A 57,671-nucleotide genomic window follows, 5' to 3' on the forward strand; every position below is an offset into this window, starting at 1 on the left:
GTTATTACGTAATTACATCAGTAAAAAAATGGATGATCGCTACCTCTGTTTAGGTGTTTTCAATTTTTAAATTTTCGTAGAAAATAAAAGTTCAGAAAATTCTGTATTTATTTATGCAACACTAGTGATAAACTACAAGTTTAATATATTAATAAATTACCAAAAAAAAGGTGATAAAACAACACCTATACTAAATTTTAATTCATAAAGTTTAGTATTATTTTGTTTTTATAGATATTGAATTTGGATACTCATTTGTCAGCTCTTCTTTCATTGCTTTGACAACAATATAACCGTCATACCCCGAAACATTTTTAAATTCCTTATAAATATTATTTTCCTCGGCTTTCCCTGGAACGACTCGTTTAAATCGTTGATACAGATCGCTAATTTCTTGAGCTTCCACTTTCGATTCATAAGCTGCTTCAACCGCTGATAAAAAATTAACAACGTCAACCATTTCCTCTTGGCTCCAGCTGATATCAATCGGGTAACTATATTCCATCTTATTTCCTCCTAAAAAAAAAACGCTATTCTATTTATAGAATAACGTTTTAAAATATTTTTTCAAACCAGTAATTTACATTGTATGGATAGGGTGTCCAATTGCTACTTCAGCAGCTTCCATTGAAATCTCACCTAATGTCGGGTGAGCATGAATTGTCATTGCCATATCTTCAGCAGTCATACCTGTTTCAATCGCTAAACCAAGTTCAGCAATAATATCAGATGCACCTGCACCAGCCACTTGAGCACCGATCAACAGACCATCTTCTTTTAAAGAGATCAGTTTAACGAAACCATCTGTTGCATTGATAGATAAAGCACGTCCGTTAGCTGCAAACGGGAATTTAGAAGCTTTGACTTCCAACCCTTCTTCTTTAGCTAATGCTTCTGTATAACCTACAGTTGCAAGTTCAGGCTCAGTGAAACATACAGCTGGAATTGCTAAATAGTCAACTTCAGATTTTTCACCTGAAATTGCTTCTGCGGCAATTTTAGCTTCATATGATGCTTTATGAGCAAGCGGAGGTCCAGCAACGATGTCACCGATTGCAAAGATATTATCTACTGATGTACGACCTTGTTTGTCCACATCGATTAGACCGCGGTCAGACATTTTTAAGCCTAGCTCTTCAAGGCCAAGTTCATCAGTGTTTGGACGACGTCCAACTGTCACTAAGCAGTAATCCGCTTCAACTGTTTTAGTTTCTCCTGCAGCTTCATATGTCACTTTAACGCCGTTTTCTGATTCTTCAGCTGATTTAGCCATCGCTTCAGTAACGATTTCAACACCTTTAGCTTTCAGACCTTTTTTAACGATTTGAGTCATTTGTTTCTCAAAACCACCAAGAATGTCTTTAGCGCCTTCTAAAATCGTTACTTTAGTACCGAAGTTAGCGTAAGCAGTTCCAAGTTCTGAACCGATGTATCCTCCGCCTACTACAACAAGGCTTTCAGGAATCTCTTCAAGTGCAAGAGCACCAGTAGAATCGATGACACGTTTGTTGAATTTGAAGTTAGGAATTTCAATCGGACGAGAACCTGTAGCGATTATCGCATTTTTGAACGTATAAGTCTGTGATGCTTTTTCTGTCATCACTTTAAGGTTGTTCTGATCGACGAAGTACGCTTCGCCTTGTACAATTTCTACTTTACGGCCTTTAAGAAGTGAACCGACGCCACCTGTCAATTTGTTAACGACGCTGTTTTTAAATTCCTGAACTTTAGTAAAGTCAACTTTAACATTATCAGCAGAAATACCCATATCTTCTGAATGTTTCGCTGATTCATAACGGTGTGAAGCTGACAATAACGCTTTAGAAGGAATACAACCAACATTCAGACATACGCCGCCAAGTGAACCTCTCTCAACAATTGTAACTTTTTGACCGAGTTGAGCTGCACGAATTGCTGCTACGTAGCCGCCAGGGCCTGCACCGATAATTATAGTATCTGTTTCAATTGGAAAATCGCCTACTACCATTTTTTTACCCCTCCATTAATAATAATTCTGGATTATTTAACAAACGTTTAATATGGTTCATTGCGTTTTGAGCTGTTGCACCATCAATTTGACGGTGATCAAAGCTGAGTGATAAAGCAAGAACTGGTGCTGCAATGATTTCGCCGTCTTTGACAATAGGTTTCTGTGCAATACGGCCGATACCTAGAATTGCAACTTCTGGATGATTGATGACAGGAGTGAACCATTGACCACCAGCTGAACCGATATTACTAATTGTACACGAAGCGCCTTTCATTTCGCTACCTTGAAGTTTACCATCGCGTGCTTTTACTGCTAACTGATTGATTTCATCAGAAATTGCAAAGATTGATTTACGATCTGCGTTTTTCACAACAGGAACTAATAAACCGCGTTCTGTATCTGCTGCAATTCCGATGTTGTAGTAATGTTTCTGAACCACTTCATCTGTTGCATCGTCGATAGATGTGTTTAATGCAGGATATGCTTTTAATGCTGATACTAATGCTTTAACGACGTAAGGCAGGAATGTTAACTTAATGCCTTGTTCAGCAGCCACGTCTTTGAATTTTTTACGATGATTCCATAATACTTCTACATCGATTTCATCCATCAATGTAACGTGCGGTGCAGTATGTTTAGAATTGACCATCGCTTTAGCGATTGCTTTACGCATTGCAGGAATTTTTTCACGAGTTTCCGGGAATTCACCTTCCGGCGCTGCGATTGGTTGTTTTTGTTCCGCCACTTGTTCTGCTGCTTCATTAGCTGGAGCTGCATCAACTTGTGGTGCAGCAGTAGTTGGAGTGCCACCATTTTTAAATGCTTCAATATCTTCTTTTAGCACTCGTCCGTTTTTACCTGTTCCTTGTACTGCTTTGATATTGACATCGTTATCACGCGCAAATTTGCGTACTGATGGCATAGCAATCACTCGACGGTTTTCGTCTACTTCAACTTCAGCTGCTGCATCAGCTGTTGCTTGTATCGTTTCTTCTGTTTTAACAGGTGCAGCTTCTTCTGCAGCCGGCTCGTCTTTAGCAGGTTCTTCATCATGTGAGTCAGAAGCAGGAGCATCTGGAGAATCAATTGTTACAATCACATCACCTAAGTTAGCCACTGTTCCTTCTTCCACTACTACTTTCTCAACTGTACCAGATACTGGAGAAGGAATTTCTACTACTGATTTGTCGTTTTGTACTTCACAAAGAATATCATCTTCTTGAATCGTATCGCCCGATTTAACGAACCACTTTACGATTTCACCTTCAAAGATACCTTCACCAAGTGCGGGTAATTTAAATTCAAATGCCACTATAGGTTCCTCCTAAATAATACGTAATTTTAAGATGGAGAAAGGTAACAAAACATGCTACCTTACGATCCATTCATTTTAGAATTCTAATGTTTTCTTAGCTGCTTCAACAATATCCGATTTATTTGGAAGCCAAACGTTTTCAGCCTGCGTAAATGGATAAGCAGTATCTGCTGCAGCTACACGGGCAATAGGTGCCTCTAGGCTGAGTACAGCACGTTCAGAGATTTCAGAAACAACATTCGCACCGACACCTGCTTGTTTTTGAGCTTCTTGAACAACTACAACACGTCCAGTTTTTTCAACTGATGCTACAATCGTTTCAATATCCAGCGGTTGAATGGTACGTAAATCGATCACCTCAATAGAATGACCATCTTTAGCTAAGTCTTCAGCTGCTTTTAAAGATTCCTGTACCATCGCGCCGTACGTGATAATAGATAAGTCAGTACCTTCTTGTTTTACTGCTGCTTTCCCGAGTTCTACTGTATATTCTTCTTCAGGTACTTCGTCACGGAATGAGCGGTATAATTTCATATGCTCTAAAAATACGACCGGATCATTATCGCGAATAGCAGAGATTAATAAACCTTTAGCATCGTAAGGATTTGATGGAATGACTACTTTCAGACCAGGCGTCTGAGCCATTAATCCTTCTAAGTTATCAGCGTGAAGCTCAGGAGTATGAACGCCGCCTCCGAATGGTGCACGAATAACTACAGGAGCTGGTTTAGTGCCGCCTGAACGGAAGTGCTGACGCGTTAACTGAGCAGCGATTGAATCGAATACTTCAAATACAAAACCGAAGAACTGGATTTCCATTACTGGACGGAATCCTGTTAATGTTAAACCTACTGCTAGTCCACCGATACCTGATTCCGCAAGCGGTGTATCGAATACTCGGTCTTCACCGAATTCTTTCTGGAGTCCTTCAGTCGCACGGAATACACCACCGTTGACACCAACGTCTTCACCGAATACAAGAACGTTCTCGTCATTTTTCAGTTCAGTTTGAAGTGCATTAGTTATTGCCTGGATCATTGTCATTTGTGCCATGACTTACTTCGACTCCTTCTCTTTGTAAATTTCATATTGCTCTTTTAAGTTAGCAGGCATTTCTCCTGAATACATAATCTCAGCTAGTTGAGAAACTGTTTGTTTCGGAGTCGCATCTGCTTCTTTAATAGCGGTTTTAATGTCTTCTTTCGCGCGTTCCATCACTTCATTTTCTTTTTCTTCGTTCCATAAACCTTTTGCTTCCAGGAATTTACGGAAACGTACTAATGGATCTTTTTTAACCCATTCAGCATCGTCATCAGATGTTCTGTATCGTGTCGGATCATCACCAGCCATAGTATGTGGGCCGTAACGATAAGTCATTGTTTCAATTAAAGTTGGACCGTCACCTGCAATGGCACGCTCGCGCGCTTGGCGAGTCGCTTCATAAACAGCGAGTACGTCCATACCATCAACGACGATACCAGGAATACCAGCTGCTACAGATTTTTGAGCTAATGTTTTAGCAGCAGTCTGTTTGTCACGAGGTGTTGAAATAGCATAGTTGTTATTTTGAATGACAAAAATGGCCGGTGCTTTAAAAGCAGAAGCAAAGTTAATGCCTTCATAGAAATCACCTTGTGAAGTACCACCGTCACCTGTATAAGTAATGGCAACAGCCTGCTGACCACGTTTTTTCAGACCAAGAGCAACTCCTGCTGTCTGAACATATTGAGCACCAATGATGATCTGCGGTGCTAAAGCATTCATTTCTTTAGGGAACTGACTTCCTACGAAATGACCACGTGACCATAAAAATGCTTTAGTCAATGGAAGACCTTGCCAGATTAATTGTGGAACATCACGATATCCAGGTAATATCCAGTCTTCTTTTTCAAGAGCATAGTGGGAACCAAGCTGTGAAGCTTCCTGGCCTGCTGTTGGTGCATAGAATCCTAGACGACCTTGACGGTTTAGAGAAATAGAACGCTGATCAAGGACTCGTGTCCAAACCATTCTCTCCATTAATTCAACTAACTGCTCGTCAGTTAATTCAGGCATAAATGCCTCATTTACTACGTTTCCATCTAAATCCAAAACTTGAACTACTTCAAATTTAGACTCGATTTCATTAAGAACTGCTACTGCATCGAATGGTGCTTGTTTCTTCGAAGCCATTCAATTCACCAAACCTTTCGAATTTAATATAATTTCTTTACTAAACTATTTTACCACATAACTGTAGTAGTGTTAAATAAAAAACTTTGAATGTTTAAAACTATACATACCAGCTGTTCTAACAACTGTACTAATATATTAAATTATTCTGTTATATAGCAAATATATGTTTTATTGCGCATTTAAAATATCGACAACATCTTTCTTCTCTTTTTCAAGCTCATTAGAATTTTGACTGTATTTACTAGTCAACTGCTGAAATTCAGCGGTCGTATTATTTAGCTTTTCGATCTTCTGGTTGACTGTTTTTCCTGACGGCTTTGCTTGCTGTAAATATTTAAAAATATCTTTTTCTTTCGCAAGAATATCTTCATAGGCGGACATCAGCTGGTCATGCGTTTCATATTTAGTTTCCATCTTATCAATAATATCCTGAGCCTCGTCTTTCCTTGTTTTATCGTCAATAGACTTAGCTAGAGGCAGTGCTTTCTTGAATTCCGCTTCCGATGCTGCTATCGCATCTTTTTCTTCACTGATCACTGTTTTTCTTTCATCAGCATTTTGATCAAGCTTTTTAGCTGTCGCATGAATCGTCTTTATACTGCCTTTATTTACATCCTCAAACATTCTTACTTTGTCGCTTTCAAGTTGACCTAATTTGTCACTTGTTTCAACGATTGGTTTTTCTTTCTCATTTGCCTTCTCTACTTGCTTATAGAACGTTTCGAGCTGTTCATTTTTATTGCCACATGCTGATAACATCAGGACGGACATACAGACAGCAGCTGTTTTGTACTTCATTTTTATGATACCTCCCTATATTCTCTTTTTCATAGTAGCTTTTTTTATAAGTCGATACAATCATTAAGTGGAACAGGCTTTCGCTCTCTGTTATATTATTATCAAGGAGTGATAACATGTTAACCATGAAAGATATTATCCGTGACGGTCATCCTGGTCTGCGGACTAAGGCTGAAGAAGTGAGTCTTCCTATTAGTAGAGAGGATAAGCAAACGATTGATGATATGCTCGAATTCATCAAAAACAGTCAGGATGATAAGATTGCGGCTAAACTACAGCTGCGGAGCGGTGTCGGACTTGCTGCACCACAGCTGAATATTAATAAAAGAATGCTCGTCATTCATTTCTTCGATGAGCAGAAGAACGACTATATAACACACCAGCTGATCAACCCTAAAATAGTCAGTCATAGTGTTGAAAAAAGTTATCTTCCACAAGGAGAAGGATGCTTAAGTGTTGATGAAAACATCCCTGGTCTTGTTCATCGATATGCCCGAATAACAGTCAAAGGTTTTAATCCGGAGGGTAAGGAAGTCAAACTTCGTCTCAATCGTTTCGCTGCTATTGTAGCTCAGCACGAAATCGATCACTTAAACGGTGTCATGTTTTATGATCACATCAATCATGAGGACCCGTTCAAACCTGAGTCCAACGCAGCACCGGTAGAATGATTAGAACATATTTGAAGAAGCCAAACAGGACTTTTCGTCCTGTTTGGCTTCTTTTTTATTATTTAGAGGTAGATTATAAGTTGATTTATATAAAAACATCTGTCCGTTCGTTATATGAAAAACTATTGTCACTCAAGAACTTTTTCAATACATTCATCTCTTCCAGATTGAGCCACTCCGGGTCTTTGTCATGAGCTACAAGATGAGGTTCTTTATTATCGTGAGAATCAGGAAAATAAACATAGGTCATGACGACTTCCTGACCACGTTTATTGAATTCCATGTGACTTAATGATTTTGCCGGATCATTGAATTCTCTATGTATCTCTTGTTTAATTCGTTCTATATTCGCCATAATAAACATCCTTATAATAAATCTAAATTTTTAAAAGCATTAAATAGACCACCGTCATCAACGTGATCGGTCACATAGTCAGCAACTTCTTTTAGTTCTGGCACTGCATTGCCCATTGCAATACCAATGCCCGCCCATTCAATCATCTCGAAATCATTATTGCCGTCACCGATGGCAATACAGTCTTCCTGATTGATTCCAAGCTTTTCAGCGAACTTCTTGATTCCCTCAGCCTTTGAACCGTTACTTGGAACGACATCGCGGCTTACTTCATGCCAGCGGTAAAACTTAAGTTGCTCGTACCGATCATCATAAAGGTTATCATCTTTGCGTTCATGAAATATTAAAGCCTGATAAATTGAGTGATGATCAAAATAGTTGCCTTCATAACGCGGATGAGCAATCTTTATGGAAGATAAACTTTGTTGTATGTGGTGATGGTGATCAATATTTGAAACCATATCATTATGAGTGAAAAAGACCATCGGATGGTCAAAAGCTTTCGCATCACGCTCCAGCTGACGCAGTGCTTCAACGTCAATTGGATTTTCATAGATGGTTTCATCATCATAGACCACGTACTGACCATTGAATGCTACGAAGTTTGGAATATCTGTGTCTGCACAAACTTTTTCAAGTGTAAACGGCGCACGTCCGCTTGCAATCGCCACTATATGACCTTTGTCCTTCAACAATTGGATTGCTTTATGAGTAAGCTCAGGTATTTCCAGCTTGCTATTGTAAATCGTTCCATCTACATCAAAAAAAATTAATTTCCGTGTCACATAACCGCCTCCATTTTTTATTATCATACAAAAGATTGTCATTAAACTCTAGTTTTTAAGTTAAAGGCTTTACACTCGCTCTTCTCTTCATGTAAAATAACAGTACTCATACATTTTTATAAATGTCTTGTACGGTTTGAATCAGCCCTAGACTACCTAGGGCATTCTTTATGTAATTCCAATAACTTAGGAGGCTATACCCATGGCAATTTTTAAAGTATTTTTTCAAGAAAACAAAAGTGAAGTCATTATCCGTGAAAACACCCAAGTAAAATATTTCGAAGCAGAAACTGAAGAACAAGTGAGAAAACATCTTTCTGATCGCCCTTACAATATCGAATTTGTTCAAAAACTGGAAGGTGCTCATCTTGCATATGAAGAAAAAGCGCCTAACTATCTTGTGGAGACTATCTAATGAATCTTCTGCAAAAAAATGAGGTTGGCGTATTTGCTTTAGGTGGTATGGGCGAAATCGGTAAAAACACCTATGCAATAGAATATCAGGATGAAATAGTCGTTATTGATGCAGGAATCAAGTTTCCTGAAGACGAACTTCTCGGTATTGACTACGTTATACCAGACTACTCTTATCTTGTAGAAAACAAAGATAAGATTAAAGGACTATTTATCACACATGGTCACGAAGACCATATCGGAGGCGTACCGTTCCTGCTTAAGCAGTTGAATATCCCTATCTACGGGGGCCCTCTTGCTTTAGGTCTAATCAGAAATAAACTTGAGGAACACCACCTTCTACGAACAGCGTCACTTAATCCGATCAACGAAGATAGTTTTTTTGAATTCAATCATCTTAAAGTTTCTTTCTATTTGACGACCCACTCTATTCCAGAGGCATACGGTGTTGTAGTAGAAACTCCTGAAGGTAAAATCGTTCATACAGGTGACTTTAAATTTGACTTTACACCAGTCGGTGCACCGGCAAACATTGCCCGTATGGCAGCATTAGGAGACGCAGGCGTTCTATGTTTGCTGTCAGATTCCACAAATGCAGAAGTACCCAACTTTACTATCAGCGAACGAGAGGTCGGACAGAACGTTGAACAGATCTTCAGGAAATGTACTGGACGTATAATATTCGCTACTTTCGCCTCTAACATCTACCGTGTTCAGCAGGCAATTGAAGCGGCTGTCAAGTTCGACCGTAAAATCGTCATTTTCGGACGTTCGATGGAGAACAATATTAAAATCGGAACTGAACTCGGTTATATTAAAGTCCCGCCGGAAACATTCGTTGAAGCTAATAAAATCAATAGTATCCCTAAACATAAATTATTGATATTATGTACAGGATCACAAGGTGAACCGATGGCTGCTCTGTCACGTATATCTAATGGGACGCACAGGCAGATCAGCATCATACCAGAAGATACAGTGATCTTCTCTTCTTCTCCGATTCCGGGAAATACACGAAGTGTCAACCGTACAATCAATGCACTATACAAAGCAGGAGCAGATGTAATTCATGGGAAGCTGTCAAATATCCATACATCTGGTCACGGTTCACAGGAAGAGCAGAAACTAATGCTACGTCTCATCAAACCCAAATATTTCATGCCTATTCACGGTGAATATCGTATGCAGAGTCTTCATGGCAAACTAGGTGTTGACTGTGGAGTACAGCCGGATAACGTTTTTATCCATGAAAATGGAGAAGTACTCGCACTGACTAGAGATTCCGCTAGAACAGCCGGAAAAATTCAATCCGGAGATATTCTAGTAGATGGCAGCGGTATCGGTGATATCGGTAATGTAGTGATTAAAGACCGTAAGATGCTATCTGAAGATGGGCTGGTCATTGTTGTAGTCAGTGTTGACTTTGAAACTAAACAGCTTCTTGCAGGTCCGGATATAATATCCAGAGGCTTTGTCTATATGCGTGAATCCGGTCACTTGATTTACGATGCTCAGCGCAGACTCAAAAGAGTCGTCATTGAAAAATTAAATCAGGATGAACCAGTTGAATGGCATCATATTAAGAATGCTATTGCTGAAGAACTATCCCCTTATCTATATGAAAAAACAGAACGCAAACCGATGATTTTACCTATGATCATGGACGTTAAACAGTAACATCAAAGAAGGCATCCCTTTTCCGGGATGCCTTCTTTATGTTTGATTAATCATTAGCTATTTTCTTTTCAAAGCGATTTAAATCATTATCATGACCGATGACAATTAAAATGTCTCCTCTTTCTATGACCTCATATGGATCTGGAGATACTAATATATCTTTACCTCGTTTAACAGCAATGATATTTAACCCATAATTTGCACGTACATCAAGATCAAGTATAGAATTACCTTGAAGTGATTCTCCAGCCCGTATTTCAACGATAGAATACTGGTCTGCAAGCTCTAAGTAATCCAACACTGAGGCACTTGCCAGATTGTGTGCGATACGTCTTCCCATATCGCGCTCAGGATGGACAACTGTGTCTGCTCCAATCTTATTAAGAACCTTCGCATGATAATCATTTTGTGCTTTTGTTGTTACTTTCTTGACCCCTAAATCTTTAAGGATCAAAGTAGTGAGTATACTTGCCTGAATGTTTTCACCTATTGCTACAATAACATGGTCAAAGTTACGAATACCTAGACTTTTTAGTACAGCTTCATCTGTTGTATCCGCTATTACAGCATGGGTTGCAATATCGGCATATTCATTGACTCTCGCCTCATCGTTATCTATTGCCATGACGTCAACACCTAATGCATTTAACTCTCGTACGATACTGCCGCCAAACCTGCCAAGACCGATCACTACAAATTCCTTATCCATATGAACCTCCGTTACTTCTTATTACCCTTGACATAATCAGCATCAAAGATAAACAATCTTAATAATAATAGTAATGAAGGAATTAATAAAAGTAAACCTAAAATAAATACTATGACAAGTGCTATAGCCATATTGTCATTCACAACTGCCTTATCGATATTGACGTATGGATAAAGTATGTATGGAAGCTTACTCAATCCATAGCCGTAGAAAGCTAGGGCAAATTGAATCATTATCATAATAAAAGCCAAACCATGAAACTTCTTCAAAAGAATAAGTACCACTGCAGCGATAAAGAATACAATACTTAATCCAAACAGCCACCAGTAATGAGTGACAGCATTATTAAAATGCTCTTCATTGTGCTGTCTCAAGCTTAAGAAGACGAACTGACAAATAATCAGCATTGGTCCTGCCCAGATCAAGAACCACTGACGCATTAATTTGTAAGCAGCTGTATCTCCTGCTTTATGAGCATAATACGTTAAAAACCCTGACGAGATGTAAAGTACGGAAATAACTGCAAGGAATACTACTGCCCATGAATAGGGGCTCATCAACAGCTCAAACCAATCAAGCTTAACTCCTGTATCAGTTTTCTGAATAAAACCACCTTCAGAGATTGTTAAAACAGTAGAGAAAGCCGCAGGAATCAGTAAACCTGTCATCCCATAAAGGAAGATCCAGGCGAACTTAGAATCTTTCCCATAGGTTTCAAAGGCATAAAAACCGCCTCTAATTGCAAGAAGTAGAAGTGCAACTGTTCCTGGAATCAATAGTGTTGAGCCGAAATAATAAGCTGTATCAGGAAAGAATCCTACAATTCCCACGAAGAAGAAGACGAGAAAGACGTTCGTTACTTCCCACACCGGATTTAAATATCTTGAAACAAGGCTGCTGATTAAATGGTCCTGTTTTGTGATTTTTGCATAAAGCATGAAAAATCCTGCTCCGAAATCAATCGCTCCAACGATGATATAGCCATATAAGAAGGTCCATAATACAGTAATACCAATATATTGATAATCCATAACTATTTACCTCCTGCAAATGCTTCGTTCTGCTTAATATCATATTCTGCCGGCTTATCTCTGAACATTCTAATCAGTACATAGGCACAGGAGAATCCAAGTATAGCGTACAATAGTGCAAATGCCACGAGAACTAACGACAGCCCATCTGCATGTGTTGCCCCTTCAGCCACTTTCAAATACCCTCTTAATAACCACGGCTGTCTACCCATTTCTGCCAGAAACCAGCCAAATTCAATTGAAAGCATACACATTGGACCCGTTAAGGCAATGGCGTAAAGCATGAACGGATGCTCAGCAAAATTCGGTTTAAACTTCTTTAGAACAAAGTAAAGTATCGAAATTGAAAAAGCGAACATTCCGAAGAATACCATTAAGTCAAAGAAGTAATGAATAATGAGCGGTGGACGCTCGTCCTTAGGAATTTCATCCAGTCCGGTCACCTTCGTATTGAAATTATTATCTGCAAGGAAGCTGAGTACTCCTGGTACTTTAATCGCCCCTTTAACTTCCTGTGTCTTAGGATCCAGTATACCGAAAAGTATGAGGTCAGCCTGACTCTCTGTTTTAAAATGCCATTCCATTGCGGCTAATTTCTCCGGTTGTTCATTATGAAGAAACTTAGCAGACATGTCTCCTGCAACTATGGTCAGAAAACCAAACAGAAGACCTACAAGCATAGTAATCTTCAAACCTTTTTTATGGTAACTTTTATCCTGTGGAAACTTATTGCGCAGTATTTTAACTGCTGCGATACTTGCAAGAATAAACGCAATAGTCATTCCACCGGTTGCCACAACATGAAATGCTTTAACAAAAAACGCAGGATTCAGCATCGCTGCAATAGGATCAACACCTGTCATCTTTCCATTCACTATCTTAAATCCCTGCGGTGTATTCATAAAAGAATTCACGCTTGTAATAAATAAAGCACTCATTGTTGACCCTATGATAATAGGAAAAGTGATTAACCAGTGAAGCCATTTATTTTTAAAACGATCCCATGTATAGAGATAAATGCTAAGAAAAATCGCTTCAAAGAAGAAGGCGAATGTTTCCATAAAGAGCGGCAGAGCGATGACCTGGCCACCAAGTCGCATAAACGTCGGCCATAAGAGTGATAACTGCAAACCAATGATAGTACCTGTCACTACACCGACTGCAACAGTAATTGTAAAACCTTTCGCCCAGCGTTTTGACATGGCTATATATTTAGCATCTTTCTTCCACAAACCAAGTCCTTCAGCAATCATAAACATCACAGGCAAAGCAACACCGATCGTAGCAAATATTATATGAAACGCAAGCGTCATAGCGGTTAGCAGACGACTTAATATTACTGCATCCATTGATTTCCTCCCGTTTGTGATTTTTATCACAAATTGATTTAACTCTATTATAACTAATATTTACTTATATTACTATCGATATACTCATCATAAATGTGACAATAAATTGCAAGGTTTCATTCCATGCATATTTGTATTCTGAAGCCAGGAAGGATATATTATTAATAATGAAAGAAGGAGATTCAATGATGACAATTACACTTTATACTCAGAACCAATGCCCGCTATGCGAATTTATAAAAAATTATTTTACTGAAAAAGGACTGGTCTTTACGGAGAAGAATATCTCTCAAAATAAATATCGTCATGAAATGATAGCTTTTGATGCTTTCAGTACACCGCTGATTATCATCAATAATCAAGTTATCCATACCGTCGATATACCTATTATTGAGAAAATAATACAGGAACAGCAGCATGATTAATTTTGCGATAAAGACTTTACTAAAAGTTAAACCTCGATTTCTATATTCTGAAGCCAACGATGTTAAAGTAAAAACGTATAGGCTTCCCCTTTTGATAAATCAGCATGAACGTCCATTAAAGATCGTTCATATCTCTGACTTACATATCGGCTTCAACTACACTTATGAAGATTTAATTCAGCATATTAAAGTAGTGAATTCCCTGCAGCCTGATATGGTGATGATTACAGGTGATTTATTCGACAAAATAGATATTTATGACGGAAAACCTAAAGCGTTTGCACCACTGCTGCGTACGATCAAGGCGCCTCTTGGTACATATTTTTCCTATGGAAACCACGATCAACGCAGCAATCGCACTTATAAGATTCAAAATGTAGTTGAACAGAGTGGTATTCATCTCCTTAATAACTTCGGCCATACGATTGATTATGACGGAGAGTCCATATATTTATGTGGTACTGACGACATACTGAATAGCAACGGAAATGTGATGCAAGCGCTTAAAAACAGAGATGAAGAACGCCACTTGACTATTATGATGGTCCACGAACCGGATTATGCCGATTATGTCAAACGCTTCAAAGTCGATCTGCAGTTATCAGGCCACACTCACGGAGGTCAGATACGAGTTCCATTTCTTGGTGCACCGATACTGCCTAAACTTGGTAAAAAGTACGTCAGAGGGTTATATCAGATTACGAATAATAATCATCGTATGTTACTTCATGTATCTCCTGGACTAGGTACCACAAGATTACCTATTCGCTTATTTTGTCCGCCGGAAATTACTATGATTGAACTGGAAACAAAAAAAGAAGCAGAATGAACTTATAGTTCATTCTGCTTACTTTTTATACTCGGTTTACAAGTTCAACGACTTCTTCCTGTGTCGCACAGTTTAATGCCTGTTCAGCTAATTTCTTCATTTCAGTCTGACTTAAATTCTTGATTTGACGACGCGCTTTTAAAATGCTTGTAGCACTCATCGAAAATTCATCTAAACCTAGACCTAGCAATAGAGGAATAGCCGTTGTATCTCCAGCCATTTCACCGCACATCCCTGTCCATTTTCCTTCTTGATGACTTGCATCAATCACTTGTTTAACTAAACGTAAAATAGCAGGGTTATAAGGTTGATACAAATAAGAAACGCGTTCAGACATACGGTCAGCTGCCATTGTATATTGAATTAAATCATTCGTGCCAATACTGAAGAAGTCTACTTCTTTAGCAAAAATGTCAGCCATGGCAGCAGTAGATGGAATTTCCACCATAATGCCTAATTCGATATCATCTGCCACTTTAATTTTTTCGTCTTTCAGCTTTGCTTTCTCTTCTTCAAGAATAGCCTTCGCTTCACGGAACTCGTTGATTGTTGCTATCATCGGGAACATGATGCTTAAACTTCCATGAGCTGAAGCACGTAATAACGCACGCAGCTGAGTTCTGAAAATATCCTGCTGATCAAGACATAGTCGAATTGCACGATAGCCTAAGAACGGATTCATCTCATGAGGTAAATTTAAATACGGCAGCTCTTTATCGCCACCGATATCCAATGTACGGACAACGACACGTTTTCCTTTCATTTCAGAAAGAACGCGTTTATATGCCTCGTACTGCTCATCTTCAGTCGGCATGCTATCTCTTCCCATATACAGGAATTCAGTACGGTAAAGTCCGATACCTTCTGCACCGTTATTGATAACTCCCTCTAAATCATTAGGTGTACCAATATTAGCAGCAAGTTCAACGTGTATGCCGTCTTTAGAAGTCGTCTTATCGTTGACTAATTGCTTCAGTTCTTCCTTTTCCTGAATAAATTTTGCTTGTTTCTCTTTATAAGCCACTACAGCAGTTTCATCAGGATTAATGATCACATCACCTGTTGAACCGTCAACGATAACTAGATCACCGTGTTTGACAGCTTGAGTAACGGTTTTTGTACCGACGACCGCAGGAATTTCTAATGAACGACTCATAATCGCAGAGTGGCTCGTTCTACCTCCGATATTAGTAGCAAAACCTTTAACAAACTCTTTATTCAGCTGAGCGGTATCAGATGGTGTCAAATCCTCTGCGATAATGACAACACTTTCATTGATAGTTGTTGGATTGGGTAATGTCACACCTAGAATGTGAGCAAGAACTCGCTTAGAAACATCACGAATATCCGCCGCGCGTTCTCTCATATATTCGTTATCCATTGATTCAAAAATAGTGACAAAATTATTGGCTACAGTCATTAAAGCTGCTGCTGCATTAGATTGGTTCGTAAGAATATCATCTTCAATGGGTTGAATCAATTCTGGGTCTTCCAGTACTAATAGATGAGCATCAAATATAGCTGCTTTGTCTGGACCAAGGGCTACTTCAGCATTGTTTCTGATTTGAGTCAATTCAACTTTAGATTGATTAATAGCCGCTTTAAACTTAACAACTTCTGCTTCACTATCAGAAACTGTGTCATTAGTGTAGGATAAGTCCGGTTCTACTAAAAGATAGGCCTTCGCAATAGCTACACCATCCGAAGCGCCTATACCGTTTAACATATTTGGCATTATTCAGTTAAGCCTTCTTTAGTTAAAACGTCTGAAATAGCCTGAATTGCTTCTGTCTCATCAGTACCTTCAGCATAAATTGTAATTTCAGCATTTTTGCCTACACCTAGACTCATTACACCCATGATTGATTTTAAGTTTACTTTCTTACCGTTGTATTCTAATTGTACATCTGAATCAAATTTACTAGCTGTCTGTACCAGCATAGTAGCCGGACGAGCGTGAATACCAGTTTCATCAATAATTACATAAGATTTTTGTTCCATAATTAAATATCTCCTTTGGGCGCATGATTATGCAAATTTCAATATATAAACTAAATCGGTCTATACAGTGAATAGAATAACAAATTCCAGTCGTAACTTCAATTGTTTGATATTCTAGAATAAACAATCATATCATTTATAACTTTGTACTTTCAATAAGATCCCTTGCAACTTTCTCACATTTTTCGATATGAGACATGCCCATCTTTTTCATCATATAGTAGCTGATAGATGCAGAGATTGCCTGGCCAACAATTGGCACCCATTTAGACTGTTTTGCCAGTTCCCTTCTAGCAATAGCTTTGAAAATAACAGCTACTAGAGACTTAGATATCCGTTTGCCGATAAATTCGCTCCCTTGTCTAGCAGCGGTCACCATTACTTTCTGTTTTAAATCATCGGTCATCCCATTCACCTGCTTATGACTTAAACCATAAGTACGGTTAATCTGTTCAATTAAGTCAGTCATCAATTTCATGTCAATGCCGACTCCAAGTCCCGGAATAGGTACGATAGCACCTGCAGAACTCATCAGTGACTTATTTCTTATTAAACTTTCTGCAGCTTCCCGGCGTTCAATCAACTGTGTTTCATTGACGGGTAGTTCGTTTCTGATCATTTCAATTTTACGATTCGTTCTAGTTAATTTTTTTGCTACCTTATTAATCAGTGTATCTAATATGCCCATATGTCGTTCACTCCTTGATAGATGTTAATCATGTAATTCCCGAATAATGAAAGATTAATCTAAAAACTTAATGAGAACTACTTTTAAATACTTTGATGGTTTATAAAGATTCGTTGTTTTAAAATCTTTTGGCAGACCCATCACTTCCACAAATTCAAAATCCCTAGTCTGATTTTCTAATGTGGACTCGATCATTTTCTTAAAAGCATTCAATGTGTAATCGCTAGCATTCGTACTGCATAGTAAATAGCCGTTTGCTTTTGTAAGAAATGCCGCTTCTTCTATCAGCTCATGATAATTGCTCTTCACGCTGAATCGGCGTTTTTTAGAACGTGAAAAACTCGGAGGATCGATGACAATTAAGTCATATAATAAGTTTTTACGTCTGCAGTATTTGAACATATCAAATACATCCAACGTATATCGAAAATGATTATCCAATGTCAGTTCATTAAGTGCAAAGTTCTGTTCGATAAGTTCCAATGATCGTTTTGCGATATCCACACTTGTTGTATCCATCCCATTTTTAGCAGCTGCAACACTGAATCCTCCTGAGTAGGCAAAGAGATTCAACATCGTCCCTTCCTCAAGTGGAAGTGATAATATTTTATTTCTCACATCACGCTGATCAAGGAATATTCCTGTCATAGGACCGTCTTCAAAGTTAATCGTGTAAAATAGATTATTTTCCTCGATTATAATGGGGAATTCAGTCGGTGTGTCCGTCAGTAAATAAGTTGGTACTTCTTTTTCAAAACGTAATTTCTCATAAATGGATTCATAATTAAATACAGATTTAAGGGCTGTCAGTACTTCCTGCTGATACCGATAAATACCTTTGGAATACCATTGTATCAACAGATGTCCATTATAATTATCTACTGTAAATCCACCGAGACCGTCTCCTTCACCGTTATATATACGAAACGCATTCGTATGCCCTGCTCTATAAAGTGGTTCTCGTTCAAGACGTGCTTTTTTCATTAAATCTGTAAAATAATTCTGTGTTAATCTGACCGATAAATCATTACTTACTTTGTAGCCGATACCACGGTTCTGACGGCCAAAATAAAAAAGTCCGAGTTCTTCTTCTGACGCGTTTTTCAGAATAAATAAATCGCCTTCATTTAAATTATCCATATCAAAAACATCTGATTCTTCTACAACTAAGTAGCCATCTTTATATTTTTTGTCATGCCGCTCTTTCAACGTTACTGTTTTCACTCGCTTCACCTCATTTAGTTATACTTCACTATAACACAAAAAGAGCGCCCTTAAGGCACTCTATACGTTTGCTTATCACTGCACTTTCCCCAAAGCACAATTCTCCCATCATTATTGTAACCGCTTTCTTAAATATTATAGTGCAGCATGATGGTAATGACAATATAAAATTTTAGCTGTTTCAATAATTTTTCTTTAAATGATAAAGAAACAGTGGTGTAATCATCATTAACAGTAGGATGACAACAGGAGGAATGAACAATGATAAGTTAATTCCTTTAAACAACATAAGATAAAATGCTGTAGCTATTTTTACGAATAGAAATGTGACTGTAAAAAGCTGCCCAAAATAACCTTTATTCCTTATCTGAATCATAACAGTAAAGAATAAATAACTGCCTATTACAATTAGCATTCCCGCGAGGTTAATCCATTCATAGAAATACTGCATCTTAACGACATTAAATTTACTTACATTGAATAAAGTACTTCTATTGTTTAGTTCAATCAACGTCAAAATAATCATCAAGATACCGAACAAAAGTTCAATGTGGAAAAATTTAAACCATTTTGGTTTTCTCATCCATGTCGGAATATCTTCATCCTGTAGATCAATCCATGAAATTAAATTGAGCTTGATTCTTTTTATTAAAAGAACGAACCTCTCATCAATTTTCAATGATTGCTTTGATAACTGTTCAAATGCCTCATTTGTCTGATTATTTATTGACCGACTGATTAGCCGGTCACGTTTTTTTCTGTTGACCCGGGATAATTCCTGCTGCTGAATATCAACTTTTTTTGCGCGATGTAAGAAAATGTAGTTCCCTAAAGCACTCAATCCCATAAGAGTTAGCAGTATAAAGAAAAAGTTCAAGGACATCACGTCAAGTGGAGTGACAGATTGCTCAGCAAGGTGATCATAAATTCTATTTTGAGTTAGAATATAGGCGATTGAAAAGAAAAATAGCAGTACGATATAATGCATCTTGCGGTAATCCTGATTCAGCCGTTTTCTGTTCAGCACATAGAACATCAAAATGAAAAAAGCGATCAAATAAATCAAAGTGAATATATCATATACCGTATACATCATCACTCCAGTAAATAAAAACAGGAACAAAGCACTTAATAAATAGAAATAAGAGATGAACTGGTCGTACTGAGTAGTTTTCTTCAATGTGCGGCTCATATAAATAAAGCCTAACCCGTAAAGAATGAAGGCTATCCCATAGAGCACTGGAAAACTGTTAATATATCGGCTTAATATTTTAATGAACGCATATATATAAATATTGATAAAGTCAGTAAAATGAGACATATGCAGTTTATTGACTGCAATCTCCTTAAAATCAACGATGTCTCTGCCATAAAAAATTATGAAAGCACCAATCCCTATGAAAATCAGGCCAAGGACATAACCTATTATAATTTCTATATTATTTTTAATTATTCTCATTGTGTCACCTCATAACCATTATAAGGAAACATTATATAAAAGTCCTTTGAATACGTAAATTTCAGTCTTAAGTATGAGATGTTTTAAAATGTCTAGGCTCGGGAATGTATAATTAATAATATTTTTAGGAGGAACTAATAATGACTGATGAAAAAATCGAAGAATTCAAAGATGATGCACAACAAGCAGCAGGTAATAGTTCTAGTAATGAAACTTCAACAAATAACAAAGAAAAAGTGGATTCATTAGAAAATGATAATTCCGGTGATGAGCAGACAAAAGATGACATACAGCAATCTTTTGAACAATAAATTGAACGGCTGAGAAATCTCAGCCGTTATTTTTTATACCAAGGTGTGCAATATCCGTCCGATAGAAAAGACCATCGCTCTTTATTCTTTCTACATTTAGATAGCTCGCGTGAACTGCCTCTTCTAAAGTTCTTCCTTTACCGAGAGCAAGCATGACACGGCCACCATCCGTCTTCCATCCGTTGTCTTGTTTTAAGCCGCTGATGTAGTAATCTAATTCTCCGTCATATCCTTCGACAGAGACACCTTTAATATAGGACTTTGGATAACCTTTAGATGCCAGGACTACTCCGACTACTGTATCTTCTGACCACGACAGTTGAATAGGTTTCTTCGCTTCCAGGGCATTGAGAATATCGATAAAATCAGTCTCAAGACGGGTCAAGAGGACTTGACACTCTGGATCTCCGAAACGTGCATTGAATTCTATTACCTTTGGACCCTCCACTGTAATAATGACACCGATATATAGTAGTCCAAAATATTCCAACCCTTCTTTTTTCATCGCCTGAGAGATGGGCATAGAAATTTGTTCATTTGTCTTTGTTAATATAGTTGGATCAAAGTGTGTAACTGGACAGTAGGCACCCATACCTCCTGTGTTTGGGCCGGTGTCACCGTTATAGACACGTTTATGATCCTGAGCGATGCAGTCAAACGGAATAATGAACTCCTCATTGACAAACACCATCAGTGAAAATTCTTCCCCTTCTAAAAATTCTTCAAAAACCACTTCTGTATCACCGTCGGCATAAAATTCTTCTATTGCATTCAGTGCATCCTGTTCTGTCATAGCAACGACAACGCCTTTTCCAGCAGCAAGACCATCTTGCTTCAGGACAATCGGTGCAGAATGGTTTTTGAGAAATGCTAATGCTTGTTCTTTAGTAGAAATTATCTCGTATGCTGCTGTCGGTATGTCATACTTTTTCATCAGCTGCTTCGCAAATGACTTGGATCCTTCAATTTGTGCTGCTTCCTTATTCGGACCAAACACTTTGATGCCTTGTGCAGTAAGTACGTCAGTTAATCCATCAATTAAAGGCTGTTCTGGTCCGATAATCACCCAATCTATATTATAGGAAGATGCAAAATCTGCTATTTTGCTTTGGTCAGTTTCATCAATATCTCTGACAACCGTAGCGACATTTGCCATTGCATCATTTCCTGGTATGACAAATACTTCCTCTACTTGTTCTGACTGGCTGATGTGATGTGCTAAAGCGTGTTCTCTGCCACCTGATCCAATCACGAGTATTTTCATAATTGCCTCCTAATGTTTAAAATGGCGCATACCGGTCATTACCATCGCAATGCCCAGCTCATCAGCCAAGTCAATTGATTCCTGGTCCTTGATGGAACCTCCCGGCTGTACGATACATCTGATGCCCGCATCTGCAGCTGTTTTTACAGTATCACTCATCGGAAAAAAACCATCTGACGCCATGATTACGTGGTCATTAATTTCAACGGCACGCTCAATAGCAATTTTCGCTGATCCAACTCTGTTCATCTGCCCTGCTCCTATACCGACCGTCTGTTTATCCGTGGAAAGGACAATGGCATTGCTTTTAACGCTTTTGACAACGGTCCATCCGAGTTCAATCGCTTTCCATTGGTCAGCAGTCGGCTGACCTTTAGTTGCGACCGACATGTCACTAATATCAATTTCAGCATTATCTTTCTCCTGCACTAAATAGCCACCGGACACCGAAACAAATTCCTCATCCTCTTCTTCTTCATCCATTAGAATTTCAAGAAGACGAATATTCTTTTTCATCGTCAGCAGTTCAAGCGCTTCTGCTGTAAAAGACGGTGCAATAATCACTTCAAGAAAAATGTTTTTCAGTAGAGCAGCTGTTTGTTCATCAACAGGTTTATTAAGACTGATAATCCCACCGAAAACAGATTGATTGTCCGCACTGTATGCATTTGAAAATGCTTCAGTTATCGTTTCACCTGTTCCGACACCGCATGGATTCATATGTTTGACAGCAACTGCTGCCGGCACTTTAAACTTCTTAACGAGCTGAAGTGCTGCATCGGCATCTTTAATATTGTTATAGCTTAGTTCTTTGCCGTGGAGCTGCTTTGCTCCAGCAATTGTATTCGGCGTTGGAGACGTTTTAATAAATCGGGCTTTCTGCTGTGGATTTTCACCGTATCTTAGCGTTGTCACCTGATCCGAGAAAAAATTGACAATTGCAGCGTCATAGCGGTTTGTATGCTGGAATACTTTAATCATCAATGATTTTCTGAAATAATAGTCAGCAGCATTATGTTTAAGCTTTTCTATAACTGTTTTATAGTCTTCTGGATTAACAACCGTCAGAACGTGCCTAAAGTTTTTCGCACTCGCACGAAGCATGGTTGGACCGCCGATATCTATGTTTTCAACAGCATCTGCTTCAGTGACGTCATGTTGTGATACGACTTGTTCAAATGGATACAAATTAACAGCCACTAAATCAATCAGTTCAATACCAAGTTCCTTCAACGATTCAATATGTTCCGGCACATCTCTGTCGGCAAGTATGCCTCCGTGAATATGAGGGTGAAGTGTTTTGACACGTCCATTCATAATTTCAGGAAACTGAGTCAGGTCGATGACTGATTTAACAGAAACCCCATTCTCTTCCAAATGGCGCATTGTTCCCCCAGTTGAATAGAGCTCGTAACCGAGAAGTATAAGTTCTTGTGCAAAATCTATAATACCTGTTTTGTCAGAAACACTTAATAAAGCTTTTTTCATTGTGAACTCCTTACTTGAATGATTTTATTAATGACTCGGGGATATAGCTCATACTCCAGATTTTGAATTCTCAGCTGCAATGTTTCCTCTGTATCGTCTTCATAGACCGGACAGCTCATCTGATCGATGATTTTACCAGTATCCATTCCGCTATCCACGTAATGCACGGTAGCACCTGTTACGCGGCAACCATAACTGAGCGCTTGTCCGACAGCATTTTTCCCCGGGAAGCTCGGCAGAATTGAGGGATGAATGTTAAGAATGCGTCCGGGATATGCGTTTAACAAAGTAGGACCGAGCAGTTTCATATATCCGGCAAGTACAATCCACTCAACTTGATCACGGGTAAGCTGTTTTAAAACAGCTGTTTCATAGTCTTCTTTGTCATTAAAGCTCTTTCTGTTGAAAATATGGACCGGCAGACGGAATCTCCGAGCACGTTCAATAGCGAAAGCTTCATGGTTGTCTGTGTAAAGTCCGATGACGTTGATACCGGAAAGATAGCCAGCTTCAATATTCTCCATAATCTTTTCAAAGTTCGAACCGTTACCAGAAGCAAAAATAACTATATTCGTCATATCATACTCCTGTAAGTTCTAATTTCTCGTTCCGATGATCAATAGTACCGATGCAATACGACGGTTCGCCTATTTTAGCGAGTGATTGGATGATTGCATCGCTTTCATCACGACTAGCGATGACACAAAAACCTATCCCCATATTAAAAACATTGTACATGTCATAACGGTCAAGTTTCCCATTCAACTGCAGCCAGTCAAATATAGCAGGACAGGGAAAAGATTTGACATCGATGACTGCACTAGTGTTATCCGGCAATATTCTAGGTATATTTTCTATAAAGCCGCCGCCTGTAATATGACACATTCCTTTAACAGAATGTTTCTCAAGTATCGTCTTTACCATTTTTACATAAATACGGGTCGGCTCTATCAACGCATCAAGCAATGTACTGTTTTGGGACAAGTCAGCTTTTGTGTCCTTAATAATTTTACGGACGAGACTGTAGCCGTTCGAATGTATGCCGCTGGATGGCAAACCGATAATGACATCTCCTTTTGTAATTCGTTCACCTGAGATGTAATCTGCTTTTTCAACTGCACCAACTGCAAAGCCGGCAACATCATAATCTCCGCGCAGATACATGTCTCCCATCTCCGCTGTTTCTCCGCCGATTAATGCACAATCTGCCAGACTGCAGCCCTCAGCTATCCCCTTGACAATCTGTTCCACAATTTCCGGGTCAACTCGATTCATTGCAAGATAGTCGAGAAAATATAGGGGCAGAGCTCCTGTTGTTAAAATATCGTTGACGCACATCGCTACAGCATCAATACCGATTGTTTGATGTCGCCCATGGTCAATAGCAAGTCTCAGTTTTGTGCCGACACCATCTGTTCCTGATACAAGAACCGGTGATGTCATATTAAGTGCTGATAAATCAAATGCTGCGCCGAAACCTCCAAGAGATCCAAGTACTTCAGGACGCATCGTACGTGCCACATGTTTTTTTATCCGTTCAACAGCCTCGTATCCAGCATGGATATCGACTCCTGACGCCTTATAAGCTTCAGACATTGCTATACCCCTTTCGTTTTCTTCTCTTTTTCTTCAGGAAGCAGATAATCGACAATTTCTACTGGATAATCACCTGTGAAACAGGCATCACATTCACCATGAGAACCATGTCTGCGATAAACATCATGCATTCCTTCGACAGATAAGTAACTGAGTGAATCCACATCAATTTCTGCTCTGATGTCATCGACTGACTGGTATGCAGCAATAAGTTCTGCATGAGTCGAGACATCAATACCGTAATAACAAGGATGCTTAAGTGGTGGTGATGAAATGCCCATATGTACCTCTTTTGCTCCTGCGTTTCTCAGTGCTTTCACAATATATTTGCTTGTCGTTCCACGTACGATGGAATCATCAATGACAATGACACGTCTGCCTTCTATTACATCACGTATGGGTGCATGTTTCATCCGTACAGCACGTTCCCTCATTTCCTGATTCGGAGTGATGAATGTTCTGCCGACATAACGACTTTTTAACAGACCCTGCTCATTAGGTATACCTGAATACTGTGAGAATCCCATCGCTGCCTGTAAAGATGAATCAGGTACACCGATAACAACGTCTGCCTCAATGTTCATTTCTTTCGCCAATTGTTCACCAAGCGCCTTTCTGACGTTGTATACTGACTGTCTATTGAATTCAGAATCCGGCCTAGCAAAATAGACATATTCCATTGAACATAGCTTGCTGTCTCTATACTGTGAGTAATTGTCCTCATCAATACCTTCGTTAGTAAAAGTCAGTACTTCGCCCGGTCTGATATCTCGGATGTAGCTGGCACCTATAGTATTAAAAGCACATGTTTCGCTTGCTATACAGTATGCACCATCAATCATCCCGAGCATTAACGGTCTCACACCCTGGTTATCCAGTGCTGCTGACAGACTGTTCTTTCTAAGGACTAGAAAAGCAAAGGCACCTTTAATCATATTGAGCGCTGCTTTTAAGTTCGCTTGTTCATTCATTGAACGAGCTTTCAATAGCAGATGACCTAATACTTCTGAATCACTTGAAGTCTGAAAAATAGATCCTCCATCTTCCAGTGCTAATCTGATCTGACGGGCATTAGTCAGATTACCATTATGAGCGAGTCCAAGATCGCCTTTAGAATGTTTAAAGATAAAAGGCTGTACATTAGACAGTTCAGAAGCGCCTGTCGTTGCATAACGGACATGACCGATAGCATTCGTATAGCCTGTCAGTGAGTCAAGCTGTATTTGACTGATAGCCTCAGGCAAAAGCCCCATGCCTCTCGCTCCGAAAATATTCTCACCGTTTGAACAGACAATTCCTGCCCCTTCCTGCCCACGGTGCTGCAAGCTATGAAGCGCCATATATGTGAGTTCCGCTGCATCCGGATGATTCCATATGCCGAACACTCCGCATTCTTCATTTAGACCGCGGATGTCATACATGTTTTAATAGCTCCCTTCCAAGTGCCGATGATAGTTTTAATGTCATGATTGATGCGACCGCCGTCATAACTGATGGACAGCTTGTCAGTGCCAAAGGTACCGATTTTCACAGCCCCTTTCACTGGCATGTCCTGCGCAATCAGAATATAACGCCCGGGTGTTTCTGCAAATAGCTGGGCAGCTGTTAATTCCACGGTCACATCAATACCTGTTTCAAAGTAAGCCGCTATTTGTGCAAGCTTAATAGCAAGCCCTCCTTTGCCTGGTGACTGAACATGAGAAACTTTGCCGGAACGTATAGCGCTGAGTACTTCTTTTCCGTATTTCACTTCCTGTTCCAGATCAATAGCACTATCATGATGCGCGACATCCCCAAAAATTAGTTTTTCAATCTGAGAACCTCCAAAATCATTTTGAGTATCACCCAGTATATATATATGGTCTCCAGCTGTTGGATGATAATCATGTAAAAAACTAATGTCGTCAATCAGACCGACCATACCTACAATAGGAGTCGGGAAAATAGCACTGCCATTTGTCTCGTTATACAAGCTGACATTACCAGAAACTACGGGTGTATTGAGAGCGCGGCATGCGTCAGCCATTCCCCGAGTTGACTCAGCCAGCTGATAATAAATTTCCGGCTTTTCCGGACTACCATAATTCAGACAATCCGTCATTGCGAGCGGCTCGCTTCCTACTGCTATTAAATTACGGTATGCTTCTGCTACGACCATCATGCCGCCAATATAAGGATTGTTGTATACATAGCGGGCTTCTCCGTCTATTGTCGAGGCAATAGCTTTCGTTGTTCCTTCTATACGGGTCACACCAGCTGATAACCCCGGCTTAATAATGGTATTTGCACCGACCTGCTGATCATATTGTGAGTATGCCCAGTATTTAGAAGCCATCGTCGGATGTTTTAATAGCTTTAAAAACACATCCTCTGCATTTATCTCGCTGTAATCGTGGTTCACTTGTACATACTCAGCCGCACGTCCTTCAAGGGTATAGACAGGTGCTTCGTCAGACAGAGGCTGTACAGGGATGTCCGCATACTTCTCTCCTTCATATGTCAGGACGAAGCGGGCTGTATCAGTCACTTCTCCGATGATTGCTGTGTCAAGCTCACGTCGTTCGAACAGCTCAAGAAATTTCTGTTCTGCTCCTTTTTGGACGACGAGCAGCATACGTTCCTGTGTTTCTGACAGCATCATCTCATAAGGAGAAATTCCGCTTTCACGTACTGGTACTTTCTCAAGCATGAGATGAATTCCGGAACCGCCTTTTGCCGCCATTTCTGAAGATGATGAAGTCAGTCCTGCCGCCCCCATATCCTGAATGCCGATGAGTTCAGGATAAGTAATAGCTTCCAATGTAGCTTCCATCAGTTTTTTGCCGACAAACGGATCACCGATTTGCACTGAAGGTCTCTTGGACTCTGAAGTTTCATTTAGTTCTTCGGATGCAAATGTAGCACCATGAATACCATCTCTTCCTGTTTTCAGACCGACATAGATGACCGAGTTGCCTGCTCCTTTAGCTGTACCTTTTTGAATTTTATCATTGTCAATGACGCCGACACACATAGCATTGACCAGCGGATTCCCATCATAGCGGGCATCAAATTCAATTTCTCCAGCAACTGTCGGTATACCGATACAGTTGCCATAACCACTGATTCCGGAGACAACACCTTTAAGTAAACGCTGATTCTGCCTGCTGTCCAGTTCACCGAAACGGAGACTGTTGAGTAGTTGTATCGGACGAGCACCGATGGATACAATGTCACGGATAATACCCCCCACTCCTGTAGCTGCCCCTTGATACGGTTCAATGGCACTAGGATGATTGTGCGATTCCACCTTGAAGACGACTGCCTGGTTATCACCGATATCCACAACACCTGCACCTTCACCCGGACCCATCAGAACTCGCTCTCCTGTGGTTGGAAATTGTCTCAAGAAAGGTTTGGAATGCTTATATGAACAATGTTCACTCCACATAACAGAGAAAATACCAGTCTCAGTATAATTAGGCAGCCTCCCTAAAATCGTACATACTTTGTCATACTCTGCTTCTGTCAGTCCCATTTCTTTATAGATCTGATTCAGTTTAATATCCGTTGCGGTCGGTTCAACAAACTTTGCCATATCACTTTCCCCAGCTTTCTAAAATAGATTGAAAAAGTCTCTTACCATCCTCTGAACCAAGCAGTGTTTCCATCGCACGCTCTGGATGCGGCATCATCCCGAGAACATTTCCATTGTGATTTACGATACCTGCGATATCCTCAACAGATCCATTCGGATTGTCTGTATAAGTCAGGATAATCTGGTGGTTACGTTGCAGCTCTGTTAATGTTTCCGGAGAGCAGTAGTAACTGCCTTCACCATGAGCAATAGGGAAGCTGACGGTTTCATTTTCTTTATAAAGATGAGTGAACTTTGACGCGCTGCTGATTTTCAAGCGTGCATCATGACAGATGAATTGATGACTTTCATTATGAAGCAGCGCTCCAGGTAACAATCCTATTTCCGTCAGAATTTGAAAACCATTGCAGACTCCGAGCACTGGTTTCCCTTCTGCTGCAAATCGTTTCACTTCATCGACAATTGGGGCAACGCGTGCCATAGCGCCACACCGCAGATAATCTCCGAATGAAAATCCACCTGGAATTAATACGCCGTCAAATCCGCTAAGTGTTGTTTCTCGGTAGTCTACGTAATCAGCTTCCATTCCTGTGCTGATTGCCGCGTTTAACATGTCTCTGTCGCAGTTCGAACCTGGAAATTCAATGACCGCTAGTTTCATCAATGATTCTCCTTTACCTCTATCACATTATATGAGTATTCCTCTATCACTGTATTCGCAAATAATTTCTCACTCAATGTTTGGATCACCTGCTCAATTTCACTATCTGCCGTCGCGTCAACAGTTATATATAATACCTTGCCGACACGAATATCATTGATTTGCGGATAACCAAGGTCATGTACAGCACGAGTTAAAGTCTGTCCTTGAGTATCCAGAACTTGCTGCTGCAGCGTAATAAATAATTCAATCTTCTTCATTAGAGAGCCTCCAGTTTGTTATAGAATGCAGTATAAGTTTGAATCAGAGAGCCTGTGTTTTCCCGGTAGACATCTTTGTCAAAGTTCTCATGAGTTGTCTTATCCCATATTCTGCATGTATCAGGTGAAATTTCATCTGCAAGCAGAATAATGCCATTGTGGTCTCTACCGAACTCAATCTTAAAATCAACAAGCAGCAGATTCATCTTGTTCATCAGTTCAATTAAGATATTATTGATAGTAAGTGCCTGCTCCTTTAATATCTGAATCTCAAGGTCATCTGCAATATGAAGTAGTTTGATATGATCTTCTGTTATTAAAGGATCATTTAACTCATCACTCTTATAATAAAATTCTACGAGAGGGGTCTCAAATGGCTGTCCCTTTGTCAAACCGAGACGGTTCAGTATTGAACCAGCTGCTTGATTTCTGACGACGACTTCAAGTGGAATGATGTCGACTTTTCTGACAAGCTGCTCGGTTTCAGATAGGCGGCTGATAAAATGCGAATTGACTCCAGACTCAGCAAGCTTTTCAAAAAACTTAGATGTAATCAGATTATTGAGACGTCCTTTCCCTTTTATTATGTCTTTCTTAGCTCCGTTGCCAGCTGTCACTTCGTCCTTATATTGAATGCGATATACTTCATTTTCATCTGTACTGAACACATATTTCGCCTTTCCTTCATAGACTAATGTCATCTCATACGCTCCTCGTATATAGTTTCGTAATCATTAAAAAGATTTAAAATAGTGACATGTCCCATCTTTCGATCATTTTTTCGTATTTCCTTGCCGTAAACATGAACGTGCCAATCAGGATGTTCATGGAATGTGTCCTCCATAATTTCAAGATCCTGACCTAGAAGGTTATACATTACTGCAGGCTGATGCAATGTAATCCGTTCCGGTAACGTCCATCCCGCAACACTTAGTATATGAGTATCAAACTGCGAGTAATCACATGCCTCTATAGAATAGTGTCCGGAATTGTGCGGTCTAGGCGCAATTTCGTTAACATAAAGCTTGTTGTTCTGATCGATGAAGAATTCGACAGTAAATGTTCCAACAAAGTGAATATTCTTCATAATTTTTTTCACTTCTTCAATTGCTGAACTTTGCAGCTGGTGAGTTCCGGTAACTGTTGTTTTATAGAGTATCTGATGACGATGAATATTTTCCTGTACCGGAAAGAAAACGAGACTGCCGTCTAATGCCGCTGTCGCAGTTATAGATATTTCAGATGCGAGCATAATCATCTGTTCCGCAACGCACGGAACTTCACTTTTAATGAAATCTACTGCTTCTGTAAGTTGTTCTGCATTATTCACCACCAGCTGGCCTTTACCGTCATAGCCACCGAAAGCTGTCTTTAAAATAAAAGGGTAACCGAGGTGCTCGACCACTCTATTAAGTGAATCCGGATTACTAACATGCATATACGGGACTACTTGTGCACCTGATGACTCAATGGCATTCTTCTCAGTCAATCGATTCTGTAATGTTACTACCGTCCGGAATCCTTGAGGAACATTGAATTTCTCTGAGAGGGCCGCAAGCGTATCTCCGCTGATATTTTCAAATTCATAAGTTATTGCATCACTTAGTCCACCGAGCTGTATCAGCGCCTCCATATCATTGTATGGTGCATGAATAAAATGATGAGCTGAAAATCTTGCAGGACATGTATCATCTGGATCAAGGACAGCAACTTTAAACCCCATTCGCTGAGCAGAATGCGCCATCATCTTGCCAAGCTGACCTCCACCGATAATGCCGATCGTACTTCCTACCTTGAGTTTAGTGAAGCTCATGCTGCATAGCCTCCACATCTCTGATCAAAGTTTCCTCATAGTCATCCAGCAGAGAAACGATTGACTCATCTTTTAGAGCCAGTATCCGTGCTGCTAGTATTCCTGCATTTTTCGCCCCCGCTCGACCAATAGCAGTCGTAGCAACTGGTATTCCTCCAGGCATCTGAACGATAGAAAGGAGCGAATCCATACCATTTAACGTCTTTGTTTCTATCGGTACGCCTATTACAGGTACTGTTGTGAGAGATGCGATCATCCCCGGCAGATGAGCCGCGCCTCCCGCTCCTGCAATAATGAGGTCAATGTTGTTCTGTCTTGCGTTCTTTGCAAATGTCATCATGACGTCTGGTGTCCGGTGCGCTGACACCACCGATTTATCAAAAGGTATCTTAAAGTAATCAAGCATGAGACAGGTTTCCTTCATTGTTTCCCAATCAGACGAAGAACCCATAACCACAGCAACTTTCATTGATTTTCAGCTCCCATTCATTGATGTTCTGATTCGATAAAGTGTATATTACTTGTATAGCATATCAACATACCGACCCGAATTCAATGAAATATACGTACATTTTTATAAAAATATATAAAATTTAAGTATTTAGTTCGTGTTTTAGGTTTAAATAATATGTGATATAATAAAAAATGTTCGAAAAATAGGAGGATGACAATGACAGCAAAAATTTTAGACGGTAAAAAAATTGCTCAAGATTACAGAGCCAAACTAAAAAAAGAAGTAGCAGTAATGAAAGCACAAACTTTTACTCCAAATTTAACTGTCGTATTAGTCGGTAATGATGGTGCGAGTTTAAGCTATGTCACTTCGAAAAAAAAGGCAGCCGAAGCGATCGGTATGTCGTCTGATATTATTAAACTTGAAGAAAATACATCAGAAGAAGAAGTTCTGAAGATAATCAGAGGGTTAAATGAAAACCCACAAGTACATGGAATTCTTGTACAGGTTCCATTGCCTGAACAGATCAATGAATCTCATATTCTTGAAGAAATTGCACCTGAAAAAGATGTTGATGGCTTTAGTCCAATTAATATCGGGCGTTTATACGCCGGTGTTGAAACATTTATACCGTGCACGCCTCTCGGTATTATGGAACTGCTGAAACATGCTGACATTAATCTCACAGGAAAAGAAATCGCTGTTATCGGACGCAGTCATATCGTCGGCCAGCCTGTTGCGAAATTGCTGACAGACAGCGATGCGACAGTGACACTGCTTCATTCAAAAAGTAAATTTCTTAAAGATACATTGAAACGTTCAGACGTCATTATTTCTGCGGTAGGAAAACCTGGACTTGTGACGGTGGAAGATGTAAAACCCGGAGCAGTAGTAATTGATGTCGGCAATACAGTTGTAGACGGTAAATTACGCGGTGATGTGGACTATGAAGCTGTCAAAGAAGTTGCAGGAGCGATTACACCAGTCCCCGGGGGAGTTGGACCGATGACCATTACAATGGTGCTCAACAACACACTGATTGCAGCACAACGACTCGTAGAAAAACAAAAAAATTGAGCCACATATTTAATTTGTGGCTCAATTTTTATTAAATGGACTTAAACAGTAATACTCATTTTCGGTCCGAACGGTTCGAAATGAATGTGTGTGCGGTCGATTCCAAGCTCATCCAGAATAACCAGCATTCCTTCCATAAAGCTGACACTTCCGCACATGTAGATTTCTTCGTTACCATTAATCACCTGTGCAAGTTTATCTCTTGTCAGTCGACCCGATTCTTCAGAGTAATTGAAGTAGAACTGAATGTTCTCTTTATCATGGAATGCTGTAATCTCATCTTTAAAGGGCACTTCTGCACGGTTATATGCTGAATGGATAAATGTCACCTGCTTATCTGATGAAGATTCCAGCATCGCCATGAGCGGTGTCATACCTACACCACCGCTTAAGAACACAAGCGGCTGTTCAGTCGTATGCAGTGTAAACTCACCGGCAGGCGCAGACAATAGTATTTCATCACCGACAGAGATGTTATCATGTAAGTAGTTTGAGACAATTCCTTTTTCAGAGCCCGCGACATCACGTTTCACAGCAAATTTAATACCACTTGAGATATCATCTGAACAAATGGAATAATGACGCAGCATATCATTATTTTCACCTTCGGGATGAACTTTCACCGTAATGTACTGACCGGGTACAACTGGCTGAAGTTTAATGTTATTGATCGGCGACACGGTAAATGATTTAATATGTTCAGATTCCTGTTTGATATTTGCTACTTTGAACGGCTTGAAACCATGCCACTCTTCTTCTTTATACAGTCCTTGTTCCATCTGAATGAACACGTCTGCTATCACACCATATGTTTCTGTCCAGGCATTAACGATCTCTGGAGTTGCAGCCTCTCCCAATACTTTTTGAATGGCATAAATCAAGTTCTCTCCGACAATCGGATAATGTTCTGGTTTGACCTGAAGTGCTCGATGTTTATGGGCAATCTGATTGACGTTCGGAATAATTGCTTCAAGATGATCGATATGTTTAGCTGCAGCAAGAACTGTCTGTGCAAGTGCTGCCTGCTGTCTTCCCTGCTGCTGATTGGTTTTATTGAATATATTCAACAATTCAGGATGCTCTTCAAACATATGAGCATAAAATACAGTCGTAATTTCATTTCCATGCTCTTCTAATACAGGTATTGTCGCTTTAATAATCTCTCTTGTCTCAAGTGATAACATAAAATTTCCCCCTAAACATATATTTTAAATACATCTTTAATATAATCGTAATTTCCGGTAAAAACAATAGAATTGCAATTTGTTTGTTATTCTGTAACAATTAGTGACAGACTGTTAAAGGAGTCCACGATAATGAAATTAACTCTTTACTCAGATTACTCTCTTCGCGTATTAATGTATCTAGCTAATCGCAATCAGCTTGCACAAATAGATGACATCGCAAAGTTTTATAATATCTCCAAAAATCATTTGACAAAAATCGTTCATAATCTCGTCAATCTAGGTTATGTGACTTCTATCAGGGGACGGGGCGGCGGTATAATGCTAAAAACGAATCCTGAAGATATTAATGTCGGGGCATTGATCAGACAGACTGAGGAAAACTTCACTTTAGTTGAATGTTTTGATCCTGAAACAAATACTTGTCCATTGATTGACCACTGCGGCTTGCAGTCTGTCCTTGGCGAAGCACTGACAGCCTATATTAATGTTCTTGATCAGTATACCGTCGCAGATGTGACACCAGGATACCGCATACAAAAAGAAGAGCACAGCTAATAATGCTATGCTCTTCTTTTCAAATTAATATTCTACAGGTCAATAAATTTATATAGCCCGAACCAGTATGCAAAGAGCTTAACAACTTCTCCTCTTGCTAGTGATTTGCCTATATCTGTTTCGTTCCATGCATTTCCGTCTTTATCCTTAATCCCAACTACAGTAATATCATAATCGTTGTTCTTATCTGCTCTGTCATATGCAAGTTTTGTCCGTGCTGTATGATAATCACTTGTCACAACAATAGCTGACTTCATATTATTTTTTTTCATCAGTGCCAACGTATTTGTCGCATTAGTCCAGGTGGATGTTGCTTTTTTCTCCAAAATCAAATCTTTCTTTGGAACGCCCGCTTCAACCATCGCCTGCACATTATCAATTCCCGGAATTTTCACTACTGGAGATACCATGACTTTTGGCGCGTATTTTTCTTGATAGAGCTTACCTGCCTGGGTCCAGCGGTTAGTATCTCCACCGTCAATCATAATGATGACGTCAGACTTAACCGGTTTCTCACCTTGCGACACATGATTATAGGCATAGACTGCTGAACCTGCTGCTATTAATGCCAGTAAAACAAGAATCCCTAATACTATCAATAGTGTCCGTTTCTTATTCTTCATAAAACACCTCTTCTTTGATTAATAAAAAGGAACCCCTCGTTATATGCTTATCATAACTTAAAAGAGACCGTTAGTGTTGTGAAGCAGTTACATCACGAAAGAATACTTTTATAAATTTAACCAAAATCTCGGTAACTGCCATATTTCATGCTGTGCTTTTTTGCTATAATTTTCACTGTTCTTATTATTCATCACACTTTTATGATAGAAAAAATGAACCGTATCATTTTTTTCATATGTATTGATTAACCGCTTCATCTCATAATCATTGGCGACGATTAAAGCAGTCTGGTATTTATTTTTAGTCATCAATTGTCTGACAGCTACCGCTGACTCTTTCATAGATGTGCTGTAATAATCAGGAATGACATCAGTCTTTTTTAAATCATGCTTTTTCATCAGATGAACCATATCAACTTTACTGTTTACAACAAAAGGTGATATGACAATTTTTTTGCCGTATCCTTCATTCATCAGTTTTTTTGCTGTGTTAAATAATTCATCTTCGTTGGAAACCGCATAAACTATAATGATATCGCTCCGACCAAGTTTATCGTCAACAAGAAGATGATTATAGCCAAAATAAGCAAATGAGAAAACTACAAGTAGAATGATATACAAACTACAAATTGCTGCAAATAATATTTTCCAAAAATTTTTCATGGCTATATCTACCATCTTCCTGGTCAATTAAATATTTAAGAAAAAGCTGAAAATAAATTTTCAGCTCATCGTTGTTCTGTTAAAAACTTTTTTATTTGCTCTGCAACAAAATATATATCTTCATCAGTCATGATTGTAGCTGAAGGAAGGCATAGACCATTTTCAAATAAGTCTTTTGACACATCTTCATCATGTGCATAGTACTTGCAGCCTTCAAATACTGGCTGCAGATGAAGCGGCTTCCATACAGGGCGTGCTTCAATGTTCTGCTCTGCCAGGTAATCGATTAGTTCTACAGGTGTAACGTCTGTATTCTTACGGTTTAAAGTCAAGGCTGTCAGCCAGCGGTTAGATTTTGTATCTTCAAGCTCCGGCATGAACTCTACTGCTGGTAATTCACCCAGTACTTCATTATAAATATCGAAGATTTCCCGTCTTCTTGTTACACGGTCTTCAAGAATTTCCATCTGTCCACGTCCAATTCCTGCAAGGACGTTACTTAATCGGTAGTTATATCCGGAAACACTATGCTGATAATGCAGCGCTTTATCACGGGCTTGTGTCGCTAAAAATCTTGCTTTATCAATTAATTCTTTGTCGTCTGCCAGGAGCATACCACCACCACTTGTCGTGATGATTTTATTACCGTTGAACGAGAAGATGGAAAATTTACCGAAAGATCCTGATTTACGTCCTTTATATATAGCACCAAGGCTTTCAGCCGCATCTTCGATCACAGGTACTCCGTATTTTTTGCATAGTGCAAGCAGTTCGTCCATTTTAGCTGGCTGACCATACAAATTGACTATAATCACAGCTTTAGGCAGTTTACCTTCAGCCTCCGCTTCTTGTAATGCTTTTTCAAGGGCCTTCGGAGACATATTCCATGTATCCCTCTCAGAATCAATGAATACAGGTTCTGCTTTTTCATAGATGATAGGATTTGCACTCGCAATAAAAGTCAAGGCCGAACAGAAAACCGTGTCTCCTTGCTGAACATCCAGCAGTTTAACAGCAAGGTGAATCGCTGCAGTACCAGAAGATAAGGCAGCTGCCGCTGTTCTTTCGCTATAGTCAGCTACTGCTTCTTCAAATGCATCTACATTAGGCCCAAGTGGTGCTATCCAGTTTTGTTCAAATGCTTCATTAGCATATTTCTGTTCGTTACCACCCATATGTGCAATTGATAAATGGATTCTCTTATTCATTAGCTTAGCCTTCCCTCTTTTAACATTTTAGTGATTTCCTTTAAAGACCGGAGTCGTTGCATGTCCGTCCTGACTGATATCTGAACGCTTAAAAACTTTCATTACTGTTAAAATCAGAATGTACATATCCAGTATAAAGCTTTGATGGTCGACGTACCACACATCCAGATTAAATTTATCTTCCCAGCTGATATTATTTCGACCATTGACTTGAGCCCAACCGGTGATACCCGGGCGTACTTCCATTCTTCTTTGCTGATGCTCATTATATAAAGGTAAATACTGCATAAGTAAAGGTCTTGGCCCCACTAAGCTGATATCCCCTTTAACAACGTTAAATAATTGAGGAAGCTCATCTATGCTCAGCTTACGAAGTGTCTCACCAAACGGTGTCAACCGCACTTCATCCGGAAGCAGATTTCCTTCTGCATCACTTTCATCGGTCATTGTTCGAAATTTATAAATTTCAAATGGTTCACCGTCTTTACCAGGCCGCGTTTGTTTAAACAGCACAGGTGATCCCAGTTTCTTTTTGATCAATACTGCTGATGTCACAATGACCGGACTTAACGCGATAATTGCTGTTGCGGCTACAGTCACATCAAATATTCTCTTTAACATGATTTCTGCTCCTTTATCGCTTCATTGACAAGTCGGATCTTTTCATGGTCTTCAATCGACAGTTCATCTTCCCTTTTCACTCCACCGATTCCATTCGCAGCTCCTATGACTCTCTTTGGTTTAACAATACGATCAACTATAATGTCCCCTGACTGTCCAATAATACCACCCGAAACAATATGAACAGTATTTAATGTACGTTCTCCTTTTATTTCGGTAAAAAAAGTGGAGTTAAATGACTGATCAATACCATTTAAGACATCGTTCGATATTCTGACATCAAGCCTTAATACATCATATCCTTCTGCCAATGCCCGTTTAATGAAAGATTTCTTAAAGTTTCCAATACCCCCATCTATTGCGATGGCTCCTTCATTGAAGTAATCCAGATAACGCTCATCGATCACTTCTGTTGCAGAAATCATCGTACATAATACATCAATTGGTTCTTTATCCCACACTTTGATCTGCTTCGTATACTTCGGCAGCATCTCGTTGATCATCTTGACGAACAAATCGACTTTTTCCTGGTTACGCCCATGAAGAAAGACATTGTAATTTCTCTCTGCAAGTCGGATAGCGAGTTTTATCCCAATATTACCTGTTCCAACAATTATAATGTTCTTATCTTTATCTTTGACTGATTTGTATATCAGTATGTCTGCAGCATCCATGGCTAAATCGTTAGGTTTGATTTCCCTCAGCCTGGCACTGCAGATATTATCATTCACGAGTTTGTATAAGTCAATGTTCTGCTTTCGTTCTACATCCACATAAATGTAGAAGGCTAGTTCATCAAATAATGAGATGATTTCTTTGGCAATAGTTTCACTAGCGATAGAAAAACTCATGCATTTCTGACTGTTAATCAATTTATCCGGTAATCTCAGGAAATCTGAACTATGGTTTGACGTAGTTGCGAGCATGATTGAATCGTACTGCTCAGCTATAAATTCTTCTTTCAACTGATGAGCGTCCATTAATTACACCTCATTCTTTAAATTAACCTGATGCTTCTTCTCACGTAAAACTTCTTTTTCATTGATTTTTGTTCCCCAGTTTTTCATGTAAAATACTTTAGTGAATACGAGCAAGATGAATAAATAACCTGAAATTCTAAGTCTTGAACCTGTTCCGAGGTTATCATTTGTGACTCCGATAAATAAAAACCAGATCAGGCTCTGGGTGAGCAGCATCTTATCCAGATATTCAAGTGATTTTCTATGTTTCCATAAATAGTAGAATACTAGGGCCATAGGTACTGATTCTGTGACAAAGAGCGCTAATGTACTGAATCCTCTTACCTGGAATGGCAGAGGGCCAAGAGCATTACTGATCAGACTATAGAAATAGCTGATCAAAAAGAATAAGTAGTTGGGCTGATCCAGTGAAATATTTAACTGACTTGCTCCTGCATACAGTTCCTGCCCATTTTTACGGTAGTTCAGTGCATCACTTAAACTAAGACCAACTAAAGGAATCTGGAAGTTTTTAAGAAGTGTGTAATAAATACCTAGCACGACAATAATGGCAGTGACAACGAATACAGCATTAGCCGACTTATTCTTGCGGTTAAAAAAGATAAAGAATAATGATGCTCCAAGAAAACTTGCTGCCGCATAGTCCCGGTAACTGAATAACAGAATCATCGAAATAATAATCGGAATTACATACAAGATTTTAATTGGGCTCACTGATTTCAGATACAATGCAAAAAGTAATACACATAATAAGAAGAAATCGAATATCCATACATCTCTTATAATCGAGATGGTGGAAACATAGACAAAGCTGACGAACAACATCATCATACCTAGAAATAAACTATAGACATTCAAGATGTGTCTTCGTCCGACTAATATTCTTATAAGGAAATAACTGATGATAGCAAATAATATGACGCCTAAAAAATTGAACATTTTAAGCGCAAAGACATATTCTGTATTGAACAACTTTAAAACATAGCCTAATACAACAACATGCACCGAAGTAAGAATGGCGTTCCCACCATTCTTGATTTCAAGTGCATTTTCATAATAAAATACGCCATCGTCACTCCCACCTAATATAGGAATGGCTAAACCATGATATCCAGTTGCAAGGCTCACATAATATAAACCGATTGTTATTAAAAACATCAATGTAATAAAAGTTGTAAAGATGAATAGTGTTCTTAAATAACCTTTGTCCATTAGATGTGCTCCTAAATCCTTATTTATAGCTTATCAACGACAGGATGATCAAATTTTTTATTTGCTTCTCCTATGACAAGTTCTTTAATCTGTTCATCAGTTAAATATGGCAGACGCTCAATTTCAGCCATTAACGAGTTGTAATCTTTTGGCACTGCCTTACCGACATAAATCATTTCATGAACTTGAGCTTCAGAAACTTCATTTTCATTTAACAGCTCTTCATACATTTTTTCCCCTGGTCTTAAACCAGTAAATTCAATTCCGATTTCATCCACACTGTAACCCGCGAGTTCAATAACATTTTTGGCAAGATCGACGATTTTAACGGGGTCACCCATATCAAGGACAAATACTTCTCCGCCTTTAGCAAGAACTCCAGCCTGAATGACTAGACGACTCGCTTCTGGAATCGTCATAAAATAACGTGTAATATCAGGATGCGTCACAGTAACAGGACCGCCCTTTTCAATCTGCTGTTTAAACAATGGGATCACTGACCCTCTACTGCCGAGAACATTCCCAAATCGGACCGCTACAAATTTGGTTTCAGAGCGACTCGCTAGATTTTGAACGACCATTTCTGCCCAGCGTTTCGATGCACCCATAATATTTGGAGGATTGACTGCTTTATCAGTTGAAATCATGACAAAAGAGCTGACACCGTATTTTGCACTTGCTTCAGCAACGTTCTTCGTCCCAAAAATATTATTCTTTATAGCTTCTGAAGGGTTGGCCTCCATTAATGGCACATGTTTGTGAGCTGCTGCATGGTAGACGACATCGGGAGGATATGTTTCAAATACTTTGAATATACGTTCCCGGTCCTGAATATCAGCAATGATAGGTACAAAAGTAATATGACCATCTTTAAACTTATTCTTCATCTCGTTATTGATAGTATAAATGCTGTTCTCACCATGACCGAGTAACAAAACAGTACTTGGTCCGAAACTGCTGATCTGACGAACGATTTCAGAACCGATAGAACCACCAGCTCCAGTAATTAAAATAGTTTTGCTGTTAATGACGTCTCTAATGCCTTTAGAGTCGAGTCGGACAGGTTCTCTTCCAAGTAAGTCTTCAAGATCGATATTTTTTAAATAGGATACTTGTTTTTTTCCAGTCAGCACATCATCAATATTTGGCATAATTTGAACGTTGACGCCGCTTTCCATTGATATGTCATAAAGTTCTTTCAGTTTGTTCTGTGCAAGTGAAGGAATTGCGATGACTACTTTATCGATTTTATAGTTTGCGATGGCTTCTTTTAGTAAAGCACGGTTGCCTTGTACTTTTATCCCATTAATGACCTGCTTCTGCTTTAATGGATCATCATCTAAAAACAGCACAGGTTTCATCTTCATAGTCGGCACATTTTCCATCTGTCTCGCAAGCATTGTTCCACCGCGGCCGGCCCCGAAAATCAGCACCCGCTCAAATTCAGATCGATCCTGGTTGTCTTTTTTCATGATGCGGCCGATTAACCTTACCCCTCCGATAAAGACAATCATAAACAGCCAAGTAATCAAGACCATTCCGATTTCAGGCGTACTATTTTCACCTGTGAATGAAAGGATTAGTGTAGAAAGAATAAGGCTGAGAATAACGGCACTAGTCACAGCGAAAAACACGGAAGTAAGTTCTCTGACTGATGCATATCTCCAGAGCCGGTTATATAAATTGAATATAAAAGCGAATAAATGATACGATGCAAGCAGTGTTATAGCCTTGACAAAAAAGTATATGCTGCCGTGTTCTGTGATGTCTTTTATGACATACCATGATAAAAATACTGCCAGGATTACAATGATGGAATCCAGCAACACGAATAATAAAGTTTTAAATTTATTTCCCATAGTCTTACCTCACTCAGTCAATTATTGATAAACATAATATTTGTCCGTGTCATATTCATCATTGTTAAATACAATACCTAACAATTTTGAGTGCTCGCTGACAGTAATTAATTCCTTTGCTTCTTTTACGTTGGCCTTATTATTATCTTGTTTATCAATAACGAGGACGATGCCGTCAACTTTCGATGAAATAATTTGTGAATCAGTTACAGATAACACTGGAGGGCTGTCGAATACAATAAGATCATAATACTGTCGTAATTCCTTAAGCATCTCATCAAAGCCACTTGAATTTAAGAGTTCAGATGGGTTTGGCGGAATTGGCCCAGCACATAAAACATCGAGATTTTCCACTTCTGTAGGTTGAATACTTTGCTTGAGAGTACTTTGCGCAGTCAATAATGTAGAAAGACCGACAGCATTTTTAACGCCGAAAGTATTGTGAACGGTTGGTTTACGCATATCTGCATCAATAAACAGAACTCGCTCATTATTCTGTGAGAATACAATAGCAAGATTGGCTGATACTGTTGACTTACCTTCCTGCTGGACCGATGAAGTGACAAGTAAAGCCTGCAACTGTGCACCCGGTGTTGAAAAAGAAATGTTGGTTCTTAACGTACGGAACTGTTCCGAAATAGGAGATTTAGGATCTTCCAGTGTAATTAATCTACGAGCTCTATCATTTCCTCGTTTTAACTTACTTTTACTTTTTTTAGCCATAATTTAACTCCTTTAGAAAACAATTTATTTAATGAATGGAATATTACCGATTACAGATACGCCGATTTCTCGTTCAACTTGCTCTGAAGTTTTCAAAGATACATCCATCAATGCTTTAGCGAGGACATAAGCAAGGCTTAACAGCAGACCTAACATAGCCCCTATTCCAATATTGATAAGTGGAGTCGGCTCTACAGGATCTGCATTTCTAATGACACGAGCTTTTGAAGCAATTTTTAAATTGTTAAGTTCCAAAGAGTTTTTCTCTACCATTGTCTTTGCAATTTCGTTGGCGATATCGACAGCTCTTTTCTGAGATGGATTTTCAACTGTAATAGTCAATAATGTCGAATTTTGAACAGCCGTAGCATCGATATCTTTTGCTAACTCTTCCGGCAGCACATTTAAATTCAATTTGTCGATTACCGGCAGCAATGTGTCCGGCAATTTCGCGATAGATGCATAAGTAGTGATAGATTGCAGGTTTGTCTGCAGATCAACTGCATCATTGCTTTTACTGGTTCGAGTTTCCTGATTGACTAGAAGAGTCGCTTCTGATTTGTAAATCGGCGTCAGCAGAAAATAAGAAATAGCAGCAGCAATAAGAGCAAATAATAAAGTTAATCCTAAAATAAACTTCCAACTCTTTTTTAATGCATCAAATATTTGAGTGAAATTCATGCTATCTTGCATTGTACAACCTCCACGTGTTAAGAAAATATTTTATATATATCAATTCATTTTACCATAAGATTAAAATACAAAGAAAAAATCCTAAATTTTTCTATTAAGTTTAAATCATTTACAAATATCGTACATCAATATTTGGCGACGAGTTTGTTTAAATATCTTCTTGAAATGACAAAGACAAAGACTGACATCACAGCTTCTGAAATTAATGTCGCAATAATTGCACCTTCAACTCCAAACATCGGTATTAAAATTAGATTGGCAATAAAGTTAATTAAAGCTATGAGGCCATTGATTTTCATCATGGTATACACCATATGCTGTGTTGAAAGTATTGTTCCATTGACCGCAGTGGCAAACTTGAAAAAAATTGCAAGACTTAACAGCTGTAAATAAAAAACAGAATCCATATACTTATCACCGGCGGTATATAAAATTAGCCATCTAGCAGTAAGCCAGATAAAAACTATACCGAGGATTCCAAGAATAATAAGAATGATCACGCTTTTATTATTGAAAGATTTAAGCCGGACCGGATCATGTGTTGCCCAAGTATGTATCCGCGTATAAAATATTCGTCTAAAAATCAAGTCCGGAAACATAAATGCTAAAGATATAATGCTGAATGCTGCAATATACTCGCCGACTGCTACTTTGCCGGCAAACAATGATAAAAGAATCACGTTACTCTGGTAATAAATAAAATAGAATATTCCTATCAGACCAAATGGATAGGTCTGTCTAAAAGTATTTCTCATAGTTTCATCAGGCGGAATTGTCGCTAGATGATTGACAGGGACTTTAATAGTTTTGTTAAAAATCTTATTGATTGTTCTTATAAATGGATAAGATGCTAGAACTGACAGAATAACCATATACCATCCGACAGAAATAACATCACGAAATGTCAAGATAGCTAGTATTGCCGCGAAAAATCTTACAAAATAAATGAGGAAATTACTGAGTGCTACATTTTTAAAATTCTCTTCTATCTGATTAATTGAATTATTGATAGAATAAAGTCCTTGCAGTAAAATATTCGGTACTATCAATAGTAGAAAATATCTTGTCTCAAGATCATAAATCGGCAGCACTACTATAGATAGTAATAACAGTAATGTGACTGTAAAACTGATTATAAAGAGCTGCAGACTGGGCTTTACGAACCGATAGGCCTTTCTACCTTCTACCGCAAAAGATTTAACAATGAAATCAGCTACACCAAACCCTATAATAACAGAAAGAATATTGATAAAGTTAATACCGATTCCAAAGATACCAAAATCTTCTTTACTTAAATATCTGGCAAGTAATGAGTTCATTAAGAGTGCCATAACAGCACCCATTCCAGTACCCACAAATACCCAGACAAAGTTCATTTTTTTCATATCGAAGTTCTCCATTCAGAAACATTAAAACTTACAGATTATATGAGGACTCATAATCTTTCATCACAGCATTCAAACTGAAGTCTTTAACTAACCGTCTGCTGTTATTGCCCATTCTTTCTCTTTCTTCAGAATGGTTGGCCAAATTTGCAAAGCTCTGAACAAGACTTACATCGTTGTCTTTCTCAATAACATAGCCATTGACATTATCTTCTACCAAATCAACTAATCCTCTAGTGTTAGTGACAATACATGGAAGTCCTTCAGCCATTCCTTCCATCACTGATTTTGGCAGTCCTTCCCTGAGACTGAGCAGCGTCATCATGTCACTGATCTGCAGCAGTTTCGGCACATCTTTTCTAAAGCCAAGAAATTGAATGTCCTGCAGCTCATTTTCAACAACATACTGCTGATAACTGTCTAAGTTCGGACCGATACCGGCAAACAGCAGAACAGCGTGAGGTGCACGTTCTTTAATCGCTTTCCAGTTCCTAAGCAGAAACATCTGATTCTTATTATTGTTCATTTCAGCTACACACGTTATCACACATTGATCATCAGTAATATTTAAAGACTCTTTTAACTGCTGTTTCTCTTCCAGGCTCAGTGGTGGATTATCAACTTCCACTCCTACACCTTTAATGTGTTTTAAACGATCATTGTTAAAACCGAGTTTTTTTGCAGTGACTGTATCTTCTTTGTTAGTAGTAATCAATAATGACGTATAGGGTGCTGCCAATTTTTCAAGTGGAAAATAAATCAGCCAGTTGACCAGCGGAGCATCTTTAAAAAAATGAAACCCATGAGCAGTATAGATCAATTTTCCGTCATTTACATTTCTAAAAGCGAGTCGTGTCAGGAAGGCAGCGACTGGCGTGTGAACATGGATGATGTCAAATGACTCATTTTTTATTGTATTTTTTAAAATCCTGTATGACTTAAAATTATTACGGGACAGCGGGTTTCTGCTGAGAGGTATGGCTATACATCTGATTCCAATTGTCTCCAGCTGCTCTTTATGACCACCATAATCTTCATTAGCGATAGCGACCACTTCAAATCCTTTTGCCATCAGCATTTTCATGTACGGAAGATGGAAAGATGTAAAATGTCGGAATACATTAGCAGAGAATAATATTTTTTTCATTATACGTTCCTTCTTTCTTTCATTGGCTTTAACAGCTGATAAACTCTCATACCTCTATCTAATATGTAAACTGCATTTTTAAATCCAAGCCATTTAATAATCATGCTCACTACTTTAGATAAAGAGGAACTGGTATAAGCTAACAGTTCTTTATTTTCTTTTAATGTGTGGATTAACTGCATACGTTCATTATATGTAAGATGACCGGCGTATAATGGAGCGATAAAATATTTATTAGCGGTATTTCTTAAAATTTTATTTTCAAGAACGGAAGGAACTTGAAGAGTACTCATCTTTTCTTTTAAGAAATGTGGAGCGAAAATGGGATCAACGAGATTTTTATAGCTGATAGTTCCCGTTATTTGTCCGTCACGCTGAAGTCTATACTCAACAGCTGGTATATTTAAATACATAATGTGCTGAGCATTGAGGAATAAGAGTGGCGTCCACATCATATCTTCATAGTTTCTATTTTTAACAAAATACAAATCATTATCTTCGATAAGCGTTCTTTTAACAGCATATGTCCAAGGGAACCAAGTAAATAATGGTTCTTTCGCCAGAATAATATTTAATACATCTTGGCCTGATTTACCATTGATATCAGTACTACTAAAGGATCTTTTAACCTTTTCGTGTATATCGTCTTGTGAATAAAAATAATTAAAGTCAAACAGAATCACGTCTGGCTGACTACTGGTGTCAATCAGTTCATAGAGCTTGCCGAAAAAATCAGCGGAGTAGAAGTCATCTGAATCGAGCAGTACGATGTATTCGCCTGAAGCAGCTTTTAAACCTGTATTTCTTGCGGCTGCAATACCCCCATTATTCTGTGTAATAATCTTAATGTGAGGATGTGCCGCTTGATACTGCTCAGCTACAGCCAGTGAATTATCAGGAGAACTGTCATTAACAAGAATAATTTCGTATCTACTTTCTGGCACCGACTGCATAAGAATGCTATCGAGACACTGAGCCAAGTATTCTTCAACATTATAGACAGGTACGATTACACTTAGTTTCATAGTCTGTGACCTCTCAATTTTATAATTCTTGCTGGGACTCCTGTTGCAGTCGCATAAGATTCTATATTACTAATGACGACAGCTCCGCTACCGATGATACTCCACTTTCCTATACGGACAAGCGGATTAATCACAGCTCCAGCGCCAATATGCACACCTTCGCCGATAACGACGCCTCCTGTTGCCGTCGCATTAGGAGATAAGTGACAAAAATCTCCAAGTTGATTATCATGCTCAACGATGGCGCCACTGTTTATTATCGCCTGTTTTCCTATAATCGCGTCTGCATTAACTATAGCTCCAGGCATCACAACTGTGCCAGCACCGATTTTAGCAGTCTGACTGACATGAGCTGCCGGTGAAATGAGTGTGGTAAATAAGTCATCAGACAAATCATAATGTTCAATAATATTTCTTCTTACTTCATTATTACCGATAGCGATGATAAGGTGACCTTCTGTCTCAGCAATAACATCATGGACATATTTAATCGGTCCATAAATAACAGAGCGCTCTTCTCTATCTTTGAATTTATCATCCAGCACTGCAACAATATTAAAACCTGATGATTCCGCTATATCTGTAATCACCTTAGCATGACCGCTGTCCCCGATAATGATTAGTTTTTCCATGAATCCTCCAGATTACTTCTGTCTTAAAATATTCTTCTGATAGATTTCTGTTAAAAATTCAACGAGACCTGCGTCAGTCAGCAGTCTGGACCATTCTTTCTTTCTTAAATCAGGTGTTTTAAAATCAAAATTATCTAGCGCTGTTCTCGATAAATTAGACATATCTTCTTCAACTTTAAAGAAATGACCACCCTCACGCTCTTCAAATTCATTGATCCACTGATAATTTGTCGTTACAATTTTTAGATTTAATGCACAGTATTCAATTAACTTAGTTGAAGTCTGTTCATTAAAAGGAAAAACATCCGGTATATAGTTCAGACCGTAATGCGCTTTAGCAGCAACTGAAGGCAGTTCATTATTAGGTACACGTCCATAAAAAGTTACATTAGGAAGAGAACCATAAACTTTCTGCAGTTCTTCATCAGGAGTACCGATCAAGATGATGCTCATTTCTCTGTTCTTCTCAAAAAACTTCATCATATTATCCAGCTGTCTTGTCGGATCCATTGTGCCGACATAGACAAAATCATACTCTTTGTCACTATGGACATCATAGTAGCTATGATGTACCCCCATATCGCGATAAATAAACGGAGTATTATCTTTAAAATTGTAGACATCCTGCACCCGCTTACTTTGGAATGCTCGGCCATCAGGCTTACAATTAACTGTCCGTTTAATAAAATCTTTTAATTTCGCATTTTTTCCTACCGTCATTGTGCTGTATTCATGAACAAGTCCAACGCCACGTTTACGTTTTAAATCTATACCCATGACTTTCCAGATAATATCATAAGTTTCATCAATTTCTCTGACATTTTCCACAATTACAGCTTCAAACTTATCAGTACTGTTCAGGAATTCGACATAAGCATCTATTTCTGGTAAATACGATTTACGTTCATGTAAAAATGCGATTTTAATCACTTTTTTTCCTCCAATTTTAGATTGCTATTAACAATATTATACAATAAAAATAATTGTAATTACATGACAATCAATCTTACTATGTTATATTTAATTTATCAATGTACTGAGGAGAGATATTATGAAAACTATTTTTAATATCGCATCATTCGTCTTAGCTGCATCTTTAGTTCTGACTGCGTGCTCAAATGACAATAGTAAAGAAGAAGCAGCGGTGAAACAAGCGAAGGAAGAAGCAAAAAAGGCAAAGGAAAAACTTAATAAAAAAGAAAAAGAATTGGCAGCTGAAAAAGAAAAAAATGATGAAGTAACAACTGATAAACCGACAACAGAAACTGTGTCGACAGAAACTCCTAATAATTCAACACAATCAACTCCAGCCGAAATCACTGCATCAGTCAAGTCACGAGATGAAGCCATCAATAAAGCAGTCAGTGAGCGTGATGCCGCACTGCAAGCTGCGCTGGAAGAACGTAATACCACTTATCAGCAAGCTGATGATCTGCTGAATTCATCATCAAATGCAGATGCTGTCAGACAGCATGAAGGAATGCGTACAGAAGCAGACAGAATTTATGAATCAAAAGTCCTAGAGATCAATCGCAATTATTATGGACAAGTCAACGAAGCTTATCGTCAGTTCAATGGACAGATGGAAGAAGCTACCGGAGCTTAAAATTAAATGAGGCTGGAATATACAATTTTTTCAAAAATACAATTTGACTACTCAAAAAAGTAATTAAATTGTGTTTGTTGAAGATTAATTGTTATAGTTCCAGCCTCATTTAGCTTTAGCCGTCTGTTTTATTTTTATTATATGATAATCAGCTAATCTGTAAAAATAAACTTAATAAAAATATAAGCAATAACAGAGTCAAAATAAGATAGTTCTTCCATGGGCTTAAAATCTTTTCCTGTTGTACCAATAAACTTTTCTTCTGCTGTTTTAAAAGCATCTGCTTTTTATAGGTCTGCTGGTCACTTTTTGTCTTCTGCTTGAATGCTTTAATATATTTCACATAATCTCCAACAACTTTTTCTGTCGGACCATAATCATTGATTTCTCCATAATGTAGCCAAAGTGCTTTATTACACATTTTTTTAATCTGAGTGGCAGAATGCGAAACAAAGAAAATTGTTTTTCCCTGTTTCTGAAATTCTTTCATCTTCTCAATACATTTGTTAGAAAATGTCTCATCTCCAACCGATAACGCTTCATCAACAATCAGAACATCAGGATCAGTGTGAATAGCAATTGCAAACCCGAGTCTTGAACGCATCCCACTTGAATAAGTCTTAATCGGCTGATAAATGAATTGATCCAACTCTGAAAAGGCGACAATATCATCAAATCTTTCTCTCACTTGTTTTTCTGAGAGCCCATGCATCAGACATTTCATACGAATATTTTCTTCACCCGTCAATTCATTGTTCAGACCAGCTGAAATTGCTATAAGTGAACTGCGACCATCAATAGTAATTGAACCAGATGTTGGTTGAGTGACTTCTCCAAGTAAATTAGATAAAGTTGATTTACCTGATCCATTCAGACCTATTATACCTACGGAATCGCCGGAATCTACTGTGAATGAGATATCTCTTAAAGCATAATAAGGTTTTTCATTATAAACGCTGCCAAAAGTAAACAACTGAATTAATTTAGCGCGCTTATTCGTGTTCAGATCGTATATTTTTGATACATGATCTACAGCCACTTTATGCATGAGTTTCACCGTCTTTCGTAAACCGAGAGAAAGTCAGTTCAATATGCTTTGACTTTTTCTGTTCCAATTGACTATAAGTATCGTATAATTTTGTTTTCTCGATTTCCCAATTATATTTCAGTTTTGCTTGTCTGCAGTTTTCACTGAATTTTCTCTGAAGATTTTCATCTTTCACTAACGTGTTGGCAGCTTTAGCTATTTGATGAACGTTATGACTATCTACGACTAAGCCAATTTGTTCACCATTTACGACTTGTGCTACTTCCGGAAAATTACAACTTACTACAGGAACATGAGCCATAATATATTCAAATAATTTATTTGATGACGCTGAATAGTGATTATAACAAATATTCTGAAGCACTTGAAAACCTAAATAAGCTTCTCTTGTATAAGATGGCAACATTTTAAAATGAACTTTCGGTATAAACTTTATTCTATCTCGCTGAGGACTTTCTTCTGCGAGATTTTTCAATGTTCTTTCAAGTTTGCCCCCTCCTATGAACACTAATGTACCTTCATCAATATAATCCATTGCTTCTATTAAAAGTTCTAAGCCTCGGCCTTCCTGTAATCCGCCTTGATATAATAAAATTTTTTCATCAGCAGATAGATTTAGCTGCTGATGAAGATTTATTACAGGTTTCTTTTCTATGTCATAAAGCTCAGAGTAATTGTAAAGTGTTTTCGGGTAGAAGCCGTATATCTCTTCATTATGCGCCGCACGCGTATGATTTTCCACCATCATATCATCAACAAAATTGATTAGGAATTTTTCGATTCTTTTAATCTTTTTCGGATTATAACCCGTACGAGACGATTGAACTTCATGAGAATCATAAATAAGCTTTCTAGGTTTCAATCGTAATTTTGAACAAACAATTCCTTGCGGCAATGTATTTAAGTCATTTGAATGGTAAATATCAGAATTTTGACTATAACCTGCTTTTATCATACGTACGATAATAGCAAGATTTACGAACCGCTTTCTTAATGAACGTACTTTTATAAGCGCAGCGCTCATTAGCAGTACACTTGCTAAATATATCATTAGTATCCAGTTGTAATATAGAAAAGTGGCTGCAATAACTGTAGTTACGCTTCCAACAGTTATCAAAAATTTAGTTTTATCATGCTGATAACATGAGATAATCATTGGATAGCGTTTAACTCTTGTTACCTTGAAATTTTCATTTATCTCTTCAAAAGATTTAATGGAATCGTCCTTCGGATCATCAATAGCTATAAGATTTACATCATAACGTTCACTTAGTGCTGTACACTCTCTATTGACACGAGCATCATTCGTGAAATGATTCCAGACAAACATCGTCACTTTCTTCATTTTTCGCACCTTCTATTAACTCAATTTTTTATGTTGTTTGCTTGATAGTCAGCTCGCCTGCACGTTGCCAGGATAGACTTTCATTCAGTTTCTTATACTGTATATGTGCTTCAAAATTATCTCCGGGGTTTAGAATAATAGTTACACCACTGTTCAGATCAAGATAATCAATTATCTTCGTCGCGGTTACTAAATGAATCGATCCGCGTCCACTCGGATTGTTATAAGCTGTTTGAACTAAAACAGTCATTCTTTCATCAGAATTATTAGCGACATTGAATGTATATCTTGTCTGGTTCATCGGAAAATTAGGTATAATTTTATTATTTTGAATGGAAATATTGCTTCCTGTAATACTTAAGTGTTGTTTACTCGAATTTTCTTTGAAAGATTTAAAGGACTCAAATAAAGTAAAATCTCCATTTACAGAATAGAAATTTAGTACCGGCCACAGATGATTAATCCATTCTCTGTGGAGCTGCCCACTATTTCTTACAGCAAGCGGCATTGAAGCAAACAGATTCATAAATTCTCTAGTATTAACCAAGATAAAAACTTCAACAGAGTTATCTGTTTCCTGAGTATTATTACTGTGCCAGTTAGCCAACCTGGTTTCCTGGAAGTAAAGATCAGTCAGATAAAACCCTTTAGTATTATATTGGGCTCTCTCAAGAAATGACTGGAGAAGCTGCTCAGGCTCTAAATACTTTGTCCCTTCCGGCTGCTTTTTTAAAATCAATGATTCTATCATCTGTTGTTCGTTTGAACTATAAAAAGACTCAGCCATGGGCAGCTTAGCCATGCCGAACAAGGAGGATTTAATATGCAGCTTTCCTTTAAATTCACTGTGCGCGAGCTGGTAGCTTAAGTCAGCATTATGCAGTGATTCACACTGGTTATACAATGCGTGTTCATAACTTGTCGGCGCACCTTTTGAATGTATAGAAAAAAAGGTATGATTTAATGCCAGGTCTTCTACCATTTCTTTAACAATCAGCTCATCAAATTTGTAAGCGTGCTTTGCAAAATCAGTCATCTGGCTATTGGTTGATATATATGTCAAATATGGTAGGGTCCGATCATGTAATAATGCCATTGAAACTCTGGAATCTATGCCTGCTGTCAATGTCATATACTTATCCTTATACTGAAGCCATTGTTTCTGATTGTCAAATAGTCGGAGCGTCTGTTCAAGCACTTCACTTAGCGTCCGTTCACTGTAAGAGTCAGACGGATAAAATCTTACAGTCTGATGTGCAGTCATATCGAAATAATGATTGCAGTTAAGTTTATAGATATCAGCGAATCTTGTCATGTCAAGATAGCCTTTCACTTTCTGATGTTCACTGACGTTCTGATTAAAGTAAGACATAGTCACATCCGCTACTAGTTTTGCATGTGATGCCAAAACACATGCTTCTCTGTGATAAAATAGCGGACGCATCGTCGTAGCATCTGGATAAATCTTTACTTCATCGCCATCAGTACACAACAATATATACCGCCCGTTCATACGGTTTAGTAGTGTAACGAATTGGTGATCATCACTCCTGCTTAATGCCTTTAAGATATCTAGTTCACTGTCGTCGGGTCGATGAGTATCCATAGCATACCCTAAAAGAATAAGATGCCGCTCTCCAATAAATTCAAAGTGCGCAAGGTCGTTGTCTAATTTAACATGCATACTTCCTATGACTAGGTTAATCCCATCTATATCATGAAGATATTTATTTGTAATAAGAAATCCTTTGAAGTATTCCTGATTATTAAATAGCACTTTATCACCTACTTTGTCGGCATATTGACTTCTTTTTCTAGTTGTCCAATTATATGAAGCAATTCTAAATCTTCAGGACGACGATAGTTATCATATAGATGATATATGTCTAGAAAACGCGTGATCGCTGCCTGCCTTTCACTCTCAATAATTTTTTCAAGTCTCGGTAAATACCAGCCTTTTATATAATAATTAAACCTTGATTCCATATAGACATCCATCAGTCCATATTTTTTCAAGAATGGAATTCTTTCCTGTTCAAGAATGTAATACTTATCAAACAACTTTTTAGAAACAGAATTAGTGACTGAACCAGTGACCGCTGCGTAGTATACATGTATGTCCTCATTAACGATTAAAGTCTTCCGGCTGTTTAGTAATAGTTCCTGGAAGAATAAAGTATCCTGGCCAGCTGCACCCTCGACCATTTTTATAAGATTATCTTTTACGATAGATGTTTTCACAATTAGTGCCTGTATACTTTGAGCACTAAGAATTGACGATTCCATAAATGACTTCGGCTGAGTGATGACCGGGCTGCCGTTATTATATCGGGTAGCAAGTTTATAATAATTAAACAGCGATTTCTTTTCACTGTCTTCTTTGATCATGTTACCGACCACCATATCGAGAGTGTCATCCTGTCTCATCTGTTCAAGTAAAATACTGTAGCCGTCTCCAGTTGCTTCATTATCTGGATCCAGATAAGTAATAAAAGGAGTGGTCGAGAGTTCTACACCTTTATTTCGTGGTCTCGATGCTGAACCGGAAGCATCATCATATTCAAAGTATTTTATATCCGGGTTCTGACGTAACAGCCTTTTTATAATTCTTTTTGTTTCTATATCTGTGCTGCCGTCATTGACAAATATAATTTCCATTTTATTGAAAATGCTGGACCTTTTTAATGAAGCAAAACATTTATCTTCCAGGTAAACACCATTGTTGTGAATTGGAATAATGACACTCAGTTCTTTTGCATGCTGTATTTTATAGTTTTGTTCAACTGATGTTAAGAGCTCAACAGTATCAAGTGCATATCCGAGTTTAATATTATTGTTTTTATAACTTTTAACGTCAAACATCGTTTTACCAATAACATATTGAGAAATATAATTGTGATGAACTGAGGCATCGTCTGTTTTAGTGACAAAGTCAACATCAGTATATTTAAATGCACTGATCATATCATCAAGATAATACTCCTCGTAGTAAAAGTCAGAGGTGAAATGAGTTATAAATGCTTCTTCTTCAATGTTCAAGTTTTCAAATTCCTGGATACTGACAAGTATTTTGTTGTCATAGCTCTGTTGTTCAAACTGTTCTTTGACTGAAGGCGTGATTTCTGCTACCACAAAAATCGGTTTATCTGCTATCGTATGTTTTTCCAGGTTTAGATCAGCTGCCATTTGCTCAATTCGATGGTAAGTTGTTTCCTTACTCATCACACTTCTGATACCTTTAGATCGAAGATAACTCAATTCGCGTTCATTCAAATTGTTGAAAGCAATAGCAAAATCTTTTTCACTGTTCATCATCATGACATTCGGAAACTGATTATTAACCCCTATTGAGTAGTTAGACAGTAACAGATTACCAAAAGCCTGGAGTTCAAATACCCGATTAGCAAACATTGTTGAAGAATATTTTACCGAGTTCACATTGATGGCCCATCTAAACACTTTATGGAGCTGCTGTAGTTGTTCATGTGTCACTGAATATGTCAGATTGGAAATGAACTCCGCTGGAAAGTAATAGTGTGGATTATTTAAATGTAAGTTTCTATCGATGATTGTGAGTTCCGTCCCATTATTAATTATGGCTTCAAATATTTTCTGAGATTCTTCATTTCTCACTGGATATTTTCTCATCCAACTCCCCGCAAATATTACTTCATCCTTTTTTTCGACACTTATTGCAGAACGTGTCCCAACTGGATTGTGATAATGCGGGTTGATACCAAACTGCAGTACAGACACATGCTCAGTCTTGCAGTATTTCTTATATACTTCGACCATTTCGGCTGCAGATGTATAGATAAAGTCACATAATACCGCAATATTTTTAAATATTTCATAATTGACTGGATCTTCTTTTGAGTAAAAGACAACGGGAACAGCCTGTCTCTTTAATTCGCGAATCAATTCATATAAACGGTTGCGTTCAGGCGTCATTTCTTTTGAAACACCTTTCCAGCTGCCATCAATTCCATTCCACGTCGTTGCGATAATGACAAAGTCAAAAGACATCTCAACCATTTCAAAGTTATATGGAATATAAATCATTTCGGCTACATCTTTATAACTGTTATAGAGAAACTCATCGCTCACTATCCCAATACGATAAGGTAATTTCTTAAAATATCTGCTGCCGTTTGAAACTGGCAACGAGGATAGGTAGGGTCCAAGATTAGTCATAAAGTCAACTTTTCCTACTTCTAGAAAACGATCCATATAATCTATAAAATCATTAGAACTTTTTTCTTTCTGTATTTCGTTTATGCCAACCAGGAAATCAGCAGCCAATAAGTCAAGGTAATTTTTATAGCGCTCAATTTTCTCATAATGATCTTTAAATTCATCTATGTTAAGCTCTTCAGTGGTAATTTTTTCTTTATTCAATATAGTATTCAAGATCAATTCATGTCTGTCTTCATTTTCAAGCGTCATTTTTTTCTACCTCCAGACTTTTTCTCCCAGAATGCGACTTGGAGTCGTCCAAGTTTTGAATTTTTGAGGTTATTATATAATTCATTTATACGATTTTTCTTTTGTTCAGCTCGAACAAGTCGTTGTCTTAATGAAATGTTTTCATTAAGCAGTTTTTTAATAATTGCTTCTTCTTTTTTTCTTTCACCGACTAAAGTTCTAACTAAATGATCCCTTTTTATATCATCTACACTTAAGACAGTTTCATCCAATGGAAATGATATGGGAGCAAGAATTGATTGATCAACCCACCCGGAATATTTGTGCTGGCTAATTCTAACCATATTCAATGCAGGATATGCTTCCTCTACAATTACTTCATTATTTGTATCAAATGAAAATGAAACAAATTGACGATTTTGTTTTGGCGATGTATAAACGTCATGTATTGTTTCGAGTAATTGCGATTTTACCTTGGGTATCTTAATATGTCTTAACAAAACCTTTGATGGAATAAATCCAAGAAAATAAGGTCCGGAATATAATGCTTCCAGGCGAATTTCATTATCAAAAACATAATATTTACTTGTTAAATCATAATTATTGAAAACGAGTTTAATATCTTCTATTTTAGGTATTAACTCACTAGCTTTTACTTGCTCTAATTTTTCAAAATCGATTATGACGGATTCAAAAGCTTTTCTGTACATTATTAAGGAATGAGTCGGTTTAAACCAGCCGAGCAATTGACCACCTTGCTCACATAAGACGACATGCTCATTCTGGATAACATTTTGAGTAACAACTTTTATAATTTTTCTGTTCAGATCATTCAGATTACCTGCCTGCTCTATACAATACTTATCAAAATAATAAGGAGTGTCTTCCGGTTCATTGACATACAAATGATAACTCATTGCAAGTCGATCAATGTTAAATTCACTAGTCACATTTTCACCTCATAAACTTAATAATTTTTTCAATATTGACTTCCCATGAGAACTTTTCTTCAGCAAGCTGTTTTGTGTGAAGTTGATGTAACATCCATAACTTTTTATCATCTTTGAATTTTTTTATCGCTTCAATCATTTCTTCGGACGTTGCTGCTTGTTTAGCAAAACCAACTTGATATGAATTAATAAGCTGTTCAACACTACCACCTAAATTTGTGATTACAGGTACATATGCACAAATAGCATCTATCACTTTTCCTGGTGTGACATTCAAAAAGACGTCTTCTTCTTTCAATATCGAAAGTGCTAAGTGGTGTCTGCTAATAAATGCCATGCATTCCGTTCTTGTAAGAGTTGGGTATACATGGACAAATTCAAAGTTATGACTTGATACGAATTCTGACAGTTTTTCAGCATGGACACCATAAGGTATTATATTAAATTGAATCTGTAATTGATTAAGCTTTATTGCTATTTCTTTCAATTGATCATAATTTTGTGCCAGGCCTAAATTTCCAGTATATACAACACTGAACAAATCAAAGTGTCGCTGATGGGCTATTTCATTTTTGGTCATTCCATTGGGTATAAAAAGTATTGGTTTTTCCTTTTGTAATAATGCCTTGATATGAGGAATAAAACTTTCATTATTTACAATTATTTTGTCTGCCTTGTTGTACATTTTCTTTTCCATCACTCTTAACAGCGGAATTAAATTGTTAATGTACTCTTTATTCAATGCAACAATACTATCTGGCCAAAGGTCCCTAATTTCAAGAATAACATCCTTGCTTTGATTAGGTTGTAAAAACATCGTACCCCAAGGAACGAAAATATTAGGGCTGGTCACGTAAATATAATCAAATAATCCGTCAGTCTTGCTAACAAAATAATGAATTTTAAACATGAACTCTAGATAATAACTCATGCGCCCTAAAAGACTATTTTTCTGTTTTTCGCATTTCATATGCAATCTAATAATTTCACTTTCAGAGATAGCATTCAAGAACTCATTATCCCAATATTTTTCATCTTGAAATAACTCTCTAGTTGGATATGAAGGATCTGTCGTTAAAATATATACCTGATGGCCTTGTGCTTTTAATTGAAGAAAAAGATTCTTCATTCTATTTGCAGCCGAACCAAGTTCAGGATAGAAATTCTGACTGATAATTAATATTCTTTTCATATAAACTCCTATAAGTAATCTACTAATTTACTGCGGAACTTAAAATGAACGTGGCTGCCAATGAATAACAGCAGCATGGTCAAACTCCAGAAATATAGATGATCCTGCCAGTTCCCGTAAAATTCAGGCTGATTATGGATAAACGCCGTTCTATAAATACCGATAAGATAACTGAATGGATTTAAAGCAGATATTT

58 protein-coding genes (1 of these 58 running past the window's edge) are annotated in these 57,671 nt (G+C 38.1%); 9 read left to right on the plus strand and 49 right to left on the minus strand.

Annotated elements, in window-relative coordinates:
• Positions 1-217: 217 nt before the first annotated feature.
• The 6 genes from ERX29_RS03205 to ERX29_RS03230 form a co-directional block, all read right to left on the minus strand.
• Positions 218-505 carry a UPF0223 family protein gene (locus ERX29_RS03205; protein ID WP_133443250.1) on the minus strand — a complete coding sequence of 96 codons (288 nt, stop codon included), beginning with the start codon at positions 503-505 and terminating at the stop codon, positions 218-220.
• 75 nt (positions 506-580) lie between these two features.
• Positions 581-1,987 carry a dihydrolipoyl dehydrogenase gene (gene lpdA / locus ERX29_RS03210; protein WP_133443251.1) on the minus strand — a complete coding sequence of 469 codons (1,407 nt, stop codon included), beginning with the start codon at positions 1,985-1,987 and terminating at the stop codon, positions 581-583.
• Between the two features lie 4 nt (positions 1,988-1,991).
• A complete protein-coding gene (locus tag ERX29_RS03215; RefSeq protein WP_133443252.1) occupies positions 1,992-3,302 on the minus strand; it encodes a dihydrolipoamide acetyltransferase family protein in 1,311 nt (436 codons plus the stop codon).
• A gap of 78 nt (positions 3,303-3,380) precedes the next feature.
• Positions 3,381-4,358: an alpha-ketoacid dehydrogenase subunit beta gene (locus ERX29_RS03220; RefSeq protein ID WP_133443253.1), complete on the minus strand. Its 978-nt coding sequence runs from the start codon at positions 4,356-4,358 to the stop codon at positions 3,381-3,383.
• Between the two features lie 3 nt (positions 4,359-4,361).
• Complete coding sequence (gene pdhA, locus ERX29_RS03225; RefSeq protein WP_133443254.1) at positions 4,362-5,477, minus strand: pyruvate dehydrogenase (acetyl-transferring) E1 component subunit alpha; 1,116 nt, start codon at positions 5,475-5,477, stop codon at positions 4,362-4,364.
• Between the two features lie 171 nt (positions 5,478-5,648).
• Complete coding sequence (locus ERX29_RS03230; protein WP_133443255.1) at positions 5,649-6,278, minus strand: YkyA family protein; 630 nt, start codon at positions 6,276-6,278, stop codon at positions 5,649-5,651.
• 116 nt (positions 6,279-6,394) lie between these two features.
• Between ERX29_RS03230 and def the strand changes: the two genes are divergently transcribed.
• Positions 6,395-6,949, plus strand: coding sequence for a peptide deformylase (gene def / locus ERX29_RS03235; RefSeq protein ID WP_133443256.1), 555 nt, complete (start codon positions 6,395-6,397; stop codon positions 6,947-6,949).
• Positions 6,950-7,034: 85 nt separating this feature from the next.
• Here the strand turns inward: def and ERX29_RS03240 are convergent, their stop codons facing one another.
• Entirely contained in the window at positions 7,035-7,304 is a 270-nt protein-coding gene (locus ERX29_RS03240; RefSeq protein ID WP_133443257.1) for a hypothetical protein, read from the minus strand.
• A gap of 11 nt (positions 7,305-7,315) precedes the next feature.
• Positions 7,316-8,089, minus strand: coding sequence for a Cof-type HAD-IIB family hydrolase (locus ERX29_RS03245; protein ID WP_133443258.1), 774 nt, complete (start codon positions 8,087-8,089; stop codon positions 7,316-7,318).
• A gap of 202 nt (positions 8,090-8,291) precedes the next feature.
• Between ERX29_RS03245 and ERX29_RS03250 the strand changes: the two genes are divergently transcribed.
• Entirely contained in the window at positions 8,292-8,504 is a 213-nt protein-coding gene (locus tag ERX29_RS03250; protein WP_133443259.1) for a DNA-dependent RNA polymerase subunit epsilon, read from the plus strand.
• A complete protein-coding gene (gene rnjA / locus ERX29_RS03255; RefSeq protein ID WP_133443260.1) occupies positions 8,504-10,180 on the plus strand; it encodes a ribonuclease J1 in 1,677 nt (558 codons plus the stop codon). The genes ERX29_RS03250 and rnjA overlap by 1 nt, the downstream gene beginning before the upstream one ends.
• Before the next feature lie 46 nt (positions 10,181-10,226).
• On the opposite strand, the gene ERX29_RS03260 is transcribed toward rnjA, so the two are convergent.
• The 3 genes from ERX29_RS03260 to ERX29_RS03270 are packed head-to-tail and all read right to left on the minus strand — an operon-like array spanning position 10,227 to position 13,269.
• On the minus strand, positions 10,227-10,889 hold the full coding sequence (locus ERX29_RS03260; RefSeq protein WP_133443261.1) for a potassium channel family protein: 663 nt from the start codon (positions 10,887-10,889) through the stop codon (positions 10,227-10,229).
• Positions 10,890-10,900: 11 nt separating this feature from the next.
• Entirely contained in the window at positions 10,901-11,920 is a 1,020-nt protein-coding gene (locus ERX29_RS03265) for a cytochrome d ubiquinol oxidase subunit II (protein WP_133443262.1), read from the minus strand.
• Positions 11,921-11,922: 2 nt separating this feature from the next.
• Entirely contained in the window at positions 11,923-13,269 is a 1,347-nt protein-coding gene (locus ERX29_RS03270; protein ID WP_133443263.1) for a cytochrome ubiquinol oxidase subunit I, read from the minus strand.
• Between the two features lie 188 nt (positions 13,270-13,457).
• On the opposite strand from ERX29_RS03270, the gene ERX29_RS03275 reads away from it, so the two are divergent.
• Together ERX29_RS03275 and ERX29_RS03280 are read left to right on the plus strand one after the other, a co-directional pair.
• Positions 13,458-13,694 (plus strand): glutaredoxin family protein, encoded by a 237-nt coding sequence (locus tag ERX29_RS03275; RefSeq protein ID WP_133443353.1) that lies wholly within the window; start codon positions 13,458-13,460, stop codon positions 13,692-13,694.
• A gap of 91 nt (positions 13,695-13,785) precedes the next feature.
• Positions 13,786-14,523, plus strand: a complete 738-nt coding sequence (locus tag ERX29_RS03280) for a metallophosphoesterase (protein ID WP_165981048.1) — start codon at positions 13,786-13,788, stop codon at positions 14,521-14,523.
• Between the two features lie 25 nt (positions 14,524-14,548).
• On the opposite strand, the gene ptsP is transcribed toward ERX29_RS03280, so the two are convergent.
• The 5 genes from ptsP to auxA all read right to left on the minus strand — a co-directional run bounded on the left by ptsP (position 14,549) and on the right by auxA (position 19,895).
• Entirely contained in the window at positions 14,549-16,258 is a 1,710-nt protein-coding gene (ptsP, locus tag ERX29_RS03285; protein ID WP_133443265.1) for a phosphoenolpyruvate--protein phosphotransferase, read from the minus strand.
• Entirely contained in the window at positions 16,258-16,524 is a 267-nt protein-coding gene (locus ERX29_RS03290; protein WP_133443266.1) for a phosphocarrier protein HPr, read from the minus strand. Before ERX29_RS03290 ends, ptsP begins: the two co-directional genes overlap by 1 nt.
• Positions 16,525-16,660: 136 nt before the next feature.
• Positions 16,661-17,212, minus strand: coding sequence for a DUF697 domain-containing protein (locus tag ERX29_RS03295; protein ID WP_133443267.1), 552 nt, complete (start codon positions 17,210-17,212; stop codon positions 16,661-16,663).
• A gap of 54 nt (positions 17,213-17,266) precedes the next feature.
• Complete coding sequence (locus tag ERX29_RS03300) at positions 17,267-18,436, minus strand: class I SAM-dependent rRNA methyltransferase (RefSeq protein WP_133443268.1); 1,170 nt, start codon at positions 18,434-18,436, stop codon at positions 17,267-17,269.
• Between the two features lie 181 nt (positions 18,437-18,617).
• The gene (auxA, locus tag ERX29_RS03305; RefSeq protein WP_133443269.1) at positions 18,618-19,895 is read right to left on the minus strand and encodes a lipoteichoic acid stability factor AuxA; all 1,278 of its coding nucleotides are present in this window, start codon (positions 19,893-19,895) and stop codon (positions 18,618-18,620) included.
• 140 nt (positions 19,896-20,035) lie between these two features.
• Here auxA and ERX29_RS10940 point away from each other — a divergent pair, with 140 nt between their 5' ends.
• Positions 20,036-20,206: a hypothetical protein gene (locus ERX29_RS10940; RefSeq protein WP_165981049.1), complete on the plus strand. Its 171-nt coding sequence runs from the start codon at positions 20,036-20,038 to the stop codon at positions 20,204-20,206.
• Between the two features lie 19 nt (positions 20,207-20,225).
• Here the strand turns inward: ERX29_RS10940 and purD are convergent, their stop codons facing one another.
• From purD to purE, 11 genes are read right to left on the minus strand one after another with little or no spacing between them, the layout of a single operon-like run.
• Positions 20,226-21,470 (minus strand): phosphoribosylamine--glycine ligase, encoded by a 1,245-nt coding sequence (purD, locus tag ERX29_RS03310; RefSeq protein ID WP_133443270.1) that lies wholly within the window; start codon positions 21,468-21,470, stop codon positions 20,226-20,228.
• A gap of 9 nt (positions 21,471-21,479) precedes the next feature.
• Complete coding sequence (gene purH, locus ERX29_RS03315) at positions 21,480-22,958, minus strand: bifunctional phosphoribosylaminoimidazolecarboxamide formyltransferase/IMP cyclohydrolase (protein ID WP_133443271.1); 1,479 nt, start codon at positions 22,956-22,958, stop codon at positions 21,480-21,482.
• Entirely contained in the window at positions 22,955-23,536 is a 582-nt protein-coding gene (purN, locus tag ERX29_RS03320) for a phosphoribosylglycinamide formyltransferase (protein ID WP_133443272.1), read from the minus strand. Before purN ends, purH begins: the two co-directional genes overlap by 4 nt.
• Position 23,537: 1 nt before the next feature.
• The gene (gene purM / locus ERX29_RS03325; RefSeq protein WP_133443273.1) at positions 23,538-24,554 is read right to left on the minus strand and encodes a phosphoribosylformylglycinamidine cyclo-ligase; all 1,017 of its coding nucleotides are present in this window, start codon (positions 24,552-24,554) and stop codon (positions 23,538-23,540) included.
• Between the two features lie 2 nt (positions 24,555-24,556).
• Positions 24,557-25,975 (minus strand): amidophosphoribosyltransferase, encoded by a 1,419-nt coding sequence (purF, locus tag ERX29_RS03330; RefSeq protein ID WP_133443274.1) that lies wholly within the window; start codon positions 25,973-25,975, stop codon positions 24,557-24,559.
• Positions 25,954-28,131: a phosphoribosylformylglycinamidine synthase subunit PurL gene (gene purL / locus ERX29_RS03335; protein ID WP_133443275.1), complete on the minus strand. Its 2,178-nt coding sequence runs from the start codon at positions 28,129-28,131 to the stop codon at positions 25,954-25,956. Before purL ends, purF begins: the two co-directional genes overlap by 22 nt.
• 1 nt (position 28,132) lies before the next feature.
• Positions 28,133-28,792 (minus strand): phosphoribosylformylglycinamidine synthase subunit PurQ, encoded by a 660-nt coding sequence (purQ, locus tag ERX29_RS03340; protein ID WP_133443276.1) that lies wholly within the window; start codon positions 28,790-28,792, stop codon positions 28,133-28,135.
• Complete coding sequence (purS, locus tag ERX29_RS03345; protein WP_133443277.1) at positions 28,792-29,052, minus strand: phosphoribosylformylglycinamidine synthase subunit PurS; 261 nt, start codon at positions 29,050-29,052, stop codon at positions 28,792-28,794. The genes purQ and purS overlap by 1 nt, the downstream gene beginning before the upstream one ends.
• Positions 29,052-29,753: a phosphoribosylaminoimidazolesuccinocarboxamide synthase gene (gene purC, locus ERX29_RS03350; RefSeq protein WP_133443278.1), complete on the minus strand. Its 702-nt coding sequence runs from the start codon at positions 29,751-29,753 to the stop codon at positions 29,052-29,054. The genes purS and purC overlap by 1 nt, the downstream gene beginning before the upstream one ends.
• The gene (gene purK, locus ERX29_RS03355) at positions 29,750-30,865 is read right to left on the minus strand and encodes a 5-(carboxyamino)imidazole ribonucleotide synthase (protein WP_133443279.1); all 1,116 of its coding nucleotides are present in this window, start codon (positions 30,863-30,865) and stop codon (positions 29,750-29,752) included. The genes purC and purK overlap by 4 nt, the downstream gene beginning before the upstream one ends.
• Positions 30,852-31,334 carry a 5-(carboxyamino)imidazole ribonucleotide mutase gene (purE, locus tag ERX29_RS03360; protein WP_133443280.1) on the minus strand — a complete coding sequence of 161 codons (483 nt, stop codon included), beginning with the start codon at positions 31,332-31,334 and terminating at the stop codon, positions 30,852-30,854. Before purE ends, purK begins: the two co-directional genes overlap by 14 nt.
• Before the next feature lie 201 nt (positions 31,335-31,535).
• Here purE and folD point away from each other — a divergent pair, with 201 nt between their 5' ends.
• Positions 31,536-32,396, plus strand: coding sequence for a bifunctional methylenetetrahydrofolate dehydrogenase/methenyltetrahydrofolate cyclohydrolase FolD (folD, locus tag ERX29_RS03365; RefSeq protein WP_133443281.1), 861 nt, complete (start codon positions 31,536-31,538; stop codon positions 32,394-32,396).
• Positions 32,397-32,437: 41 nt separating this feature from the next.
• On the opposite strand, the gene ERX29_RS03370 is transcribed toward folD, so the two are convergent.
• A complete protein-coding gene (locus tag ERX29_RS03370; protein ID WP_133443282.1) occupies positions 32,438-33,580 on the minus strand; it encodes a globin domain-containing protein in 1,143 nt (380 codons plus the stop codon).
• A gap of 132 nt (positions 33,581-33,712) precedes the next feature.
• On the opposite strand from ERX29_RS03370, the gene ERX29_RS03375 reads away from it, so the two are divergent.
• On the plus strand, positions 33,713-34,138 hold the full coding sequence (locus tag ERX29_RS03375; protein ID WP_133443283.1) for an RrF2 family transcriptional regulator: 426 nt from the start codon (positions 33,713-33,715) through the stop codon (positions 34,136-34,138).
• A 32-nt stretch (positions 34,139-34,170) separates the two neighbouring features.
• On the opposite strand, the gene ERX29_RS03380 is transcribed toward ERX29_RS03375, so the two are convergent.
• The 14 genes from ERX29_RS03380 to ERX29_RS03445 all read right to left on the minus strand — a co-directional run bounded on the left by ERX29_RS03380 (position 34,171) and on the right by ERX29_RS03445 (position 47,839).
• Positions 34,171-34,761 carry a YdcF family protein gene (locus tag ERX29_RS03380; protein WP_133443284.1) on the minus strand — a complete coding sequence of 197 codons (591 nt, stop codon included), beginning with the start codon at positions 34,759-34,761 and terminating at the stop codon, positions 34,171-34,173.
• A 108-nt stretch (positions 34,762-34,869) separates the two neighbouring features.
• A complete protein-coding gene (locus ERX29_RS03385) occupies positions 34,870-35,424 on the minus strand; it encodes a YdcF family protein (RefSeq protein ID WP_165981050.1) in 555 nt (184 codons plus the stop codon).
• A 65-nt stretch (positions 35,425-35,489) separates the two neighbouring features.
• Positions 35,490-36,632 (minus strand): DegT/DnrJ/EryC1/StrS family aminotransferase, encoded by a 1,143-nt coding sequence (locus tag ERX29_RS03390; protein ID WP_133443286.1) that lies wholly within the window; start codon positions 36,630-36,632, stop codon positions 35,490-35,492.
• Positions 36,633-36,659: 27 nt separating this feature from the next.
• The gene (locus tag ERX29_RS03395) at positions 36,660-37,253 is read right to left on the minus strand and encodes a sugar transferase (protein WP_133443287.1); all 594 of its coding nucleotides are present in this window, start codon (positions 37,251-37,253) and stop codon (positions 36,660-36,662) included.
• Entirely contained in the window at positions 37,247-38,233 is a 987-nt protein-coding gene (locus ERX29_RS03400; protein WP_133443288.1) for an NAD(P)-binding domain-containing protein, read from the minus strand. The genes ERX29_RS03395 and ERX29_RS03400 overlap by 7 nt, the downstream gene beginning before the upstream one ends.
• 3 nt (positions 38,234-38,236) lie before the next feature.
• The gene (locus tag ERX29_RS03405; protein ID WP_133443289.1) at positions 38,237-39,445 is read right to left on the minus strand and encodes a hypothetical protein; all 1,209 of its coding nucleotides are present in this window, start codon (positions 39,443-39,445) and stop codon (positions 38,237-38,239) included.
• Between the two features lie 23 nt (positions 39,446-39,468).
• A complete protein-coding gene (locus ERX29_RS03410; protein WP_133443290.1) occupies positions 39,469-41,304 on the minus strand; it encodes a polysaccharide biosynthesis protein in 1,836 nt (611 codons plus the stop codon).
• 21 nt (positions 41,305-41,325) lie between these two features.
• Positions 41,326-42,027, minus strand: coding sequence for a CpsD/CapB family tyrosine-protein kinase (locus ERX29_RS03415; RefSeq protein WP_133443291.1), 702 nt, complete (start codon positions 42,025-42,027; stop codon positions 41,326-41,328).
• 24 nt (positions 42,028-42,051) lie between these two features.
• Entirely contained in the window at positions 42,052-42,720 is a 669-nt protein-coding gene (locus tag ERX29_RS03420) for a YveK family protein (RefSeq protein WP_133443292.1), read from the minus strand.
• Positions 42,721-42,845: 125 nt separating this feature from the next.
• Complete coding sequence (locus ERX29_RS03425) at positions 42,846-44,105, minus strand: flippase (RefSeq protein ID WP_165981051.1); 1,260 nt, start codon at positions 44,103-44,105, stop codon at positions 42,846-42,848.
• Between the two features lie 31 nt (positions 44,106-44,136).
• Positions 44,137-45,252 carry a glycosyltransferase family 4 protein gene (locus ERX29_RS03430; RefSeq protein ID WP_133443294.1) on the minus strand — a complete coding sequence of 372 codons (1,116 nt, stop codon included), beginning with the start codon at positions 45,250-45,252 and terminating at the stop codon, positions 44,137-44,139.
• The gene (locus ERX29_RS03435) at positions 45,252-46,277 is read right to left on the minus strand and encodes a glycosyltransferase (RefSeq protein ID WP_133443295.1); all 1,026 of its coding nucleotides are present in this window, start codon (positions 46,275-46,277) and stop codon (positions 45,252-45,254) included. The genes ERX29_RS03430 and ERX29_RS03435 overlap by 1 nt, the downstream gene beginning before the upstream one ends.
• Positions 46,274-46,909, minus strand: coding sequence for an acetyltransferase (locus tag ERX29_RS03440; RefSeq protein WP_133443296.1), 636 nt, complete (start codon positions 46,907-46,909; stop codon positions 46,274-46,276). The genes ERX29_RS03435 and ERX29_RS03440 overlap by 4 nt, the downstream gene beginning before the upstream one ends.
• A gap of 12 nt (positions 46,910-46,921) precedes the next feature.
• A complete protein-coding gene (locus ERX29_RS03445) occupies positions 46,922-47,839 on the minus strand; it encodes a glycosyltransferase (protein ID WP_133443297.1) in 918 nt (305 codons plus the stop codon).
• Between the two features lie 121 nt (positions 47,840-47,960).
• On the opposite strand from ERX29_RS03445, the gene ERX29_RS03450 reads away from it, so the two are divergent.
• Positions 47,961-48,515, plus strand: coding sequence for a hypothetical protein (locus ERX29_RS03450; protein WP_133443298.1), 555 nt, complete (start codon positions 47,961-47,963; stop codon positions 48,513-48,515).
• 148 nt (positions 48,516-48,663) lie between these two features.
• On the opposite strand, the gene ERX29_RS03455 is transcribed toward ERX29_RS03450, so the two are convergent.
• The 7 genes in view from ERX29_RS03455 to ERX29_RS03485 are tightly spaced (at most 28 nt apart) and all read right to left on the minus strand, a layout consistent with a single transcriptional unit that may run on beyond the window.
• Positions 48,664-49,563 (minus strand): ABC transporter ATP-binding protein, encoded by a 900-nt coding sequence (locus tag ERX29_RS03455; protein ID WP_133443354.1) that lies wholly within the window; start codon positions 49,561-49,563, stop codon positions 48,664-48,666.
• The gene (locus ERX29_RS03460; protein ID WP_133443299.1) at positions 49,556-50,908 is read right to left on the minus strand and encodes a glycosyltransferase; all 1,353 of its coding nucleotides are present in this window, start codon (positions 50,906-50,908) and stop codon (positions 49,556-49,558) included. Before ERX29_RS03460 ends, ERX29_RS03455 begins: the two co-directional genes overlap by 8 nt.
• Before the next feature lie 28 nt (positions 50,909-50,936).
• Positions 50,937-52,685 carry a hypothetical protein gene (locus tag ERX29_RS03465; RefSeq protein ID WP_165981052.1) on the minus strand — a complete coding sequence of 583 codons (1,749 nt, stop codon included), beginning with the start codon at positions 52,683-52,685 and terminating at the stop codon, positions 50,937-50,939.
• 8 nt (positions 52,686-52,693) lie between these two features.
• Positions 52,694-55,354, minus strand: coding sequence for a glycosyltransferase (locus ERX29_RS03470; RefSeq protein ID WP_133443301.1), 2,661 nt, complete (start codon positions 55,352-55,354; stop codon positions 52,694-52,696).
• Positions 55,351-56,283, minus strand: a complete 933-nt coding sequence (locus tag ERX29_RS03475) for a hypothetical protein (RefSeq protein ID WP_133443302.1) — start codon at positions 56,281-56,283, stop codon at positions 55,351-55,353. The genes ERX29_RS03470 and ERX29_RS03475 overlap by 4 nt, the downstream gene beginning before the upstream one ends.
• 4 nt (positions 56,284-56,287) lie before the next feature.
• Positions 56,288-57,475 (minus strand): glycosyltransferase family 4 protein, encoded by a 1,188-nt coding sequence (locus ERX29_RS03480; RefSeq protein WP_133443303.1) that lies wholly within the window; start codon positions 57,473-57,475, stop codon positions 56,288-56,290.
• A gap of 8 nt (positions 57,476-57,483) precedes the next feature.
• Positions 57,484-57,671: the 3' end of an ABC transporter permease gene (locus ERX29_RS03485; RefSeq protein ID WP_133443304.1), read on the minus strand. It continues 622 nt past the right edge of the window; the window shows 188 of its 810 coding nt (coding positions 623-810); its start codon lies off the right edge, out of view — the gene reads right to left on this strand; its stop codon occupies positions 57,484-57,486.

The organism is Macrococcus lamae, from assembly GCF_004359545.1.
Lineage (GTDB): Bacteria > Bacillota > Bacilli > Staphylococcales > Staphylococcaceae > Macrococcus > Macrococcus lamae.

Excerpts from the sequence above, each read along its gene's own strand:
- ERX29_RS03205 (WP_133443250.1), bottom strand. The coding sequence starts at position 505 with ATGGAATATAGTTACCCGATTGATATCAGCTGGAGCCAAGAGGAAATG.
- lpdA (WP_133443251.1), bottom strand. The coding sequence starts at position 1,987 with ATGGTAGTAGGCGATTTTCCAATTGAAACAGATACTATAATTATCGGT.
- ERX29_RS03220 (WP_133443253.1), bottom strand. The coding sequence starts at position 4,358 with ATGGCACAAATGACAATGATCCAGGCAATAACTAATGCACTTCAAACT.
- pdhA (WP_133443254.1), bottom strand. The coding sequence starts at position 5,477 with ATGGCTTCGAAGAAACAAGCACCATTCGATGCAGTAGCAGTTCTTAAT.
- ERX29_RS03230 (WP_133443255.1), bottom strand. The coding sequence starts at position 6,278 with ATGAAGTACAAAACAGCTGCTGTCTGTATGTCCGTCCTGATGTTATCA.
- def (WP_133443256.1), top strand. The coding sequence starts at position 6,395 with ATGTTAACCATGAAAGATATTATCCGTGACGGTCATCCTGGTCTGCGG.
- ERX29_RS03240 (WP_133443257.1), bottom strand. The coding sequence starts at position 7,304 with ATGGCGAATATAGAACGAATTAAACAAGAGATACATAGAGAATTCAAT.
- ERX29_RS03250 (WP_133443259.1), top strand. The coding sequence starts at position 8,292 with ATGGCAATTTTTAAAGTATTTTTTCAAGAAAACAAAAGTGAAGTCATT.
- rnjA (WP_133443260.1), top strand. The coding sequence starts at position 8,504 with ATGAATCTTCTGCAAAAAAATGAGGTTGGCGTATTTGCTTTAGGTGGT.
- ERX29_RS03260 (WP_133443261.1), bottom strand. The coding sequence starts at position 10,889 with ATGGATAAGGAATTTGTAGTGATCGGTCTTGGCAGGTTTGGCGGCAGT.
- ERX29_RS03265 (WP_133443262.1), bottom strand. The coding sequence starts at position 11,920 with ATGGATTATCAATATATTGGTATTACTGTATTATGGACCTTCTTATAT.
- ERX29_RS03270 (WP_133443263.1), bottom strand. The coding sequence starts at position 13,269 with ATGGATGCAGTAATATTAAGTCGTCTGCTAACCGCTATGACGCTTGCG.
- ERX29_RS03275 (WP_133443353.1), top strand. The coding sequence starts at position 13,458 with ATGACAATTACACTTTATACTCAGAACCAATGCCCGCTATGCGAATTT.
- ptsP (WP_133443265.1), bottom strand. The coding sequence starts at position 16,258 with ATGCCAAATATGTTAAACGGTATAGGCGCTTCGGATGGTGTAGCTATT.
- ERX29_RS03290 (WP_133443266.1), bottom strand. The coding sequence starts at position 16,524 with ATGGAACAAAAATCTTATGTAATTATTGATGAAACTGGTATTCACGCT.
- ERX29_RS03295 (WP_133443267.1), bottom strand. The coding sequence starts at position 17,212 with ATGGGCATATTAGATACACTGATTAATAAGGTAGCAAAAAAATTAACT.
- auxA (WP_133443269.1), bottom strand. The coding sequence starts at position 19,895 with ATGAGAATAATTAAAAATAATATAGAAATTATAATAGGTTATGTCCTT.
- ERX29_RS10940 (WP_165981049.1), top strand. The coding sequence starts at position 20,036 with ATGACTGATGAAAAAATCGAAGAATTCAAAGATGATGCACAACAAGCA.
- purD (WP_133443270.1), bottom strand. The coding sequence starts at position 21,470 with ATGAAAATACTCGTGATTGGATCAGGTGGCAGAGAACACGCTTTAGCA.
- purH (WP_133443271.1), bottom strand. The coding sequence starts at position 22,958 with ATGAAAAAAGCTTTATTAAGTGTTTCTGACAAAACAGGTATTATAGAT.
- purN (WP_133443272.1), bottom strand. The coding sequence starts at position 23,536 with ATGACGAATATAGTTATTTTTGCTTCTGGTAACGGTTCGAACTTTGAA.
- purM (WP_133443273.1), bottom strand. The coding sequence starts at position 24,554 with ATGTCTGAAGCTTATAAGGCGTCAGGAGTCGATATCCATGCTGGATAC.
- purF (WP_133443274.1), bottom strand. The coding sequence starts at position 25,975 with ATGTATGACATCCGCGGTCTAAATGAAGAATGCGGAGTGTTCGGCATA.
- purL (WP_133443275.1), bottom strand. The coding sequence starts at position 28,131 with ATGGCAAAGTTTGTTGAACCGACCGCAACGGATATTAAACTGAATCAG.
- purQ (WP_133443276.1), bottom strand. The coding sequence starts at position 28,792 with ATGAAACTAGCGGTCATTGAATTTCCAGGTTCGAACTGCGACAGAGAC.
- purS (WP_133443277.1), bottom strand. The coding sequence starts at position 29,052 with ATGAAGAAGATTGAATTATTTATTACGCTGCAGCAGCAAGTTCTGGAT.
- purC (WP_133443278.1), bottom strand. The coding sequence starts at position 29,753 with ATGACATTAGTCTATGAAGGAAAGGCGAAATATGTGTTCAGTACAGAT.
- purK (WP_133443279.1), bottom strand. The coding sequence starts at position 30,865 with ATGAGCTTCACTAAACTCAAGGTAGGAAGTACGATCGGCATTATCGGT.
- purE (WP_133443280.1), bottom strand. The coding sequence starts at position 31,334 with ATGAAAGTTGCTGTGGTTATGGGTTCTTCGTCTGATTGGGAAACAATG.
- folD (WP_133443281.1), top strand. The coding sequence starts at position 31,536 with ATGACAGCAAAAATTTTAGACGGTAAAAAAATTGCTCAAGATTACAGA.
- ERX29_RS03370 (WP_133443282.1), bottom strand. The coding sequence starts at position 33,580 with ATGTTATCACTTGAGACAAGAGAGATTATTAAAGCGACAATACCTGTA.
- ERX29_RS03375 (WP_133443283.1), top strand. The coding sequence starts at position 33,713 with ATGAAATTAACTCTTTACTCAGATTACTCTCTTCGCGTATTAATGTAT.
- ERX29_RS03380 (WP_133443284.1), bottom strand. The coding sequence starts at position 34,761 with ATGAAGAATAAGAAACGGACACTATTGATAGTATTAGGGATTCTTGTT.
- ERX29_RS03385 (WP_165981050.1), bottom strand. The coding sequence starts at position 35,424 with ATGAAAAATTTTTGGAAAATATTATTTGCAGCAATTTGTAGTTTGTAT.
- ERX29_RS03390 (WP_133443286.1), bottom strand. The coding sequence starts at position 36,632 with ATGAATAAGAGAATCCATTTATCAATTGCACATATGGGTGGTAACGAA.
- ERX29_RS03395 (WP_133443287.1), bottom strand. The coding sequence starts at position 37,253 with ATGTTAAAGAGAATATTTGATGTGACTGTAGCCGCAACAGCAATTATC.
- ERX29_RS03400 (WP_133443288.1), bottom strand. The coding sequence starts at position 38,233 with ATGGACGCTCATCAGTTGAAAGAAGAATTTATAGCTGAGCAGTACGAT.
- ERX29_RS03405 (WP_133443289.1), bottom strand. The coding sequence starts at position 39,445 with ATGGACAAAGGTTATTTAAGAACACTATTCATCTTTACAACTTTTATT.
- ERX29_RS03410 (WP_133443290.1), bottom strand. The coding sequence starts at position 41,304 with ATGGGAAATAAATTTAAAACTTTATTATTCGTGTTGCTGGATTCCATC.
- ERX29_RS03415 (WP_133443291.1), bottom strand. The coding sequence starts at position 42,027 with ATGGCTAAAAAAAGTAAAAGTAAGTTAAAACGAGGAAATGATAGAGCT.
- ERX29_RS03420 (WP_133443292.1), bottom strand. The coding sequence starts at position 42,720 with ATGCAAGATAGCATGAATTTCACTCAAATATTTGATGCATTAAAAAAG.
- ERX29_RS03425 (WP_165981051.1), bottom strand. The coding sequence starts at position 44,105 with ATGAAAAAAATGAACTTTGTCTGGGTATTTGTGGGTACTGGAATGGGT.
- ERX29_RS03430 (WP_133443294.1), bottom strand. The coding sequence starts at position 45,252 with ATGAAAAAAATATTATTCTCTGCTAATGTATTCCGACATTTTACATCT.
- ERX29_RS03435 (WP_133443295.1), bottom strand. The coding sequence starts at position 46,277 with ATGAAACTAAGTGTAATCGTACCTGTCTATAATGTTGAAGAATACTTG.
- ERX29_RS03440 (WP_133443296.1), bottom strand. The coding sequence starts at position 46,909 with ATGGAAAAACTAATCATTATCGGGGACAGCGGTCATGCTAAGGTGATT.
- ERX29_RS03450 (WP_133443298.1), top strand. The coding sequence starts at position 47,961 with ATGAAAACTATTTTTAATATCGCATCATTCGTCTTAGCTGCATCTTTA.
- ERX29_RS03455 (WP_133443354.1), bottom strand. The coding sequence starts at position 49,563 with ATGCATAAAGTGGCTGTAGATCATGTATCAAAAATATACGATCTGAAC.
- ERX29_RS03460 (WP_133443299.1), bottom strand. The coding sequence starts at position 50,908 with ATGAAGAAAGTGACGATGTTTGTCTGGAATCATTTCACGAATGATGCT.
- ERX29_RS03470 (WP_133443301.1), bottom strand. The coding sequence starts at position 55,354 with ATGACGCTTGAAAATGAAGACAGACATGAATTGATCTTGAATACTATA.
- ERX29_RS03480 (WP_133443303.1), bottom strand. The coding sequence starts at position 57,475 with ATGAAAAGAATATTAATTATCAGTCAGAATTTCTATCCTGAACTTGGT.